Source organism: Rhizobium sp. Nf11,1, from assembly GCF_050587665.1.
GTDB lineage: Bacteria > Pseudomonadota > Alphaproteobacteria > Rhizobiales > Rhizobiaceae > Rhizobium.
In genome coordinates, this window is record NZ_JBOBHU010000017.1 from 55,784 (window position 1) to 112,120 (window position 56,337).

The 56,337-nt window shown below is 60.5% G+C and carries 56 protein-coding genes and 1 tRNA gene (2 of these 57 only partly in view); 31 read left to right on the forward strand and 26 right to left on the reverse strand.

The window, feature by feature from the left end; genetic code table 11:
- Both ACQ7C1_RS22820 and ACQ7C1_RS22825 read left to right on the forward strand, forming a co-directional pair.
- Window positions 1–137: the 3' end of an AAA family ATPase gene (locus ACQ7C1_RS22820; protein WP_430959929.1), read on the forward strand. It extends 460 nt beyond the left edge of the window; the window shows 137 of its 597 coding nt (coding positions 461–597); its start codon lies off the left edge, out of view; the stop codon is at window positions 135–137.
- A gap of 9 nt (window positions 138–146) precedes the next feature.
- Window positions 147–599: a type II toxin-antitoxin system RatA family toxin gene (locus ACQ7C1_RS22825; protein ID WP_430959874.1), complete on the forward strand. Its 453-nt coding sequence runs from the start codon at window positions 147–149 to the stop codon at window positions 597–599.
- Window positions 600–617: 18 nt separating this feature from the next.
- Here ACQ7C1_RS22825 and ACQ7C1_RS22830 read toward each other — a convergent pair whose 3' ends face one another.
- Both ACQ7C1_RS22830 and ACQ7C1_RS22835 read right to left on the reverse strand, forming a co-directional pair.
- The gene (locus ACQ7C1_RS22830) at window positions 618–1,118 is read right to left on the reverse strand and encodes a CinA family protein (protein WP_430959875.1); all 501 of its coding nucleotides are present in this window, start codon (window positions 1,116–1,118) and stop codon (window positions 618–620) included.
- Complete coding sequence (locus tag ACQ7C1_RS22835) at window positions 1,115–2,335, reverse strand: bifunctional 2-C-methyl-D-erythritol 4-phosphate cytidylyltransferase/2-C-methyl-D-erythritol 2,4-cyclodiphosphate synthase (protein ID WP_430959876.1); 1,221 nt, start codon at window positions 2,333–2,335, stop codon at window positions 1,115–1,117. The genes ACQ7C1_RS22830 and ACQ7C1_RS22835 overlap by 4 nt, the downstream gene beginning before the upstream one ends.
- Before the next feature lie 143 nt (window positions 2,336–2,478).
- On the opposite strand from ACQ7C1_RS22835, the gene dusB reads away from it, so the two are divergent.
- From dusB to ntrC, 3 genes are read left to right on the forward strand one after another with little or no spacing between them, the layout of a single operon-like run.
- The gene (dusB, locus tag ACQ7C1_RS22840) at window positions 2,479–3,498 is read left to right on the forward strand and encodes a tRNA dihydrouridine synthase DusB (protein ID WP_430959877.1); all 1,020 of its coding nucleotides are present in this window, start codon (window positions 2,479–2,481) and stop codon (window positions 3,496–3,498) included.
- A complete protein-coding gene (locus ACQ7C1_RS22845) occupies window positions 3,495–4,649 on the forward strand; it encodes a two-component system sensor histidine kinase NtrB (RefSeq protein ID WP_430959878.1) in 1,155 nt (384 codons plus the stop codon). Before dusB ends, ACQ7C1_RS22845 begins: the two co-directional genes overlap by 4 nt.
- Window positions 4,646–6,097 (forward strand): nitrogen regulation protein NR(I), encoded by a 1,452-nt coding sequence (ntrC, locus tag ACQ7C1_RS22850; protein WP_430959879.1) that lies wholly within the window; start codon window positions 4,646–4,648, stop codon window positions 6,095–6,097. The genes ACQ7C1_RS22845 and ntrC overlap by 4 nt, the downstream gene beginning before the upstream one ends.
- Before the next feature lie 336 nt (window positions 6,098–6,433).
- On the opposite strand, the gene ACQ7C1_RS22855 is transcribed toward ntrC, so the two are convergent.
- From ACQ7C1_RS22855 to gcvA, 5 genes are all read right to left on the reverse strand, one after another.
- Window positions 6,434–7,528, reverse strand: a complete 1,095-nt coding sequence (locus ACQ7C1_RS22855) for a flavin monoamine oxidase family protein (protein WP_430959880.1) — start codon at window positions 7,526–7,528, stop codon at window positions 6,434–6,436.
- Window positions 7,529–7,647: 119 nt separating this feature from the next.
- Window positions 7,648–8,325, reverse strand: a complete 678-nt coding sequence (locus tag ACQ7C1_RS22860) for a cupin domain-containing protein (RefSeq protein WP_430959881.1) — start codon at window positions 8,323–8,325, stop codon at window positions 7,648–7,650.
- The gene (locus ACQ7C1_RS22865) at window positions 8,312–9,349 is read right to left on the reverse strand and encodes an alcohol dehydrogenase (protein ID WP_430959882.1); all 1,038 of its coding nucleotides are present in this window, start codon (window positions 9,347–9,349) and stop codon (window positions 8,312–8,314) included. The genes ACQ7C1_RS22860 and ACQ7C1_RS22865 overlap by 14 nt, the downstream gene beginning before the upstream one ends.
- A 17-nt stretch (window positions 9,350–9,366) precedes the next feature.
- Window positions 9,367–10,497, reverse strand: a complete 1,131-nt coding sequence (locus ACQ7C1_RS22870; RefSeq protein WP_430959883.1) for a flavin monoamine oxidase family protein — start codon at window positions 10,495–10,497, stop codon at window positions 9,367–9,369.
- A gap of 222 nt (window positions 10,498–10,719) precedes the next feature.
- Window positions 10,720–11,742, reverse strand: a complete 1,023-nt coding sequence (gcvA, locus tag ACQ7C1_RS22875; protein ID WP_430959884.1) for a transcriptional regulator GcvA — start codon at window positions 11,740–11,742, stop codon at window positions 10,720–10,722.
- Window positions 11,743–11,857: 115 nt separating this feature from the next.
- Here gcvA and ACQ7C1_RS22880 point away from each other — a divergent pair, with 115 nt between their 5' ends.
- A complete protein-coding gene (locus tag ACQ7C1_RS22880) occupies window positions 11,858–13,045 on the forward strand; it encodes an MFS transporter (protein ID WP_430959885.1) in 1,188 nt (395 codons plus the stop codon).
- Between the two features lie 74 nt (window positions 13,046–13,119).
- Here the strand turns inward: ACQ7C1_RS22880 and ACQ7C1_RS22885 are convergent, their stop codons facing one another.
- Window positions 13,120–14,013, reverse strand: coding sequence for a LysR substrate-binding domain-containing protein (locus ACQ7C1_RS22885; protein ID WP_430959886.1), 894 nt, complete (start codon window positions 14,011–14,013; stop codon window positions 13,120–13,122).
- 118 nt (window positions 14,014–14,131) lie between these two features.
- Between ACQ7C1_RS22885 and ACQ7C1_RS22890 the strand changes: the two genes are divergently transcribed.
- The 12 genes from ACQ7C1_RS22890 (at window position 14,132) to hflX (ending at window position 28,405) form a co-directional block, all read left to right on the forward strand.
- Complete coding sequence (locus ACQ7C1_RS22890) at window positions 14,132–15,370, forward strand: MalY/PatB family protein (RefSeq protein ID WP_430959887.1); 1,239 nt, start codon at window positions 14,132–14,134, stop codon at window positions 15,368–15,370.
- 204 nt (window positions 15,371–15,574) lie between these two features.
- A complete protein-coding gene (locus tag ACQ7C1_RS22895) occupies window positions 15,575–16,591 on the forward strand; it encodes an amino acid ABC transporter substrate-binding protein (RefSeq protein ID WP_430959888.1) in 1,017 nt (338 codons plus the stop codon).
- 93 nt (window positions 16,592–16,684) lie between these two features.
- Window positions 16,685–17,938, forward strand: a complete 1,254-nt coding sequence (locus ACQ7C1_RS22900; RefSeq protein WP_430959889.1) for an amino acid ABC transporter permease — start codon at window positions 16,685–16,687, stop codon at window positions 17,936–17,938.
- 1 nt (window position 17,939) lies between these two features.
- Window positions 17,940–19,229, forward strand: coding sequence for an amino acid ABC transporter permease (locus ACQ7C1_RS22905; RefSeq protein ID WP_430959890.1), 1,290 nt, complete (start codon window positions 17,940–17,942; stop codon window positions 19,227–19,229).
- A 21-nt stretch (window positions 19,230–19,250) separates the two neighbouring features.
- Window positions 19,251–20,018 carry an amino acid ABC transporter ATP-binding protein gene (locus tag ACQ7C1_RS22910; protein ID WP_430959891.1) on the forward strand — a complete coding sequence of 256 codons (768 nt, stop codon included), beginning with the start codon at window positions 19,251–19,253 and terminating at the stop codon, window positions 20,016–20,018.
- Window positions 20,019–20,059: 41 nt separating this feature from the next.
- Window positions 20,060–20,689 (forward strand): DsbA family protein, encoded by a 630-nt coding sequence (locus ACQ7C1_RS22915; protein ID WP_430959892.1) that lies wholly within the window; start codon window positions 20,060–20,062, stop codon window positions 20,687–20,689.
- Between the two features lie 204 nt (window positions 20,690–20,893).
- On the forward strand, window positions 20,894–21,883 hold the full coding sequence (locus ACQ7C1_RS22920; RefSeq protein WP_430959893.1) for a potassium channel beta subunit family protein: 990 nt from the start codon (window positions 20,894–20,896) through the stop codon (window positions 21,881–21,883).
- Between the two features lie 214 nt (window positions 21,884–22,097).
- Window positions 22,098–24,368 carry an ATP-binding protein gene (locus ACQ7C1_RS22925; protein ID WP_430959894.1) on the forward strand — a complete coding sequence of 757 codons (2,271 nt, stop codon included), beginning with the start codon at window positions 22,098–22,100 and terminating at the stop codon, window positions 24,366–24,368.
- On the forward strand, window positions 24,358–25,722 hold the full coding sequence (locus ACQ7C1_RS22930) for a sigma-54-dependent transcriptional regulator (RefSeq protein WP_011425228.1): 1,365 nt from the start codon (window positions 24,358–24,360) through the stop codon (window positions 25,720–25,722). The genes ACQ7C1_RS22925 and ACQ7C1_RS22930 overlap by 11 nt, the downstream gene beginning before the upstream one ends.
- 62 nt (window positions 25,723–25,784) lie before the next feature.
- A complete protein-coding gene (locus tag ACQ7C1_RS22935) occupies window positions 25,785–26,648 on the forward strand; it encodes a D-amino-acid transaminase (protein ID WP_430959895.1) in 864 nt (287 codons plus the stop codon).
- Between the two features lie 111 nt (window positions 26,649–26,759).
- Window positions 26,760–27,002, forward strand: coding sequence for an RNA chaperone Hfq (gene hfq, locus ACQ7C1_RS22940; RefSeq protein ID WP_003539403.1), 243 nt, complete (start codon window positions 26,760–26,762; stop codon window positions 27,000–27,002).
- Between the two features lie 77 nt (window positions 27,003–27,079).
- On the forward strand, window positions 27,080–28,405 hold the full coding sequence (gene hflX, locus ACQ7C1_RS22945; RefSeq protein WP_430959896.1) for a GTPase HflX: 1,326 nt from the start codon (window positions 27,080–27,082) through the stop codon (window positions 28,403–28,405).
- 196 nt (window positions 28,406–28,601) lie between these two features.
- Here the strand turns inward: hflX and mazG are convergent, their stop codons facing one another.
- Window positions 28,602–29,468, reverse strand: coding sequence for a nucleoside triphosphate pyrophosphohydrolase (gene mazG, locus ACQ7C1_RS22950; RefSeq protein ID WP_430959897.1), 867 nt, complete (start codon window positions 29,466–29,468; stop codon window positions 28,602–28,604).
- Between the two features lie 19 nt (window positions 29,469–29,487).
- Window positions 29,488–30,075 (reverse strand): deaminase, encoded by a 588-nt coding sequence (locus tag ACQ7C1_RS22955; protein ID WP_430959898.1) that lies wholly within the window; start codon window positions 30,073–30,075, stop codon window positions 29,488–29,490.
- Window positions 30,076–30,343: 268 nt separating this feature from the next.
- Here ACQ7C1_RS22955 and cysG point away from each other — a divergent pair, with 268 nt between their 5' ends.
- From cysG to ACQ7C1_RS22980, 5 genes are read left to right on the forward strand one after another with little or no spacing between them, the layout of a single operon-like run.
- Window positions 30,344–31,780 carry a siroheme synthase CysG gene (gene cysG, locus ACQ7C1_RS22960; protein WP_430959899.1) on the forward strand — a complete coding sequence of 479 codons (1,437 nt, stop codon included), beginning with the start codon at window positions 30,344–30,346 and terminating at the stop codon, window positions 31,778–31,780.
- A gap of 2 nt (window positions 31,781–31,782) precedes the next feature.
- A complete protein-coding gene (locus ACQ7C1_RS22965; protein WP_010014500.1) occupies window positions 31,783–32,097 on the forward strand; it encodes a DUF2849 domain-containing protein in 315 nt (104 codons plus the stop codon).
- An 8-nt stretch (window positions 32,098–32,105) separates the two neighbouring features.
- Window positions 32,106–33,776 (forward strand): nitrite/sulfite reductase, encoded by a 1,671-nt coding sequence (locus tag ACQ7C1_RS22970; RefSeq protein WP_430959900.1) that lies wholly within the window; start codon window positions 32,106–32,108, stop codon window positions 33,774–33,776.
- 10 nt (window positions 33,777–33,786) lie between these two features.
- Window positions 33,787–34,299 (forward strand): DUF934 domain-containing protein, encoded by a 513-nt coding sequence (locus tag ACQ7C1_RS22975; RefSeq protein ID WP_430959901.1) that lies wholly within the window; start codon window positions 33,787–33,789, stop codon window positions 34,297–34,299.
- A 37-nt stretch (window positions 34,300–34,336) separates the two neighbouring features.
- On the forward strand, window positions 34,337–35,548 hold the full coding sequence (locus ACQ7C1_RS22980; protein WP_430959902.1) for a UbiH/UbiF family hydroxylase: 1,212 nt from the start codon (window positions 34,337–34,339) through the stop codon (window positions 35,546–35,548).
- Here ACQ7C1_RS22980 and ACQ7C1_RS22985 read toward each other — a convergent pair.
- Window positions 35,516–36,478: an AEC family transporter gene (locus tag ACQ7C1_RS22985; RefSeq protein WP_430959903.1), complete on the reverse strand. Its 963-nt coding sequence runs from the start codon at window positions 36,476–36,478 to the stop codon at window positions 35,516–35,518. The two genes, ACQ7C1_RS22980 and ACQ7C1_RS22985, sit on opposite strands and share 33 nt — an antisense overlap.
- A 45-nt stretch (window positions 36,479–36,523) precedes the next feature.
- Window positions 36,524–37,273, reverse strand: a complete 750-nt coding sequence (locus ACQ7C1_RS22990) for a cytochrome c biogenesis CcdA family protein (protein ID WP_430959904.1) — start codon at window positions 37,271–37,273, stop codon at window positions 36,524–36,526.
- A 212-nt stretch (window positions 37,274–37,485) separates the two neighbouring features.
- Between ACQ7C1_RS22990 and ACQ7C1_RS22995 the strand changes: the two genes are divergently transcribed.
- Window positions 37,486–37,561: transfer RNA gene (locus tag ACQ7C1_RS22995), tRNA-Lys, on the forward strand.
- Between the two features lie 132 nt (window positions 37,562–37,693).
- Window positions 37,694–38,221: a hypothetical protein gene (locus ACQ7C1_RS23000; protein WP_430959905.1), complete on the forward strand. Its 528-nt coding sequence runs from the start codon at window positions 37,694–37,696 to the stop codon at window positions 38,219–38,221.
- A gap of 621 nt (window positions 38,222–38,842) precedes the next feature.
- Here ACQ7C1_RS23000 and ACQ7C1_RS23005 read toward each other — a convergent pair.
- Entirely contained in the window at window positions 38,843–39,199 is a 357-nt protein-coding gene (locus ACQ7C1_RS23005; protein WP_430959906.1) for a hypothetical protein, read from the reverse strand.
- A gap of 673 nt (window positions 39,200–39,872) precedes the next feature.
- Here ACQ7C1_RS23005 and ACQ7C1_RS23010 point away from each other — a divergent pair.
- The gene (locus tag ACQ7C1_RS23010; protein WP_430959907.1) at window positions 39,873–40,880 is read left to right on the forward strand and encodes a DUF2971 domain-containing protein; all 1,008 of its coding nucleotides are present in this window, start codon (window positions 39,873–39,875) and stop codon (window positions 40,878–40,880) included.
- Window positions 40,881–41,393: 513 nt separating this feature from the next.
- Here ACQ7C1_RS23010 and ACQ7C1_RS23015 read toward each other — a convergent pair.
- The 9 genes from ACQ7C1_RS23015 to ACQ7C1_RS23055 form a co-directional block, all read right to left on the reverse strand.
- Window positions 41,394–41,627: a hypothetical protein gene (locus tag ACQ7C1_RS23015; RefSeq protein WP_430959908.1), complete on the reverse strand. Its 234-nt coding sequence runs from the start codon at window positions 41,625–41,627 to the stop codon at window positions 41,394–41,396.
- Entirely contained in the window at window positions 41,624–41,968 is a 345-nt protein-coding gene (locus ACQ7C1_RS23020) for a transposase (protein ID WP_430959909.1), read from the reverse strand. The genes ACQ7C1_RS23015 and ACQ7C1_RS23020 overlap by 4 nt, the downstream gene beginning before the upstream one ends.
- Window positions 41,969–41,983: 15 nt before the next feature.
- Window positions 41,984–42,997 carry a phage major capsid protein gene (locus ACQ7C1_RS23025; RefSeq protein ID WP_430959910.1) on the reverse strand — a complete coding sequence of 338 codons (1,014 nt, stop codon included), beginning with the start codon at window positions 42,995–42,997 and terminating at the stop codon, window positions 41,984–41,986.
- A gap of 81 nt (window positions 42,998–43,078) precedes the next feature.
- Window positions 43,079–43,396, reverse strand: coding sequence for a hypothetical protein (locus tag ACQ7C1_RS23030; RefSeq protein ID WP_430959911.1), 318 nt, complete (start codon window positions 43,394–43,396; stop codon window positions 43,079–43,081).
- On the reverse strand, window positions 43,344–44,291 hold the full coding sequence (locus ACQ7C1_RS23035; protein ID WP_430959912.1) for a hypothetical protein: 948 nt from the start codon (window positions 44,289–44,291) through the stop codon (window positions 43,344–43,346). The genes ACQ7C1_RS23030 and ACQ7C1_RS23035 overlap by 53 nt, the downstream gene beginning before the upstream one ends.
- On the reverse strand, window positions 44,275–45,504 hold the full coding sequence (locus ACQ7C1_RS23040) for an AAA family ATPase (RefSeq protein WP_430959913.1): 1,230 nt from the start codon (window positions 45,502–45,504) through the stop codon (window positions 44,275–44,277). The genes ACQ7C1_RS23035 and ACQ7C1_RS23040 overlap by 17 nt, the downstream gene beginning before the upstream one ends.
- A gap of 352 nt (window positions 45,505–45,856) precedes the next feature.
- Window positions 45,857–46,129, reverse strand: coding sequence for a hypothetical protein (locus ACQ7C1_RS23045; RefSeq protein ID WP_430959914.1), 273 nt, complete (start codon window positions 46,127–46,129; stop codon window positions 45,857–45,859).
- A 172-nt stretch (window positions 46,130–46,301) separates the two neighbouring features.
- Window positions 46,302–47,483, reverse strand: a complete 1,182-nt coding sequence (locus ACQ7C1_RS23050; protein ID WP_430959915.1) for a tyrosine-type recombinase/integrase — start codon at window positions 47,481–47,483, stop codon at window positions 46,302–46,304.
- Between the two features lie 857 nt (window positions 47,484–48,340).
- Entirely contained in the window at window positions 48,341–48,598 is a 258-nt protein-coding gene (locus tag ACQ7C1_RS23055) for a DUF6894 family protein (protein WP_221113329.1), read from the reverse strand.
- 272 nt (window positions 48,599–48,870) lie between these two features.
- Here ACQ7C1_RS23055 and ACQ7C1_RS23060 point away from each other — a divergent pair, with 272 nt between their 5' ends.
- On the forward strand, window positions 48,871–49,656 hold the full coding sequence (locus ACQ7C1_RS23060; RefSeq protein WP_430959916.1) for a Crp/Fnr family transcriptional regulator: 786 nt from the start codon (window positions 48,871–48,873) through the stop codon (window positions 49,654–49,656).
- Here ACQ7C1_RS23060 and ACQ7C1_RS23065 read toward each other — a convergent pair.
- Window positions 49,637–49,849: a hypothetical protein gene (locus ACQ7C1_RS23065; RefSeq protein WP_430959917.1), complete on the reverse strand. Its 213-nt coding sequence runs from the start codon at window positions 49,847–49,849 to the stop codon at window positions 49,637–49,639. The genes ACQ7C1_RS23060 and ACQ7C1_RS23065 overlap by 20 nt on opposite strands.
- A 716-nt stretch (window positions 49,850–50,565) precedes the next feature.
- On the opposite strand from ACQ7C1_RS23065, the gene ACQ7C1_RS23070 reads away from it, so the two are divergent.
- Entirely contained in the window at window positions 50,566–51,528 is a 963-nt protein-coding gene (locus ACQ7C1_RS23070; protein WP_430959918.1) for a sterol desaturase family protein, read from the forward strand.
- Between the two features lie 284 nt (window positions 51,529–51,812).
- Window positions 51,813–52,067 carry a hypothetical protein gene (locus tag ACQ7C1_RS23075; protein ID WP_430959919.1) on the forward strand — a complete coding sequence of 85 codons (255 nt, stop codon included), beginning with the start codon at window positions 51,813–51,815 and terminating at the stop codon, window positions 52,065–52,067.
- Between the two features lie 147 nt (window positions 52,068–52,214).
- Here the strand turns inward: ACQ7C1_RS23075 and ACQ7C1_RS23080 are convergent, their stop codons facing one another.
- From ACQ7C1_RS23080 to ACQ7C1_RS23090, 3 genes are all read right to left on the reverse strand, one after another.
- Window positions 52,215–52,838, reverse strand: a complete 624-nt coding sequence (locus tag ACQ7C1_RS23080) for an outer membrane protein (protein WP_430959920.1) — start codon at window positions 52,836–52,838, stop codon at window positions 52,215–52,217.
- 172 nt (window positions 52,839–53,010) lie between these two features.
- Entirely contained in the window at window positions 53,011–53,622 is a 612-nt protein-coding gene (locus tag ACQ7C1_RS23085; RefSeq protein ID WP_430959921.1) for a L,D-transpeptidase, read from the reverse strand.
- A 281-nt stretch (window positions 53,623–53,903) separates the two neighbouring features.
- Entirely contained in the window at window positions 53,904–54,377 is a 474-nt protein-coding gene (locus ACQ7C1_RS23090; protein ID WP_430959922.1) for a nucleoside deaminase, read from the reverse strand.
- Window positions 54,378–54,562: 185 nt separating this feature from the next.
- On the opposite strand from ACQ7C1_RS23090, the gene ACQ7C1_RS23095 reads away from it, so the two are divergent.
- Window positions 54,563–54,733, forward strand: a complete 171-nt coding sequence (locus ACQ7C1_RS23095) for a hypothetical protein (protein WP_183703149.1) — start codon at window positions 54,563–54,565, stop codon at window positions 54,731–54,733.
- 342 nt (window positions 54,734–55,075) lie between these two features.
- A protein-coding gene (locus tag ACQ7C1_RS23100) for an FAD-dependent monooxygenase (protein ID WP_430959923.1) crosses the window boundary here: on the forward strand, window positions 55,076–56,337 show its 5' portion. 232 nt of this gene lie beyond the right edge of the window; only the first 1,262 of its 1,494 coding nucleotides appear in the window; it begins with the start codon at window positions 55,076–55,078; the stop codon falls past the right edge of the window.

Genomic DNA, 56,337 nt, shown 5'->3' on the forward strand with positions numbered 1-56,337 from the left:
TCTGGACCTTCGAGGAGAAATTTGCGCCGCGCGTTGCCGCCGGCCTCGCCGAATATGGCCCCGATGTGCCGGTTCTTCAGCTAAAATCCCGCAGCCGGATGGGCGAACTCCTTGATCTTCTGGACGCGCCCGCTTAAGTGCCGCCTATGCCGCAATTCGAAACGCACCGTTCCGTCCAGCACACGCCCGACCAGATGTTCGATCTCGTTGCCGATGTCGAGCGTTATCCCGAATTCCTGCCGCTCTGCGAAGCGCTTTCCGTCAGGAGCCGCAAGGAGCGCGACGGCAAGATCCTGCTCGTGGCCGACATGACCGTCGGTTATAAGGCAATCCGCGAGACCTTCACGACCCAGGTACTGTTGAACCGGGCCGAGCGCGTCATCGAGGTCAAATATATCGACGGCCCATTCAAATATCTGGAAAACCGGTGGCATTTCGCCGAAACTCCCGCCGGTGGCTGCACGATCAATTTTTTCATCGACTACGAGTTCAAGAGCCGCATTCTGGGCGCGCTGATGGGTTCGATGTTCGATCGCGCGTTCCGCATGTTCACCGAAGCCTTCGAAACAAGGGCGAACAGAATCTACATCAAAGTGTGACGGCGATCGCAGCCGGCGTCAGTCGGGCAGCAGCGAATGCACCATCTCCAGCGCCGTCCGTACTGTTGCCAGCCGCACAGCGCTGCGGCCGATATCGCCGTACAGCATCTTTCGGTGGACGGATGCGCCGGTGCGCGACCTGGCGGCAAGATGCACGAGCCCAACCGGTTTTTCCGCCGACCCGCCACCGGGGCCCGCAATGCCGGTGACGGCGATGGCGATCGCGGCGCGCGAGCGGAACAGGGCACCATGCGCCATCTGCCGGGCGGTCTCTTCGGAAACCGCACCGAAGCCCAGCAGCGTTTGCTCCTGCACCCCAAGCAGTTCCATCTTCGCCGTGTTCGTATAGGTGACGAAGCCGCGGTCGACGACCGCAGACGAGCCCGATATTTCAGTCAGCGCCCCGGCGATCAGCCCGCCGGTGCAGGATTCGGCCGTCGAGATCATCAGCCCGGCAGCCGTGAAGTCGCGGATGATCGCCTCTGCCGCCGACTGGATATCCTCGGGAAAAAGGCTCATCGCTTCATTCCCCGATAGACGACGGTCGCCGTGGCGATCGCCGCAATACCTTCGCGCCGGCCGACGAAGCCGATCTTCTCATTGGTCGTCGCCTTGACCGAGCATCGTTCGAGATCGATGCCGAGATATTCGGACAGTCTTGCCCGCATGGCGTCGCGATGCGGCCCCACCTTCGGCGCCTCGGCGATCAGCGAGACGTCGGCATTCATGATCGTGCCGCCGCGTTCGCGTACGATCCGGGCGGCATGCTCGATGAAGATCTTCGAAGCCGCTCCCTTCCATTGCGGGTCGGATGGCGGGAAGTGATCGCCGATATCGCCGGCGCCGCAGGTGGCAAGCAGCGCGTCTGTCAGCGCATGCAGTGCGACGTCGGCATCGGAATGGCCCTTGAGCTTCTGATCATGCGGAATGAACACGCCGCAGAGGGTCACGCCGTCGCCCGCTTCGAGCTGGTGCACGTCATAGCCGTTGCCGGTGCGCACGTCGGGAAGCAGCGGGGCCGAGAGCTTGTCGTCAGCCTTGCTGATATCGCTCTTGACCGTCAGCTTGACGTTGTCGGCCGTGCCTTCGACGATCGTCACCGGAATGCCCGCCCATTCGGCGATCGAGGCATCGTCGGTGAAATCGCTTCGCCCGCTCGCCGCCGCCTTCTCATGCGCGTCGAGAATGGTTTCGAAGACGAAGGATTGCGGCGTCTGCGCCGCATAGAGGTGCTCGCGCGCAACCGTCGCCAATACGGTGCCGGCGCTGTCGGCGCGTTTCAGCGTATCGGTTACCGGCATTGCCGGCAGCACCGCCTGCGCGCCATTGGCGAGACGCTCGGCGGTGCGGTCGAGCAGCCCATGGTCGAAGAAGGGCCGCACCGCATCGTGGATCAGCACATGGCTGACATTCTTGTCCTTGAGGTATCGGAGACCGGCAAGCACGGACTGCTGTCGGGTCGGGCCGCCATGCACCGTTTCGATCGGCGCGGAAGGGCCCATATGGTGCAAGGCTCCCGCAAACAGCGCCTCGTCATCGGGATGGATGACGACGACGATCCGGGTTGCAGCTTCCCATGTCATGAAGTTTTCAAGCGTATGGACGATAACCGGCTTGCCGCCGATAATGCGATATTGCTTGGGGCCTTCCGTGGAGGATCCGGCGCGCTCGCCACGGCCGGCGGCAACGATGACAATTCCAGCCGATATCGGTTGCTTGGACGGCATTTGCAGCATAAACCCCTAAATTATGCGGAATTGACCGGAGTGCTCTAACCTCTTGCTGGAAGCTTTTCCAGCATCTGCCCTGAAAAATATCGATTTCGATCCGAGCCCCCTTGGCAAAGGCAGCGATCTGTGGCTAAAAATAATGCAGCTCCATGGTGTGCCTGAAAGATAATCATTTGATTTGCAAGGATCTCGCAGCGCCTTTCCGAATCGGACCCGTGTCCGTGCGGAACCGCGTTGTGCTGGCGCCGATGTCCGGCGTCACGGACATGCCCTTCCGTGAGCTTGCCTGGCGCTTCGGCGCCGGCCTCGTCGTTACCGAGATGGTGGCGAGCCGCGAGTTGGTCAATGACACCGCCGAATCCTGGTCGCGGCTGAAGGCTGCCGGCTTCCGGCCGCATATGGTGCAACTCGCCGGGCGCGAAGCGCACTGGATGGCGGAAGCGGCGAAGATCGCGGCCGATCATGGCGCCGACATCATCGACATCAACATGGGCTGTCCGGCAAAGAAGGTGATCGGCGGTTATTCCGGCTCGGCGCTGATGCGCGATCCCGATCACGCGCTCGGCCTGATAGAGGCGACGGTCCAGGCCGTGGACATTCCGGTGACGCTGAAGATGCGCCTCGGCTGGGACGAGAATTCCATCAATGCGCCCGAGATTGCCCGCCGCGCCGAGGCGGCCGGCATCCAGTTGGTGACCATCCACGGCCGCACCCGCATGCAATTTTACGAAGGTCGCGCCGATTGGGACGCGATCCGCGCTGTCCGCGAGGTGATATCCGTTCCGCTGATCGCCAATGGCGACGTCGAGACTGCTGACGACGCGCAGGATATCCTGCGCCGCTCCGGCGCCGATGCCGTCATGATCGGCCGGGGCTGCCAGGGCAGGCCGTGGCATGCCGGCGTGCTCGCCGGAGCGGCAGAACCGCGACGCGAAGAGATTGCCGATATCGCCGTCGAACATTACCGAATGATGCTCGATTTCTATGGTGAGGCGGTGGCGATCCGTCATGCCCGCAAGCATCTCGGCTGGTATCTTGAGCGGTTTGCTCCCGCGCTTGTCGGTGGCGAGAAGGCAGACATCATGACCTCGCGTGACCCGCGTGAGGTGGCCGCGCGCCTTTATGACGCATTGGCCGCAGGTGCGCTCGACAGCCGGGAGGCGGCATGACGAAGGATATGACATCTCCGCCTGACCACGCCGGCGGATCCGTTGCCATGGCCGTGCTGAACGCCATCCAGAACCCAGTGGTCATGGTCGATGAATCCGGTTTCGTCGCCTTCGCCAATTGGGAGGCGGAAGCATTCTTTGGCGCGAGCGCCTCGCATCTGGCGCGTTATCGGATTTCGACCTTCATTCCCTTCGGCAGTCCGCTGCTCGCCCTGATCGACCAGGTGCGTGAGCGCAAGGCGCCTGTCAACGAATACCGTGTCGACCTGAGTTCCCCGCGCCTCGGCCAGGACAAGCTCGTCGATCTCTATGTCGCTCCGGTGCTGAGCGAACCCGGCGCCGTTGTCATCGTCTTCCAGGAACGCTCGATGGCCGACAAGATCGATCGGCAGCTGACGCATCGCGCTGCCGCCCGTTCCGTGACCGGACTTGCCTCCATGCTGGCGCATGAGATCAAGAACCCGCTCTCCGGCATCCGCGGTGCTGCCCAGCTGCTTGAACAGTCCGTGATCGACGACGACCGGGCGCTGACCCGGCTGATCTGTGACGAGACCGACCGCATCGTCTCGCTAGTCGACCGCATGGAAGTCTTTTCCGACGAACGCCCGGTCGACCGCATGCCGGTCAACATCCACTCCGTGCTGGATCACGTGAAGGCCGTCGCCAAGGCGGGCTTTGCCCGCAACATCCGTATCACCGAGAGTTACGACCCGTCGCTGCCCGCGGTCTATGCCAATCGCGACCAGCTCGTCCAGGTCTTCCTCAATCTGGTGAAGAACGCCGCCGAAGCGGTCGGCGACCGGCCGGACGGCGAGATCATGCTGACGACCGCCTATCGTCCGGGCATCCGTCTTTCGGTTGCCGGCACGCGCGAAAAGATTTCGCTGCCGCTGGAGTTCTGCGTCCATGACAATGGTCCGGGCGTCCCGGCCGACCTGTTGCCGCATCTCTTCGATCCCTTCATCACCACCAAGACGAACGGCAGCGGCCTCGGCCTTGCGCTGGTCGCCAAGATCATCGGCGATCACGGCGGCATCATCGAATGCGACAGCCAGAACAGCCGCACGACTTTCCGCGTTCTCATGCCGGCGTCGAAGGACGCCTCGCTCGAGGATGCCTCTTCCGTAAGCTCGACAGGACCTTCTCGATGACAGCCACGATCCTCGTTGCAGATGATGATGCCGCCATACGCACCGTGCTCAACCAGGCTTTGAGCCGCGCCGGTTATGACGTTCGCATCACCTCCAACGCCGCAACGCTGTGGCGCTGGATTTCGGCGGGCGAGGGCGATCTTGTCGTCACCGACGTGGTGATGCCCGACGAGAACGCATTCGACCTATTGCCGCGTATCAAGAAGGCCCGTCCGGATCTGCCGGTCCTCGTCATGAGCGCCCAGAACACCTTCATGACCGCCATCAAGGCGTCCGAGAAGGGCGCCTATGATTATCTGCCGAAGCCTTTCGACCTGACAGAACTCATCGGCATTATCGGCCGGGCTCTGGCCGAGCCGAAGCGCAAGCCCGCCAAGCTCGAGGAGGACATGCAGGACGGCATGCCGCTGGTCGGCCGCTCGGCGGCGATGCAGGAAATCTATCGCGTGCTCGCTCGGCTGATGCAGACCGACCTGACGCTGATGATCACCGGCGAATCCGGCACCGGCAAGGAGCTTGTCGCCCGCGCCCTGCACGATTACGGCAAGCGCCGCAACGGCCCCTTCGTGGCGATCAACATGGCGGCGATCCCGCGCGACCTGATCGAATCGGAACTCTTCGGTCACGAGAAGGGCGCCTTCACCGGTGCCCAGACCCGCTCGACCGGCCGATTCGAGCAGGCCGAAGGCGGCACGCTCTTCCTCGATGAAATCGGCGACATGCCGATGGACGCCCAGACCCGGCTTCTACGCGTGCTGCAGCAGGGCGAATACACCACCGTCGGCGGCCGCACGCCGATCCGTACCGACGTGCGCATCGTTGCCGCCACCAACAAGGATCTGAAGCAGGCGATCAATCAGGGCCTGTTCCGTGAGGATCTCTACTACCGCCTCAACGTCGTGCCGCTGCGCCTGCCGCCGCTGCGCGACCGCGCCGAGGACATTCCCGATCTCGTGCGCCATTTCATTCAGCAGGCGGAAAAGGAGGGCCTCGGCTCCAAGCGCTTCGATCAGGAAGCGTTGGAGCTGATGAAGGCCTATGCCTGGCCGGGCAACGTCCGCGAGCTGGAAAATCTGATCCGCCGCCTGATGGCGCTCTATCCGCAGGATGTCATCACCCGCGAGATCATCGATGCCGAGCTGCGCTCCGACGTGCCCGACAGCCCGATCGACAAGGGGCCGATCCGCAATGGTTCGATGACGATCGCTCAGGCGGTCGAGGAGAACATGCGCACCTATTTCTCCAGTTTCGGCGACAACCTGCCGCCGCCCGGCCTCTATGACCGCGTGCTGACCGAAATGGAATATCCGCTGATTCTCGCCGCGCTCACGGCAACCCGCGGCAATCAGATCAAGGCGGCCGATCTTCTCGGGCTCAACCGCAACACCCTGCGCAAGAAAATCAGAGAACTCGGCGTCTCTGTCTACAGAAGCTCCCGCACCGCCTGAAGAAAAGGCGGTGGGCTCCTCGTCTGCCCACCGCCACTCCTCCCCAGTATCCGCCGCCACGGTCGGGAACAAAACTTAATCTATCCAAGCTCCGTCGCGATTTGTATCTGCGCCGGCAAACAAAAGCGCAGTGTCATCCGGCGGTCACATAGTATTTGTGAGCTATTGTTTGCCGTTCGCGAAATGTCATTGAAGTTGCTGCATTCGCCGCCGCCACGCCTGTGGATAAGCTGTGGATAACAGGCGGATGAGATAGGGAGGTCGCGGCCAATTACGTCCGCAATCCGCGTGCATGTTGCCAATTTGTTCCAATGTTATCGCCGACGTTCCTCGCGATCAGCCTGGCGAAACGACCGCCAACACGGCCCGCTTCGCAGCGGCAACGGCCCCAGCGAGGAAGCCGGCTTCAATCGCGCTCGTTTCGCTGCCGGCCATAAACAGTCGCTGGCCCCATAGTCCGGAGAGCGAGTTCGCGTCCTCAGCCGACAAATGTCCAGTTGCAAGGCGGTCACGGCTTGTCGCAGTCAATGGATCGGCCGCCCAGTCTTTCAAAAGCGTGCTGCGCGGTTCAGATGCGCCCGCACCGAAGATTCGAGCGAACTGAGCAAGGCAGGCCTTCTTCAACGCCTCGTCACCCAATGCCGCTCGCTGGTCAGCGCCAATACCGATGAAGCCAAAGAGCGCGGCCTTTCCGTTGGCGAGGGTAGCGTCATGCATTTCGACCATGGGCCCGACCATGCTCTGGGCCGTCCCCGACAATCCGTCGTCACGCCAGAAGGGCCGATTATATATCGCGAAGAACTTGGCGTGCGGCGCCATCCAAGTCGGAGTATCCCGCCAACGAGCCAAGGTGGATTGCTCTTGTGGCGGCGTGAAAGTCACATTTGCCTCGAGCAGTCGAGGCGGAAGGGCGCAAATTACCTTTGATGCGTGGACCACCGCAGCCATGCCGTCCGGAGTCTTCAAGGTGATCTCCACGCCTTCGCCGGTAAGCGCCATGGCCGACACATGGGTGTTGAGTCGAATTCTGTCGGCAGGAATGTCTCGTTCCAGAGCTCGCACCAGCGCCGCCGAACCGCCGGTCAGCCGGAGAGATTTTCCTTGCTGTTCGACAGGGCGATACCTTTGCGGTCCTTCGCGCGACATTCGCTCGAAGATCACATCGCCATTGTTATTTTGCGAGAACGACTGGAGCCCCAGTTCGGAGACGAGGTCCGCCATATCAGGTTGCATCATCGGCCAAAACCAGGAGGGGCCGAGATCGAACCCGTCGTCAGTAGGCATTCCATGTTCGTCTGATGTCAGGATGCGGCCGCCCAGCCGATCCCGTGCTTCAAGCAAGAGAAAATCGATACCCATCGACTTGAGGGCCCGTGCCGCGCAGAGCCCGGCGAGCCCCGCGCCGACGATAGCGACTTCGCATCTTTTCATCAAAGTACCTCTGGCCCGCCGGCAGAATGCGGAAGCGAGCGAATTCCAGCGCGGGCTCTATTTACAGGACCGCGCAGGCCGGCGTCCAGCACAAAGGTGCCGAGCACAGGGGTGATCTCCTAAGATGGGAGCTTCAGAACATCGGCGTGCTGCAATGGTGCGTTTTTAATCCATGCATATGCACCTTCTGGACCGGCGTTCGCCACCAGACCGTCACCTTGAGGCAGCCGCATCCAGCTCTGGGATCGAAGTCGCTCCGTCCCAACGGACAGTTCGCCTTCGAGAACCAGCAGTTCCAATCCACGAGGATTCGAAAGATTGATCGAGGCGTTGCTGCCCCACCTTTGAAGATAGACCCGCTCATGGCCGTCATCGAACAGGATCGTTGCGGAGCCCGTATCCTCGGAAACAAAAGGCTCTCCTTCGCCAGGTCTGCGAAGGATTTGCGCGTCGTCGCCCTCCCGAAACTGCCAGAGCTTCACGAAGATAATGCACCCGTCAACGGATGCCGGCGCATGAGATGTACCTGGGGGATTTCGAAAGTATGATCCGGCCGGGAAACGACCGTGTTCATCCTCGAATATCCCATCGAGTACCAATATTTCTTCGCCCCCCGTGTGCGTATGCGACGGAAATACGCTGCCTGCGGCGTAGCGGACAATCGATGTCGCCCGAGCCACTTCCTCGCCGACGCGGTAAAGCATCCGACGATCAACTCCGCGAGCGGGGCTCGCAACCCAATCCAGTTTCGCAGCATGGACAACGACCGGTTTGGTGAAATCATCATTGAGACGCATCGTTCTTCTCCATCGTCAGCACCACCCGAAACTTGACGTCACCGGACTTCATCTTTTCGAAGGCACGCGTAGCCTGTTCGAACGGCATCGTTTCGAACAGCGGACGCACGCCAACGAGGACCGAAAAATCCAACGTTTTTTCGTTCTCGAAAGGCGATCCCGTGATCGAGCCCAACACACTGCGCTCACCACCGACCAGAGATCCGGACGACACGGTCAAGGGGTCCTTTCCGATGCCAAGGGCGACAATTCGACCTTGAGCCGCGATTCCTGGCATTAATGCAGAAACCATCTGCAGGTCTCCAATGGTGGAAACGACGGCCTTCGCACCACCCAGGCTCTGCAAACGCTCGACTGCGTTTTCCTTGGCCGCATTGATATAGTCATAGGCTCCGAGCGACCTCGCATCGTCGGCAATGTCATCGCCGCGTCCGACGGCAATCACTTTGAAGCCCATCTTGCGGGCATATTGTAGAGCCATGTGGCCAAGACCGCCTATGCCGATAATGGCCACGACGTCACCCGCTTCCGCGCCGCATTTCTTCAGGGCGTTGAACGTCGCCAGACCCGCGCATAGGATCGGCGCAGCCTCCTCTGCAGTGAGCTCGTCGGGGATCGAGACCAGTCCGGTATTTCGAGCGATCATCATCTCTGCATAACCGCCGTCACAGGTCACGCCGACGACAGGCTGGTTCGTGCATAGCTGAAATTGGCCGCTTCGGCACGGATCGCATTCGTTGCAGTGACCGCCAAGGCGGCCGACGCCAACTCTTTGGCCGATCTTCCATCGGCCGGGCGTACCCCGTCCGATTGAAGCAATCCTGCCTACGACTTCGTGACCCGGCACGCGAGGCAAGCGGCCATTGGTGTCCGGCCCCTCAATGTCTTTGGCGTCCGCACCGCAGATTCCGCAGGCATCGACCTCGATCAGCACCTCGCCAGCGCCCGGCGTCGGAATAGCGCGTTCCACCAGCTCAAGCGTGCCCGGGCTCGTCACCTGCATCGCGCGATATGTTCGTTTCATTTGAACCTCCAGGGATTTCACAAGTGGGATGCCGATGCCGAGGGCTTGGAAAAGCGTTGCCACATGCGTTTGATGTCTGCCGCGACACGCAGAGCCGCTTCAGCCCCTCCTTCTAAGTAGCCCGGGTTCGTCATGCTGGTTTCGGAACCAGCCAGCATCAGCACTGGCGCCCAGTCTCCCGATACCCATGGCCGGGTATCGGGGAGGGGGTGGCCAGTGGCAATCAAGTCTTCCTCGGTCGCCGTCAGCGCGTCGGCGGCCCAGTCTTTGTATAAGGTCGCCACAGGTGTCCGAGCCTTGTCTCCGAACAGCCGGACGAACTGTTGAACAGCCGCTTGAATGATTGGTTCCGGCCCGATCCGCCGACGCTCTGTGGCATTTACGCCGATGAAGCCGAACAGAGCTGCCTTGCCGGACGATGTCGTCGCGTCATGTATTTCCCCGAGAGGGCCAATCATACTCTGCGCCGCACCGGAGAGCCCATCTCTTTGCCAAAATGCTTCGTCGTAGATTGCGAAAAACTTGGCATGCGGAGCCATCCAGGTCGGCGTTGAACGCCATCGCCGGGCCAGCGCAGGATCGACGGGCGGTTCGAACTTGATCGAACGATCGATAAGGCGGGGCGGCATTGCGAGCACCACGATCGCCGCCTCCATCGTCTCGGCCGTTCCATCCGGCCTCTCGAGCGTTGCCGAGACCAAGCCGCCGATACGGGCAAGCCCGGTGACTCCAGTGCCGAGCCGTATATGTTCAGGAGTAATTCGGCTTTTCAACGCCGCGATAATAGAGGCCGTGCCACCCATGATCCGCATGGATCGCGGTTCGCGTTGCAAAGCTGGAAAGCGTTGAGGCGCGACGCTTGCCGACCGTTCAAAGACGATGTCGCCATCGTCGTTCTGCGGAAAAAGCCGGATGCCAAAACTTTCCGCCAGAGAACAGAGGACTGGCTGTATCTCCGGCCACACCCAGGATGGGCCGAGATCGAATCCGTCTTCAGACGGCAATCCATCGATCCCCGCTGAAAGGATCCGGCCTCCCAGCCGGTCGCGTCCTTCGATGAGAACGAACTCGACGCCGGCCGACTGCATTGCATGAGCAAGCGTCAGCCCCGAAATGCCTCCGCCGACAATCACGACTGGCAGGCTCATCGACCGCCTCGAAGATAGGTCTCTTTGTTCAACATATCCGCTTCTCAAGACCTGGCCGCACAAGGACAGGTTTGATCGAAAGAAAAACTTTCGGTCTCCGCACAGCGCAATTGCCAGGCGACGCAACGCCTTATGCGCGTGGGAGACACGCCTTTGATGTCAGAATTGACCGAAGCTCATGAACTCGCAAACGCGAAGTTCTTCGTCTGTGGAAAAGAAAAACTATTCAGGTAAGGACCGCTCGGTGAGCGCTTCCTCGAAAAGCCAGTCCCGGAATGCGGCAAGACGTGGCAGTGCTGCAAAATCAGGCCGATAAGTGACGTAATAGGCCAGTGACGAAGCGGCGGATCGATCGGGAAACAACCTGACCAGCCGGCCGGCCGCCAAGTCATCATGAGCCAGGATGCTCCGGGCCAGAGCGACGCCGCGTCCATCGATGGCGGCTTGGAGCACGGCCGCCGAATTGTTGATCGTTAAACCCCTTGGCTGCGCCGTTTGAACGATGCCCATCGTCTTGAACCACAAATCCCACGTCATGAACCCGGAATTCGGATCGACCGAGACGTCGTGAATAAGCGTGCAGGCCGCAAGTTCGTCCGGCCGCCGCAATGTCAGGGAAGCCTTCAGCGCCGGAGAACATACCGGAAAAACCTCTTCCTCCATCAACTTCTCCGAAACCAGCCCAGGCCAGTCGCCGGCGCCGTACCGAACCCCGATATCGATGCCCTGCGCAGCATAGTCGGCGAGCTTCAGGCTGGTATCCAGGCGAATATCGACGTCCGGCACTCTCGCTTGAAACCGCTCGATTCTCGGAAGCAGCCACTTTGCCGCAAAGGCGGGACTGACTGTGACCGTGAGAACCCGACCAACCGCCCCTTCCTTCAGGCGCTCAAGCCCGAGGCTCAGTCGATCCAATCCTTGCCGGATGTCAGGCAAGGCTCGGTTTGCTGCTTCCGTCGGCATCAGCCGGGTCTTGCCGGCCGCCGTTCGATAAAAGAGGGGCGCGCCAATCCATTCTTCAAGGCCGCGCACGAGCTGCCCGACGGCAGGCGCCGTCACATGGAGCTCGGCGGCGGCTTCAACGAAGCTGCCATGCCTGGCGCTGGCCTCGAACGCGCGGAGAGCATTGAGATAAACGGGCGATTTCATGGAAACCTTATCTTTGCCGCGAGCGGAGTTTTTCGATGTTGTCAGCGTGGAGCGAAACTTTAAATTGCCTCGGCCTTCCCATGGCGGCGGCCGCAATGGCGGCTGAGGAGGTGTCGCCCCTCCTTGCATTATGGGTCAGTTTTTCTATTCCAGACAAGTCCGGCAAGCGCGTCGCAATAAGCTGCCTGGCCTAACGAATTGCAGGTGAACCATGATCGATGACCGCGCCAAGAACCGAAACACGTACGTCTTGGGGGCAAGCCAGGTCTTTGGTGGCGCCAATGGTCCGATTGTAATTTCCCTGGGTGGATTGGTCGGACAGCATCTGTCGTCCAACCCGGCGCTCGCGACGCTTCCCGTCAGTCTCTACAATGTCGGTCTGGCGCTCGGCACCCTTCCAGCCGCATACTTCATGCGCCGTCTTGGCCGACGCAATGCATATATACTTGGAGCTTTTCTGGGCATCGCCGGCGGTCTGATTGCCGCTGTGGGGATCGTCGCGAAGCTGTTCTTGGTCTTTTGCCTGGGAACAATGGCGGCCGGCTTCTACGGCTCTTATGTTCAAAGCTACAGGTTCGCAGCCGGCGATGAGATGTCGGGGGCGCAGCGGGACAAGGCCATTTCCCGGGTGATGGTGGGTGGCCTGCTTGCCGCTATCATTGGGCCTCAGCTCGTTATCTGGACGCGTGATTCATTGCCCGGCTTTACCTTTGCCGGCAGTTTTATCAGCCAGGCAGGTCTAGCGCTTCTCGCAATCCCACTGCTTCTGACCTACCGCAGCACGAGCCCTGCCGCGAAGGCCGGCCGAGGCGATGGCGGACGCAAACTATCCGAAATCCTCACCACGCCCCGCTATGTGCTGGCCGTGGCGGCGGGCGTGGTTTCCTACGGTCTCATGACCTTCGTCATGACGGCTGCACCAATCGCGATGGTCGGTCACGGCCATTCGATGGACAATGCCGCGCTCGGCATTCAATGGCACGTTCTTGCCATGTATGGCCCGAGCTTCCTGACGGGTCGTCTGATGGCGCGTTTCGGCAAAGAGAGGGTCACAGCCATCGGGCTGGTTCTCATCGGCGGTTCGGCGATGGTAGCGCTAGCCGGCCTCGATATCGGACATTTCTGGGGATCGCTTATCCTCCTGGGCATCGGCTGGAATTTTGGCTTCATCGGAGCAACGGCGATGGTTTCTGACTGCCACACCCCTGAGGAACGCGGCAAAGTTCAAGGGGCAAACGACTTCCTGGTGTTCGGCACCGTGGCGATGGCTTCGTTCTTTTCGGGCTCGCTGATGTTCAGCTCCGGCTGGGAGACAGTGAACTGGTTCGTGCTTCCAGCCGTCGCCTTGGTGCTCGTTCCGCTCGTATGGCAATCGGCGCGACTGCCAAGAACTGCATGATCCGAGATTACCGGCCGGTGCTCATCTTCGAAAGCCCAGAAGTGTCGCAACGGGCGCCGGCGCACCAAACTTTCTCAGACTGAGCTTTGCGGCCGCTGGGCGGCATCGATGAAGCCGCTGATATAGGAGACGGTCTGCTCTCCCCGACGAATTCCGAGGTTTATGCTTTTTCGGATTCCTGCCTCGCCAAGGCGGAGCGTTTTGATCGGCAGGTTGGCCGCCTCGTCTTGCAGCAGCCAATCGGGAAGCACCGTCACGCACCGCTTGGCGGCGACCAGCTGGAGCATGAGATCGACTGTTTCCGCCGTTCTGTGCCGACGGGGGCGGCAAAGCGCTGGAACCAGAAAGCGCGTATAAATATCCAGGCGCTCCAAACTCACCGGAACGGTAATAAGCTCCTCGTCGAGAAGGTCGTGGGGGTCGGCAATGCTCTTGGCGGCCAACGGATGGTCTTCATGAACCATGAGAACCAGTTCGTAGTCGAAAACCGGGGTGAACATAACATCCGGCAAATCGACCGGATCGGGCGTAATCAAAACGTCGATCTCATGCCCGATCAGCGCCGCGACGCCATCGAAGCGGAATGCCGTGCAGACCTCGAAATCAACCTCCGGCCATGCCGCAAGGAAGGGCGTTGAAATTTTCGTCAACCAGCGCTGACACGGGTGGCACTCCATGCCGACGCGGATCGCCCCACGCCGGCCGAGGGCGAAATCTCGAAGAACCCGTTCGGCGTGGTCAATTTGTGGAAGCAGTCGCTCCGCTACGCCAAGGAGATATTCGCCAGCCTGGGTCAGGCGCAGGCTGCGCCCCTTCTTCATCCAGACCTTGATGCCGTGGCGTTCTTCGAACTTCGCAATGGTGTGACTGAGCGCCGACTGGGTCACGTTGAGCTTGTCGGCGGCCGCCGTGACGCTACCACAACGGTCTACTTCCCGGAGGATGGAGAGGTGATGCCTGTCAATCATCTATGATCTCTGTTCATTGGTTGATGAATTTATACCATTTCCGCTCATAATGCGTTGCGGCTAACCTCTTCGTCAATCTCACCGCGGACCGCGTGAGCGAATGATTGAAGGGAAGCTCGTGAACCAGCAGGCTGTAGCAAAACACCTCGACCCGACTGAGGCGCTCGCGCCGTCGATCTTCGATGAGGTCGTTGATCGCAAGAACAGCAATTCCATGAAGTGGGCCTATGCCAGCAACATGCTCGCCGCCGATGAAGCGGCCGCCGATCCTCTGCCGATGTGGGTCGCCGACACCGATTTCAAGGCGCCGCAGGCGGTGATCGATGCCCTCCACGATGCTGTTTCGCACGGCGTCTTCGGATATCCGGGCGGAGCCACCGCTTCATACGTCGATGCCGTCGTTGGATGGCAGCAGAAGCGGTTCGGCTGGGACGTCGCCAGGGAATGGGTCCTTCAGACGTCGGGCATAATCACGACGCTCAAGACTGCCATACAGGCCTTCTCCGCTCCCGGCGATTCTATCTTGATCCAGCCGCCCGTTTACGCCCATTTCCACAATGACGTGCTTCTAAACGGGCGGCACCTTGCTTTCGCACCACTCGACTACGACGGCACGCACTACGCCTACAACGAAAAGACCTTTGAAGCCGCTATCCGGCCGGACACGAAAATCTTTATCCTGAGCCATCCGCACAATCCGACAGGCAATGTTTGGTCGGAGGCCGAGCTGCGGTCGATGGGCGAAATCTGCGCCCGCCACGACGTGCTGGTGATATCAGACGAGATTCACGAAGATCTCATTCTCAACAAGGCGAAGAAGCATATTCCCTTCGCCTCTCTATGTGAGGACTTTGCCCAGAACAGCATTACCTGCACGGCGCCGAGCAAGACCTTCAATCTGCCCGGCCTGCAGAGCGCTAATGTCTTCGTGCCCAACAAGAGACTCCGCGCCGAATTGCAGCGGCAATACGAGCGCAATGTTTTCCACCTGGTGAACGTGCTTGGAATGGTCGCTGCCGAAGCGGCCTATGCCCATGGCGAGCAGTGGGTCGAGGATATGCTCGAATATCTGCGCGGCAACCACAAGCATTTTGCCGATGCCATCAATGCCGCCGATCTTCGGTTGAAAGTCCTTCCGACGGACTCCCTCTATCTGGCCTGGATGGATTGCCGTGGTCTCGGCATGGACGCAGAGGCGTTGAACAAATTCATGCTGACCAGGGGACGAGTTTGGCTCGATAAGGGCCAGAAGTTCGGCATCGAAGGACACGGCTTCATGCGCATCAACCTGGGATGCCCTCGCTCCATCGTGGACGAAGCGATCCGCCGTATCACCTCTGCTGTCGCGGCAATCTAGGGGAGATTCGACCATGATCAACTCCGTCGAGAGCCGCCTGGAGAAGTTTGGCATAGAGCTTCCCGAACCGGCAAAGGCCGTCGCCTACTGAGCGCTGACCGCACGAACAAACCAGAAGAAGAAATCCGGGGAATGCGAGGCGCCCGCAATGGCTCCTCGGACAAAGAAACCGCCGTCGATGGACGGCTCAACTGGGAGAAGTCAATGAAATACAAGCTTATATTGGGAACGCTTTGCGCTGTTGTTGCCTCTTCGGCGGCGGCCAAGGCATCGACCCTCGAGGACGTCAAGGCGCGGGGGATATTGAACTGCGGCGTCAACACCGGTCTCGTCGGTTTTGCAGCCCCGGATGCCACCGGGAAATGGACAGGATTTGACGTTTCGATCTGCAAGGCGGTCGCCGCGGCGGTGCTCGGCGACGCGAGCAAGGTCAAGTATGTTCCCACGACCGGCCAGACCCGCCTGACGGCGCTGGCATCCGGCGAAATCGACCTTCTTTCTCGCAACACGACCTGGACCTTTTCGCGCGACGTCGATCTGAAGCTCACATTCGCCGGGACGAATTTTTACGATGGCCAGGCATTCATGGTCCCGAAGTCCGCCAGCATCAACTCGGCCAAAGACTTGAACGGGGCGACGATTTGCATCCAGACCGGCACGACGACGGAGTTGAATCTGGCGGAATACGCCAAGCTCAATGGGATCACCTACGATTCCGTTCCGGTGGAGTCGAGCGCTGAGGGACAACAGAAGTACATCGCCGGCGCGTGCGATGTTTACACAAGCGACGCATCCGACCTGGCCTCCGTACGCTCGAGCTTCAAGAACCCGGACGATCATGTCATCCTGCCGGAAATGATCTCCAAGGAGCCGCTCGGCCCCATCGTTCGCCAAGGTGACGAGCAATGGGCGGATATCGTCCATTGGACACTGAACGCCCTGATCGCGGCCGAAGAATTCGGCGTGACCAAGGCGAATGTCGATGAGATGGCGACGTCGTCCAACAACCCGGAAGTGAAACGGATATTGGGCGCCGAGGGCGATCTCGGCAAGCAGTTTGGCCTCGACAGTGCATGGGCCAAGCGAGCGATCGCTGTTGATGGCAATTACGGCGAGATCTTCGAGGCCAATCTTGGCGAGAAGACGCCTATCGCCATGCATCGCGGCCCGAACGCCCTGTGGAACAAGGGCGGCCTTCAGTACGCCCAGCCATTCCGTTGAGACGTCAAAGGCGCGGGCCAGGGCCCGCGCCTGTTCGGCGCGACAAAGCGTGTGCGCGATCACAGATCGCGGCGGTCATCCCCGGAGGAATGAATGGTGACTACCGATCTTGGTGCTCCGAGCGAGCCGTTTCGACTGCGAATGCTGCTCGATGATGGGCGATACCGGTCCTATACGATCCAGATTTTTGCGCTAATGTGCCTGATGCTGGGGGTGGCGTGGCTGGTTGATAATACCGCTCATAACCTTGCCGCCATGGGAAAGGACTACTCGTTTTCCTTCCTTTGGGCTCCTGCCGGTTACGACATCAATCAACGCCCGATCGAATATTCCAGCCAGATGAGCCATGCCCGGGCGGCTTTGGTCGGCTTTCTGAACACGGTCATTCTGGCGGCCATGTCATGCGTGACGGCCACGGTCATCGGCATTTTTGCCGGCGTCCTCAGGCTTTCCAACAATTGGATCGTTGCGCGGCTGATGACGATTTACGTCGAGCTGTTCCGAAACATCCCGGCACTCCTCTGGATTTTGGTCTTCGGTGCAATCATGACCGAGGCAGTGCCTGCGCCGAACGCGTTTCGGGGCGATCATCCCTCGGCAAACATGATTTTCGGTGCAATAGCCGTCACGAACCGCGGGGTCTACGCCCCGTCGCCGGCCTTGGCGGCTGATCTTGGCGTCGTCGATCTTGGGTTTGTTCAGCTCAGCGTCGGCTTGCTCGCCGTTATCGCGGTCGTCGTGCTCTGTCTTTTCCTCAACCGCGCGCTGGTGAACCGTGCGCAACGGGTTCAAAGCGAAACCGGAATGCGGCCGAAAACCTGGTGGAAAAGCATTGCCGTACTTCTCCTGCCGCCGCTCATTCTGCTTTGGACCCTTGGGTTCCACTGGGAATATCCGGCGCTGCGGGGACTGAATTTCCAAGGCGGCGTTCAGCTGCGGAATGCGCTGATCGCCATGTGGCTCGGGCTCAGCATCTATACCGGCGCTTTCATCGCCGAAATTGTCCGCGCCGGTATCCTTGCGATCTCCAAGGGCCAGTCCGAAGCAGCGCACGCTTTGGGGCTGAGACCTGGCCGGACAATGCGGCTGGTCATCCTGCCGCAGGCCCTGCGCGTGATCATGCCTCCGCTGATCTCCATGTATCTCGACATCACGAAGAATACGTCGCTCGGCTTGGCCGTGGGATATATGGACCTTCGCTCGACGCTCGGCGGCATCACGATCAATCAGACCGGAAGAGAGCTGGAGGGAATGACCCTCATGATGCTCGTCTACCTGCTAGCCAGCCTGTCCATCTCCGGTGTGATGAATGTCTTCAACAACAGCGTCAAACTGAAGGAGCGATGAGATGGCTCGGCAAGAGGTGGCGTTTGTTCGCCAAGAAATCCTTCCTGCCGTGGCGCCGCCGGCACGCCATGCGGGCGTGATCCGCTGGTCGCGAAAGAACCTGTTCAGCGGCTGGATCAACACAAGCCTGACCGTCCTCTCGGCATTCACCATCTTCTGGCTTGTCAGCGAGATCGGGCCCTGGCTCAGGAATTCGATCTGGTCGGCTACCTCTCTTACCGAATGCCGCCAGATCCTCGGTGACTCTGGCGGCGCCTGTTGGGGTGTTATCCGTGATCGCTGGCCTCAGCTCCTGTTCGGATTCTATCCCGCACAAATGTACTGGCGCCCGGTTCTCGCGTTCCTTCTCCTCTTCGTTGCCCTTCTGCCGATCCTATTTTCAGGTGCTCCCAGAAGGCTGGCTTGGTTCAGCATCGTTTTTCCTGGGCTGGCTTACTTCCTGATCTGGGGCGGCTCCGTCTGGTTCCCGGTCTCTGTCTACGCCGGTTTCCTTATCGCCCTGCTTATCGGCTACGCGACAAAAGGCTTGAACGCCGGCGTTCAGGCAGCCCTGGCCCTTCTGGGTTGCCTATTGTGGTGGCTTGTTGCGGCGACGTCTGTGGGAAGGCTGCTCGAAAATGCGATCCCGCTCTCGCTTTCCGCTGTGCCGTCACACGAATTGGGGGGCTTCCTGCTCTCCGTCGTGATCGGCGTCACCGGTATCGCCCTTTCGCTCCCGATGGGCATTCTGTTTGCGCTTGGCCGCCGCTCGCGCATGCCCTTCATCAGAGCAGTGAGCGTAATCTTCATCGAGTTCGTCCGCGGCGTGCCGCTCATCACGCTGCTCTTCACGGCCTCCCTGCTGTTGAACTACTTCCTGCCACCCGGAACCAATTTCGATCTGATCCTGCGCGTGATCATCATGGTGTCGCTGTTTGCAACGGCATACATGGCGGAAGTCATCAGAGGCGGATTGGCGGCGCTGCCGCGCGGCCAGTATGAGGCGGCCGAGTCGCTCGGCCTCGACTACTGGCAAGCGCAGCGGCTCGTCATCATGCCGCAGGCCCTCAAGATTTCAATCCCCAGCATCGTCAATACGTTCATCGGTCTGTTCAAGGACACCACGCTCGTCGTCTTCATCGGCCTTCTCGATCCGATTGCATTGACGAACTCCATCCGGGCAACGACAGACTGGCAGGGAATCTATTGGGAGCTGTTCATCTTTGTCGGTGCACTTTTCTTCGTGTGCTGCTTCGGGATGTCCCGCTACTCCGTCTACCTGGAACATCGGCTTAAGACCGATCATCGTTAACAAAGAGGGGAGCCGGCGAAGATGAACGCAGCTCGAAATAGTGTCGAACGCAATCCGGTCGCAATCGACATCAGCGGCCTCAACAAGTGGTACGGATCATTTCATGTTCTCCGAAACATCGATCTGACCGTACGGCGCAGCGAACGTATCGTCGTCTGCGGCCCGTCCGGCTCCGGCAAATCGACGATGATCCGGTGTATCAATCGCCTGGAAGAGCACCAGCAGGGGCGCATTGCCGTCGATGGTATCGAACTGACAAGCGATTTGAAAAATATCGACAATGTGCGTCGGGAGGTCGGGATGGTATTCCAGCACTTCAATCTCTTCCCGCACCTCACAATTCTTGAAAACTGCACACTCGCTCCGGTATGGGTTCGCAAGATGCCGAGGAAGCAGGCGGAGGAGGTTGCCATGCACTTTCTCACGCGGGTAAAAATTCCGGATCAGGCTCGCAAATATCCGGGTCAGCTGTCCGGCGGACAGCAGCAGCGCGTCGCGATTGCGCGTTCGCTGTGTATGAATCCCAAGATCATGCTTTTCGACGAACCCACCTCGGCGCTTGATCCGGAGATGATCAAGGAGGTTCTCGATACGATGATCCAGCTCGCGGAAGACGGTATGACCATGGTCTGTGTCACGCATGAAATGGGGTTTGCTCAGGCCGTGGCCAATCGCGTGATCTTCATGGACCAAGGCCAGATCGTCGAACAAAACGAGCCGGCGGCATTCTTCTCGGCCCCTCGATCCGAGCGGACGAAGCTGTTCCTTGGCCAGATTCTCAAACACTGAGAATCGTATCCGCTGCCGCGTTTATGATGAAAGGACATTCGGTGCTCTCCACGAAGATGGCGCGCAGAGGTCTCGGCGTCGCCGCGATTGCTGTTGCGATGGCGCTCTTCCCGATAAATTCGCAAGGGGCAGATCTTCTCGAACCGATCGGCCGTATTGATCGCCCGATCGGCTCGGCCTCAGCCCCGGTTACAATTGTCGAGTATTCGTCTCCGACCTGTCCCCATTGCGTCGACTACCGAACGCAGGTTGCGCCCGAGATCGAGAAAGAGTTTGTCGAGCGGGGAAAGGCCCGTTTGATCTTCAGGCCTTTCGTTCGCAACAATGTCGACATGGCGATATTCATGCTGTGCGAGTGGCAGCAAGGCTCGAAATATCAAGAGCTAACGAAGCTTTTCTATTCCAAATATGATGAGATTGCTCAGGCCGGCGATATTGAGAAGCAACTTCGCGATATCGCCGCATCAGCCGGTATCGATAAGCCGACATTCAACCGGCTGATTTCCGATCAACCGATCCTCGACGGATTGAGCAAGCTCACGTCTCAGGCGCGGGAAGACTTCAAAGTCGAGGGCACACCGACGTTCTTCGTCAACGGCAAGAAATTCACCGGCGCGCAATCGGCTGAGGAAATGAGAGCCAATATCGAGGAGGCATCAAAACCGCATTGAGCGCTTTTCGGGGCCGACCCACGCCCGACTGAGGCACTGGCCTTGATCAAGGCGACATTTCTCCGCCTGTGGTAGCGGAACTGTTGCACCAGGCTCGCATATCGGTGTTCATGCCATAGATTAGAGCGGTCGGTCGCCGATCGATCGTGTGATGCCGGCCTCGGTTAACGGTCGGCGCATGTTCTAACCCGCGGGAGCTGCGTGATGGAATATCGTCGTTTGGGAAAATCGGGCTTGAAGGTGAGCGAGTTCTCCTTCGGCTCATGGGTCACTTTCGGCAAGCAGGTGAATGGCGGCGACGCCGTCGACCTCATGCGGCTTGCCTATGATAACGGGGTGAACTTCTTCGACAATGCCGAAGGCTATGAAAGCGGCAAGTCGGAGATCGTCATGGGCGAGGCGCTTAAGTCGCTTGGCTGGAGCCGGGACAGCTTTATCGTCTCCAGTAAGGTCTTCTGGGGAGGCCAGAAGCCGACGCAGCGCGGCCTGTCGCGCAAGCATGTGACCGATGCCTGCCATGCTGCGCTGAAGCGGCTTCAGGTCGACTACCTCGACCTCTATTTCTGCCACCGCCCTGATGTCGACACGCCGATCGAGGAAACGGTCCGGGCCATGCACGATCTCGTCGCGCAGGGCAAGGTGCTCTATTGGGGAACGTCGGAATGGTCCGCCCAGCAGCTGACCGAAGCCTACGCCGTTGCCCGGAACCTGCACATCACGCCCCCCACCATGGAGCAACCGCAATACAACATCTTCGAACGCCAGAAGGTCGAGGCCGATTATCTCCCGCTCTACGACCTGATCGGCCTCGGCACCACGATCTGGTCGCCGCTCGCCTCCGGTGTCTTGACCGGCAAATACAATAACGGCGTGCCGGCAGACAGCCGCATGAACCTGCCCGGCTATGAATGGCTGAAGGAAAGATGGTCGAGCGATGCCGGCCGCGCTCAGCTCCGACAAGTCGGCGAACTCGCAAAACTCGCCGACGAGATCGGCTTGTCGATCACCCATCTCGCGCTTTTGTGGTGCCTCGCCAATCCCCACGTTTCGACCGTTATTCTCGGGGCCTCGCGCGCCAGCCAGCTGCAGGATAATCTCGCGGCGCTTTCGCACAGGCACAAGCTCACGGCCGATGTCTTGGAGCGCATCGATGCGATTGCCGGAAACAAACCTGAGGGGCCGCGTCGCTTCTAGGCGAGTCGCCAAAACTGTGACGCTGCGGGTGCCTTGCCTTGACAACGTGACAAGCCGCGTTGCATTTTCGCCACAATGCGTTGCTTAAAGGTCACGCAAGGGTTTTGGACATTTCGCTCCCGATCGAGTCGTTCCGACGCTGGCTCTGCTGAGCCGGCGTTCTTTGGTTTCGATCGGATGGCGGGACGGCGGGTGCCGTCTGAAGAGAGGCCGAATGACGCAGGATGGGGTAGCGCCGGCGGCGGCGGGCGAGGCGGTGACGACGGTGACCGATCGCCGCGCGCTTTTCGCCGTGCCCGGCCTCGTGCTCGCCGGCGGCGCGCTTCTCTGCGCCACGATCACACTCTTCATACTGCTCGGCCTGACGCCGATCGCGCCGACTTCGCATGTCGTCATCACCTCGGTGATCGTCAATTCCTTCTTCGTCCTGACGCTGCTGGCGCTGATCGCCCGCGAGGTCGCAAGGCTGCTCAAGGCGCGCACCCGGGGCAGGGCGGCCGCGCGCCTGCACATCCGGATCGTCGTGCTCTTCTCGATCGTCGCGATCACGCCGGCGATCCTCGTCGCCATCTTCGCCAGCATCACGCTCAATGCCGGCCTCGATCGCTGGTTTGCGCTGCGCACCCAGTCGATCGTCAGCTCGTCGCGCAATATTGGCCAGGCCTATATGATGGAGAACGCCAGCTACCTGCAGGGGCAGACGGTCTCCATGGCCAACGACCTGGAGCGCAACCGCGCTCTCTACAGTCTCGACAGGACGGGATTCGCCGAACTGATGACGCGCCAGGCAAGGGGCCGCGGCCTGCTCGGCGCCTTCCTCGTCGAAAGCGACGGTTCGGTGGTCGTCCAGGCTGATATCGCCACGGAAAAGCCTTTGCCGGCCATTCCGCAGGACGCGTTGCAAAAGGCGGCGGCCGGACAGCCGACGCTGATCCCGCCCGGCGTCACCAACCTCGTCGGCGCCATCATCAAGCTTGACGCCATCCAGGGCACGTTTCTCTATACGGTGCGCGCGGTCGATCCCAAGGTCATGGGCGCCATGCGCATGATGGAAGAGAACGCCACCGAATATCGCTCGATGGAAGCCAACCGCTTCTCGCTGCAGATCGCCTTCGCCGTGCTCTATATCGGCTTCGCGCTGATCGTGCTGCTTGCGGCGATCTGGACGGCAATTGCCGTCGCCGACCGCATCGTCCGGCCGATCCGCCTGCTGATCACCGCGGCCGACAGCGTTGCATCGGGCAATATGGATATCGTCGTGCCGGTGCATGCCGTCGATGGCGACGTCGCCAATCTGTCGCGCACCTTCAACAAGATGATCTCGGAAATCCGCACCCAGCGCGACGAGATCCTCGAGGCCAAGGACGAGGTCGACGACCGCCGGCGCTTCATCGAAGCGGTTTTGTCCGGCGTTACCGCCGCCGTTATCGGCGTCGAACAGGATCGCCGCATCGCCATCGTCAACAGTTCGGCCGAGACGCTGATGTCGCTGTCGGCCGACGAGATGCTCGGCAAGCAGCTGGCCGACATCGCGCCCGAGGTCGACCAGGTGCTGACCGAGGCGGCGGTGCGACATCGCGGCGATTTCCGCAAGCAGATCGCCCTGGTGCGCGGCGGCACGGTGAGAACGCTGAGCGTGCAGGTCACCCGCGAGGAAGTGCGCGATATGAGCGAATCCTACGTGATCACGCTCGACGATATCACCGATCTCGTCATCGCCCAGCGCTCGACGGCCTGGGGCGACGTGGCGAGGCGCATTGCCCATGAGATCAAGAATCCGCTGACGCCGATCCAGCTGTCCGCCGAGCGCATTCAGCGCCGCTACGGCAAGCAGATCAACCAGGACGACCGCACCGTCTTCGATCAGTGCACCGATACGATCATCCGCCAGGTCGGCGATATCGGCCGTATGGTCGACGAATTCTCCGCTTTCGCCCGCATGCCGAAGCCGACCAAGGAGCCGAGCGACCTGCGCGACATCCTGCGTGACGCGATCTTCCTGCGCGAGATGGGCAATCATCACGTCACCTTCCTCTCGGAGTTCGGCGATAAGCCGCTGGAGGGCCTGTTCGACAGTCGCATGCTCGGCCAGGCTTTCGGCAATCTGATTAAGAACGCCGTGGAATCGCTGGAAGCCGTTCCGAGCGACGAGCGCGACGAGCGCAAGGTCCTCGTGCGCGCCGCGCTCGATGCGGCCCGCGACCGTTTCACCGTCGACGTCATCGACAATGGTCGCGGCCTGCCGGTGGAAAACCGCCACAGCATTCTGGAACCTTATATGACGATGCGCGAGAAGGGCACCGGCCTCGGCCTCGCCATCGTCAAGAAGATCATCGAGGAACATGGCGGGCAGCTCGAGCTGCACGATGCGCCCGCCGATTTTGACCGGGGAAGAGGGGCCATGATCCGCGTGCATCTGCCACGCCTGGAGCCAGCGCCCGCCGCTCCCGCAGCCAATGACAAGGAAAGCGCTTATGGCCTCTGATATTCTCGTCGTCGATGACGAGCACGATATTCGCGAGATCGTTTCCGGCATTCTCTCCGACGAGGGCCATGAGACACGCACGGCCCATGACAGCGACAGCGCACTGGCGGCGATATCAGATCGCGTGCCGCGGCTGATCTTCCTCGATATCTGGATGCAGGGCAGCAAGCTCGACGGCCTGTCGCTGCTCGACGAGATCAAGACCCGTCATCCCGATCTGCCCGTCGTGATGATCTCAGGCCACGGCAACATCGAAACCGCGGTCTCGGCGATCAAGCGCGGCGCTTTCGATTTCATCGAAAAGCCCTTCAAGGCCGACCGGCTGATCCTGATCGCCGAACGCGCTCTGGAAAATTCAAAGCTCAAGCGCGAGGTTTCCGAGCTGAAGCGGCGCACTGGCGACGCCCTGGAGCTGATCGGCACCTCGGTCGCCGTCTCGCAGCTGCGCCAGACGATCGAGAAAGTGTCGCCGACCAACAGCCGCATCATGATCCTCGGCGCGTCCGGTTCCGGCAAGGAGCTGGTAGCGCGAATGATCCACAAGAAGTCGGCCCGCGCCAACGGCCCGTTTGTCGCGCTCAACGCCGCCAACATCACGCCCGATCGGATGGAGGTGGCGCTCTTCGGCACCGAGGGCACGCCCGGCCAGGCGCGCAAGATCGGCGCGCTCGAGGAGGCCCATCGCGGCATCCTCTATCTCGACGAGGTCGGCGAGATGCCGCGCGAGACCCAGAACAAGATCCTGCGTGTGCTCGTCGATCAGCAGTTCGAGAGGGTCGGCGGATCCAAGCGCGTCAAGGTCGACGTCCGCATCATTTCCTCGACCGCCTATAATCTCGAAAGCCGCATCGCCGAAGGCTGGTTCCGCGAGGATCTCTATCATCGCCTGGCCGTCGTGCCGGTGCGCGTGCCGCAACTTGCCGAGCGGCGCGAGGACATTCCCTTCCTCGTCGACCAGCTGATGCGCCAGATATCAGAACAGGCCGGCATTCGTCCGCGCCGCATCGGCGACGACGCCATGGCGGTGCTGCAGGCGCATGACTGGCCGGGTAATATCCGCCAGTTGCGCAACAATATCGAGCGGCTGATGATCCTTGCCCGCACCGACGGCCCAGATACGCCGATCACCGCCGACATGCTGCCGACCGACCTCGGCGACATGCTGCCCAAGGTTTCGGCCAAGAACGATTATCACATCATGACGCTGCCGCTGCGCGAAGCCCGCGAGATGTTCGAGAAGGATTATCTGATCGCCCAGATCAACCGCTTCGGCGGCAATATCTCGCGCACCGCCGAGTTCGTCGGCATGGAGCGCTCGGCGCTGCACCGCAAGCTGAAGTCGCTCGGCGTCTGATCCTGTCGGCGCGGCCCGCCGCCGCGCCGCGTCCTTCCCGCATCCCGAAGACCAGGTTTCCCATGCCGAGAATCGCCTATGTGAACGGCCGCTATGTCAAGCATTCCGATGCCAGCGTGCATATTGAGGATCGCGGCTACCAGTTCGCCGACGGCGTCTATGAGGTGTGCGAGATCCGCCACGGCTATATCGTCGACCTTACCCGCCATCTGAACCGTCTCGACCGTTCGCTTGGGGAACTCAGCATCGCCTGGCCGATGAGCCGGGCCGCACTGACGCAGGTTATTCGCGAGACGCTGCGCCGCAACCATGTCCGCAACGGGCTCTTCTACCTGCAGGTGACGCGCGGTGTCGCCCGCCGCGACCATGTCTTCCCGGCCGAGGGCACGCCGCCCTCGCTCGTCATCACCGCCAAGAGCACCGATCCGAAGATCGTCGCCGCCAAGAATGCCAACGGCATCAAGGCGATCACTGTCACCGACAACCGCTGGGACCGCGTTGACATCAAATCGGTCGGCCTGCTGCCGAATGCCATGGCCCGCCAGCAGGCCAAGGAAGCCGGCGCTCAGGAGGCGATCTATGTCGACGGCGACGGCATGGTAAAAGAAGGGGCGGCGACCAATGTCTGGATGGTCGATTCGGATGGAACGCTGATAACTCGGCCGGCCGAGCACGGCATCCTGCGGGGCATCACCCGCACCACTTTGATCGATGTCGCGGCCAAGCTCGGATTGCCGATCGCAGAGCGGAATTTCTCTGTTTCCGAAATGCTCGCGGCCCGCGAGGTCTTCCTCACTGCAGCCACAAGCATCTGTTTTCCGGTCGTTTCCGTCGATGGCCTGCCTATTGCCAACGGCCATCCGGGCAGCGTCTCGCAGAAAATCCGCGAAGCCTTTTTCGACGTTGCGGAAAAGATTGCGATTTGATACCAAGATTTGCTGGACTGGCGGAACGAGGGTGCTGCCGGTCTTGCATGGAGAGGTTGATTGATATTCTACCGGCCAACTCGGGTCGGCAATAAAGAAAGAAGCGGCGCGATGGCGGAACGTTCTCAGAATCTGCAGGACTTATTTCTCAATACTGTTCGCAAGCAAAAGATTTCCCTGACAATCTTTCTGATCAACGGCGTGAAACTCACCGGCGTTGTTACTTCCTTCGACAATTTCTGTGTTCTGCTTCGCCGTGACGGCCACTCGCAGCTCGTGTATAAACATGCGATCTCGACGATCATGCCCGGTCAGCCGATGCAGATGTTCGAGAGTGAAGAAGCCGCGTCCTAACAGGATCAGCCGTCATTTCGACACGCGATACCAAGAACGATTCGATCATCCCTGAGGCCGCCAAGCACAGGGACGATATGCGCGCGACAGTCGTCGTGCCGGTTCTGAAATCGCGCAGCCGCGGCGGCCAGACCGAATCGGCCTCGACCCGCACCCCGGAAAGCCGGCTCGAAGAGGCGACCGGCCTTGCCCAGGCGATCGACCTTGATGTCGTCAACGGATCGATCGTGCCGGTCAATGATCCCAGACCGGCGACGCTGCTGGGCACCGGCAAGATCGAGGAGATAAAGGCGCTGCTCGACGAGCGCGATTCCGGTCTCGTCATCGTCGATCATCCGCTGACGCCGGTGCAGCAGCGCAATCTCGAAAAGGAATGGAACGCCAAGGTTATCGACCGCACGGGCCTGATCCTCGAAATCTTCGGGCGCCGCGCCTCCACCAAGGAAGGCACGCTGCAGGTCGATCTGGCCCATCTGAATTATCAGAAGGGCCGGCTGGTCCGCAGCTGGACCCACCTCGAACGCCAGCGCGGCGGTGGCGGTTTCATGGGTGGCCCCGGCGAAACTCAGATCGAAGCCGACCGGCGGTTGCTGCAGGACCGCATCATCAAGCTCGAACGCGAGCTGGAGCAGGTCGTGCGCACCCGCCAGCTGCACAGGGCGAAGCGACGCAAGGTGCCGCATCCGATCGTGGCGCTCGTCGGTTACACCAATGCCGGCAAATCGACTCTCTTCAACCGCATTACCGGCGCCGGCGTGCTGGCCGAAGACATGCTCTTTGCCACGCTCGACCCGACGCTGCGCCGCATGAAGCTGCCGCATGGCCGCACCGTCATTCTGTCCGACACAGTCGGTTTCATCTCGGACCTGCCGACCCATCTCGTCGCCGCCTTCCGTGCCACCCTGGAAGAGGTGCTGGAAGCAGACCTCATCCTGCACGTCCGCGACATGTCCGATCCCGACAATCAGGCGCAGAGCTCCGATGTGATGCGCATTCTCGGCGACCTCGGCATTGACGAGGCCGAAGCGGAGAAGCGGCTGATCGAGGTGTGGAACAAGATCGACCGGCTGGAGCCTGAGGTTCACGACGCCATGGTGCAGAGGGCGACCGGCGCCAGTAACGTCATCGCAGTGTCGGCCGTCAGCGGCGAGGGCGTCGACACGCTGATGGAAGAGATCAGCCGTAGGCTCTCCGGCGTGATGACCGAAACGACGATCCGCCTTCCCGTCGACAAGCTGGCGCTGCTGCCCTGGCTTTACGACCACGCGATCGTCGACGGCCGCGAGGACAATGAGGACGGCTCCATCACGCTCGACCTGCGTCTGTCGGAAACCGAGGCCGCCGAACTCGAACGCCGCATCGGCAACGGCCCGAAGCCTGCGAAGGAAGATTGGGAGCGGTGAGGTTGGCGCCTGGCGCTATGCCACTGCTGTTGGTGTGCCGATTGGCTGCCCCTCACCCTAGCCCTCTCCCCGTAAACGGGGCGAGGGGACGTGCCCTGCGAGAGGTGGCGAGGAACCGAGAGGTTGCGGCTATCTCCCTTCGCCCCGCGAGCGGGGAGAAGGTGGCGGCAGCCGGATGAGGGGCAGATTTCGGCGATCAGCCGAAATCCCGCGAACCTTCACCCACCCCAGCCATAACAGCCCGTTCGATCGCCTTGGCCGCCTGCCAGATCTCCTCCATCCGCTCCAGCGTCGCATCTTCAAGCGTCTCGCCTTCCGCTTCAAGAACCTGTTCTATATGATTGAAGCGCCGGCGGAATTTCGTGTTGGTCCCCCGCAGCGCTTGTTCCGGATCGGCCTTCACATGCCGTCCTATGTTGACCACCGCGAAAATCAGGTCACCGAGTTCGTCGCTGACCTTTGCCCGGTCTCCCTCCCGAAGTGCAGCTCGTAATTCTCCGATCTCTTCCTCGATCTTGTCGAGGATCGGCTCGGGGGCCGACCAGTCGAAGCCGACTTTGGCGGCGCGTTCCTGCAGCTTCAGCGCCTCGGTCAGAGCCGGAAAACTGCGCTGCACCGAGCCAAGGAAGCCACCCTTGAAATCCTCGGTGATGCCGCGCCTGGCCCGGCGCTCGGCGCGCTCGCGTTTTTCGGCCTGCTTGATTTCGTCCCATTGGATCTTCACTGCATCAGGTGTATCGGCGGCCGAGCGGGCAAAGACGTGCGGGTGGCGGCGGATCATTTTGGTGGTGATGGCGTTGACCACGTCGCCGAAGGAAAATTCGCCGGCTTCCTCGGCCATGCGGGCGTGGAAGACCACCTGCAGCAGCAGGTCGCCGAGTTCGTCGCAAAGATCGTCCATATCGCCGCGCTCGATCGCGTCGGAGACCTCATAGGCTTCCTCGATCGTATAGGGCTTGATCGTTTCGAAGGTCTGCTCGATGTCCCAGGGGCAACCGGTCTCGGGATGGCGTAGCGCTGCCATGATATCGATCAGTCGCGAAATATCTTTCGAAGGTTCCATGTTGCCTCGGTTGGCCGCCTCAGTTCAGGGGAATGTCGTTGTCGCTCTTCGACGATTGATAGGTGGAAGACAGCGTGTCGTAGCGCGCCTTGATGCGGGCGGTCTGCGCCTTCAGCGCCATTTTCCGAGAAACCTCCTCGGTCTCGACCAGATCGGCGATGGCAAAACTGTTCCAGAAGGCGTTTTGCCTGCGATAGCCGCCGGGTTCAAGCCCGAAGACTTCCTTCAGGATCTTCAGGTCATGCGGAATGGCGAAGGCATCGCGGGAATCCTCGTGGCTGAAGAAGTAGTAGAAATTGTCGAAGCCCGCCCAGGTGATCGCCGACATGCACATGGTGCAGGGTTCGTGCGTCGACAGGAAGATCAGCTCCTTGGTCGCCGGCTTGTCGCCAAGCTCGTAGAAGCGCTTCAGCGTATGCACCTCGCCATGCCAGAGCGGATTGTCGAGCTCGTTATTGGTCTCGGCGACGACGAGCGACAGATCGGATTTGCGCAGGATCGCCGCGCCGAACACCTTGTTGCCCAAGGAGACGCCGCGTTCGGTCAGCGGCAGGATATCATTCTCGATAACCGAAAGCAGGCGGGCGGCAATGGTCTTGTCGGGCATTTATGGTCTCCGGTTTTGCCCCAGTCTATCGCCTTGGCGGCACGAGCGAAATGCGGCAAACGCCGGTGGACGTTGTTTGTCACAGGCTTTACACTGCACCGCAACAAAGAGAGTGGGAACAGGTGGTTGTCGTCAGCACGGTTGACTTTTCTCAAATCGCCGATGAGGCGAGCAAAAGAATACGCGCTTGCCCGGGCTTTCGGATTTCTGTTCCTTCAATCGCTTGTCGATCACGGGCATATTCTGGCAACTTCGAAGTGGATTGGTAATGTCTCCCAAGACTGAGCAGCTTTCGGTATTTCCAGCCTTCTTTCGCGTGGAAGGCCAGAAGACGGCTGTCTTCGGCAATGGCGACGAGGCTTTCGCCAAGGTGCGGCTGCTCTTGAACACAAGGGCAAGGATCGTCGCCTATACCGACCGGCCGCAAGCCGATTATCATGCTTTCCTGATCGCCAATCGCATCGAGACGGTGCGCGCCGGCTTTTCCGCCGGCCAGGTCGAGGGTGCGGCCCTGGTCTTTGCCGCCACCGGCGATGAGGCCGAAGATCGCCGCATCGTCGACGCCGCGCGTGCCGCGAAGATCCCGGCCAATGCCGTCGATCAGCCCGATTACTGCGATTTCTTCACGCCGGCGCTCGTCAATCGCGCTCCGGTCGCCGTTGCGATCGGCACTGAAGGGGCAGGGCCGGTGCTGGCGCAGATGATCCGCGCCCAGATCGATCAGCTGCTTTCACCCTCCCTCGGTCGACTTGCCGGTCTGGCGACAAGCTATCGCAGGGCGGTCGAACAATTGGTTCCCCGCGGTGTTTCTCGCCGCGTCTTCTGGCGCCGCTTCTTCTCCGGTCCCGTTGCCGATGCGGTCGCCAACGGCAACCTGCCGCAGGCGCAGAATGCCGCCGACCGGTTGCTGCGCTCGATGGACAAGGTCGCCGGCCATGTCTGGCTTGTCGGCGCCGGTCCGGGGGCTGAAGATCTGCTGACGCTGCGCGCCCAGCGCGTGATGATGGAAGCCGATGTCATCGTCTACGATGCGCTCGTGCCGCAGACAATCGTCGATATGGGCCGCCGCGATGCCGAGCGGCTTTCCGTCGGCAAACGCAAGGGCTGCCATTCGAAGTCCCAGGAAGAGATCAACGAGCTGCTCGTCGAACTCGGCCGTCAGGGCAAGCGCGTCGTCCGCTTGAAATCGGGCGATCCGCTGGTCTATGGCCGGGCAGGGGAAGAAATGGCGGCGTTGCGCGCCGCCGGCGTCACCTATGAGGTCGTGCCCGGCATCACCTCGGCCTTCGCTGCCGCTGCCGATTTCGAGCTGCCGCTGACGCTGCGCGGTGTCGCCTCCTCGCTCGTCTTCACGACAGGCCATGATCTCACCGGCGACGTGCTGCCCGATTGGGCAAGCCTTGCCGTCTCGGGCGCGACGATCGCCGTTTACATGGGCCGCACGGTTGCCGCCTCGGTCGCCGAGCGGCTGATGCAGGCCGGCATTTCCTCCGAGACAACCGTCGCCGTCATCGAGAATGCCAGCCGCACCGAGCGCCGGCTGCTGCATGGCACGCTCGCCGATCTGCCCGATCTGCAGCACCGCGACGAGCTGACTGGCCCTGTGATGGTCATTATCGGCGATGCGGTCGCCGGCGCCAATTTCGAACTGTCCGAGCCGCTGATGCGCGAGAACGCCCGGCTCGAGGAACTTGCAAGGAGCTGAATATGGGTGACAAGGTCCTGACCGCCAACCGGCTGACGGACGGCATTGCCGTCTGGCTGGATGCCAACGGCAAATGGTCGACCTCGCTGCAGGAGGCGCTTGTCGCCCGTCACAACGAAGCCGTCGAAGCACTGGAAGCCATTGGCAAAAAGTCCTATGCCGATAATGAGGTCGTTGACGTGGCCGTCGTCGACGTCCAGGAAACCAACGGCATTCTCTGGCCGCTTCGCCTTCGCGAGCGCATCCGCGCGCAAGGGCCGACCATGGAATACGCACCGGGCTACGCTCCTGCCGATCCCGAATTCATTGCAGTCTGAGGAAGACGATGTACCGTTACGACGAATTTGATCATGCCTTTGTCAGCGAGCGCGTCGAGCAGTTCCGCGACCAGGTTCAGCGCCGCCTTTCCGGCGAGCTGGCCGAGGATGCGTTCAAGCCGCTGCGCCTGATGAACGGCGTCTACCTGCAGCTTCATGCCTATATGCTGCGCATCGCCATTCCCTACGGCACGCTGAGCGCGCGCCAGCTGCGCATGCTCGCCCATATCGCCCGCACCTATGACCGTGGCTATGGCCACTTCACCACGCGCCAGAACCTGCAGTTCAACTGGCCGAAGCTGTCTGACATTCCCGATGCGCTGGCCGATCTGGCAAGCGTCGAGATGCATGCGCTGCAGACCTCGGGCAACTGCATCAGAAACGTTACCGCCGACCACTTCGCCGGGGCTGCCGCCGACGAGATCGCCGATCCCAGGCCCTATGCGGAAATCCTGCGCCAGTGGTCGTCCGTTCATCCGGAATTCTCCTTCCTGCCGCGCAAGTTCAAGATCGCCGTCACAGGCGCTGAGCGCGACCGCGCCGCAATTCAGGTCCATGATATCGGCCTGCATCTGAAGAAGAACGACAAGGGCGAGATCGGCTTTGCCGTCTATGTCGGCGGTGGCCAGGGCCGCACGCCGATGATCGCCAAGCTGATCCGCGACTTCCTGCCCGAGGAAGACCTGCTCTCCTACACCACCGCCATCGTGCGCGTGTACAATCTGCACGGAAGGCGCGACAACAAGTACAAGGCTCGCATCAAGATCCTCGTGCATGAGACCGGTGCGGAGGAACTAACGCGCCAGGTGGAGGCCGAATTCGCGGCCTTGAAGGATACGGAACTCAAGCTGCCGGAAAAGGACGTGCAGGCGATCGCCGCTTATTTCGCGCCGCCTGATCTGCCCGCCCGCGCCGAGGGCTGGGAAAACCTCGCCCGCTGGAAGAAGGCCGATCCGGCTTTCGCCCGCTGGGTCCAGCAGAATGTGCAGCCGCACAAGAACCCCGATTACGGCATGGTGACGATCTCGCTGAAGCCGATCGGCGGCATCCCGGGCGATGCCACCGACGCGCAGATGGATGCGGTCGCCGATCTTGCCGAGGAATATGCCTTCGACGAAATCCGCGTCAGCCATGAGCAGAACCTGATCCTGCCGCATGTGGCGTTGGCTGATCTCGAAGCGGTCTATCGCGGCCTCGTCGCCATCAATCTGGCCGAAGCCAATGCCGGCCTGATCACTGACATTATTGCCTGTCCAGGGCTGGACTATTGCGCGCTTGCCAATGCGCGCTCCATTCCGGTCGCGCAGGAAATCTCCCGCCGTTTCGGCAATCCCGAACGCCAGGCTGAGATCGGCGAACTGAAGATCAAGATCTCCGGCTGCATCAATGCCTGCGGCCATCACCATGTCGGCCATATCGGCCTGCTCGGTGTCGAGAAGAAGGGCGCCGAACTCTACCAGATCACGCTTGGCGGTTCGGGCGACGAACATACCTCGATCGGCGAAACCATCGGCCGCGGCTTCGAGCCGGACCGGGTGACGGATGCGATCGAGACGATCGTCGACACCTATCTCGGCCTGCGGCTTGATCCGTCCGAAACCTTCCTCGCCGCCTATCGCCGCGTCGGGCCGCAGCCTTTCAAGGATGCGCTCTACGGCTCGGCCGCCGAAGCGGCATAAGGAGGGGATGATGACGAAGATCTGGAGAGAAACCGGTTTTGTCGACAACGATCCCTGGGTGATCGAAACCGATGAGGTGAAGGCATCAGGCGAGCAGAAGCCGCTGCTCGGCCTCGACGAGCTGATCGCCAGGGCCGACGAGAGCAATGATGTCGGCCTCGGCGTGCTGATCAAGCCGGCAGACGACGTGCGCCGGCTCGAGCCCTACCTCGACCGCCTTGCAATCGTGGCGGTCGCCTTTCCCGCCTTCAACGACGGCCGCGCCTTCAGCCATGCCTCGCTGCTGCGCCAGCGTCTGGGTTACGGCAACGAGCTGCGCGCCGTCGGCGACGTGCTGATCGATCAGGTGCCGCTGATGCTGCGCGTCGGCATCGACAGCTTTGCCGTGACCAACGCCACGGCGCTGAAGCGGCTCGCCGAAAATCGTCTGCCCGCCATTCCCCATCATTATCAGCCGGCGGTGCGTGACGCCGAAGCCGGCAAGGGCTATAGTTGGCGCCGTCAGGCGAAGCCGGCCGCATAAGCGACGGGTCCGCCGTTTTACGATGGCGGAATATAGCATGAAGACATTCGAAATCGCGGTGATCGGTGGCGGGCTCGCCGGCATGATCGCCGCCATTGCGCTTGGCCGCGGCGGCCGCAGCGTGGCTCTGGTGGCTCCTGTTGCTGCAAAGGAGGACCAGCGCACCACGGCGTTGATGGATCAGTCGATCCGCTTCCTCGATCGCCTGACGCTCTGGGCAAAACTGAGGTCGGCGGCAGCCCCGCTGACCAGCATGCGAATCATCGACGGCACCGACCGGCTGCTGCGCGCGCCAACCACCACCTTCCGCGCCGCCGAGGTCGGTCTTGATGCCTTCGGCTATAATTTCCCCAACAAGGTGCTGACCGATATCCTCGAAGCGGCCACGGCCGGCGAGGGCAATATCACCCGCTTCACCGATATGGCCGAGTCGATCGACATCTCCGCCGAGCGAGTGTCGCTCACGCTTGCCGGCGGCGAGGTGCTGACGGCCGATTTTGCCGTTGGCGCCGACGGCCGCGGCTCGAAGCTGCGCGAGGCGGCAGGTATCGGCGTGCGCAACTGGTCCTACCCGCAATCGGCGATGGTGCTGAACTTCGCCCATTCGCTGCCGCACCAAAATATCTCCAGTGAATTCCACACCAAACACGGCCCTTTCACCCAGGTGCCGCTGCCGGGTAGCCGCTCCAGCCTTGTCTGGGTGCAGGATCCCGCCGACGCGGCCGCCCGCATGGAGTTGTCGCTGGCCGAACTGGGCTCTCTCGTTGAGACCCAGATGCAGTCCATGCTGGGCAAGGTGAGCGTTGAGGAAGGTGTGCAGGTCTGGCCGCTCTCTGGCATGATGGCTCATCGTTTCGGCAAAGGGCGCATCGCGCTGATCGGCGAGGCCGCCCATGTTTTCCCGCCGATCGGGGCGCAGGGGCTGAACCTCAGCCTGCGCGATATCATGGCGCTCACCGATATCCTCTGCGACCGGGCGGAATTGCCGCTGCCGGCCGATGCCGGCGAAAGCTTCGACCGCCGTCGCCGCGCCGATATCATGACGCGCACGGCGAGCGTCGATCTGCTCAACCGCTCGCTGCTCTCGGATTTCCTCCCCGTTCAGATGCTGCGCGCTGCCGGCCTTCATATTCTCTCGGCCATTCCGCCGCTGCGCAACCTGGTCATGCGCGAGGGCATCGAGCCCGGCCGGGGCTTTCGCGATATTCCGGATTCGTTAAAGCAAAAGCTGAAGCGGAAGAAGGCCTGAGCGGATCGCGATCAGCCAGAGCGAAACGCTGGCCACCGAAAGCACGGTAGTGATCAGGATCGTCGCCGAGGCACGCTCTTGCCAGACGCCATATTGCTGGCCGATGACGAAGACATTGGTGGCCGTCGGCAGGCAGGCGAGCAGCACGGCCGCCTGGATCCAGACCGGCTCGAAACCGCCGATAACAGTCAGCGCCACAAAAACCAAAATCGGGTGCAGGATCAGCTTCGCCGGCACAATATAGGAAATCTCCGCCGGAATCCGCTTCAGCGGCCTCAGAGCCAGCGTCACGCCCATGGCGAACAGCGCACAGGGCGCGGCCGCCTGGGCGAGGTAGTCGACGAGGCGCTGTAACGCCAGCGGCTGATCGATGTGGAAGGCGGCGACGGCAAAACCTGCCGCGGTCGACAGGATGAAGGGATGCAGCGCCACCTTGCGGGCAATGTCGGCGGCAAGCCGGCCAGCCGAACGCTTGTCGTCGCCGGCTGCCGCCATCAGTGCCGGCGCCACGATGAAGTGCAGCGCGTTCTCGAAGCAGATGATCAGCGCCACCGGCACTGCAGCGCCTTCGCCGAGCGCCAGCAGCGCCAGCCCCGGCCCCATATAACCGATATTGCCATAGGCGCCGGCAAAGGACTGGATGGTGCATTCATCAAGCGGATTGCCGCGCACGAAACGGCCGATAACAAAGAGCAGGATGAAGACCGCATAGGTCGCGGCGATATCGGTGACGATGAAATCGATCCGCGTCAGTTCTTCGATCGGCGTGCGCGAGACGAGCTTGAAGAACAAGGCGGGCAGGGCGGCATAAATGATGAAGGTGTTCAGCCACCCGAGCGCCTCGGCCGGCTGCTTCGTCGCCTTGGCGGCGGCATAACCGATCAGGATCAGGCCGAAGAATGGCAGCAGCAGGCTGATGATGTCGGCCAAGGAAAAGTCCGGTTGCGCGGGATGGTTGGCGGGGAAGAATCTCTTCTAGCCGATTTGCATCAGGATCGGAAAGGTCTGCTGGAACCAGATCGCCACATCGCTGACCCAGCCGAACAGGAACGCGAGGCCGGTGAGGATGAGGAAGACGCCCATCACCTTTTCCACCGTGCTGAGATGGCGGCGGAAGCGTGATAGGAAGCGCATGAAGGCGCCGGAAAAGCCGGCGGCGATCCAGAAGGGGATGGCAAGACCGAGCGAATAGATGGCAAGCAGCCCGGCGCCGGAGACGACCGTCTCGCGCGAGGCGGCGACGCCGAGGATGGCGCCGAGCACCGGACCGATGCAGGGCGTCCAGCCGAAGGCGAAGGCGAGGCCCATGACATAGGCGCCCGTCAGCGTCGCCGGCTTGCCGCCGCCCTGGAAGCGCGCCTCGCGGGCAAGCAGGCCGATTCGGAAGAGGCCGAGGAAATTCAGCCCCATGACGATGATAACAAGCCCGCCGATCTTGGAGAGCAGGTCGAGATGCTGGCGAAGCGCCATGCCGATGCTCGACGCACCGGCCCCGAGCGCCACGAAGACGGTGGCAAAGCCGAGCGTGAAGAGCAGCGCCGAAAACAGCACGCCGCGCCTGATATCAGGCGAGACCGCCACCGCGCCGCCGCCGCGGAACTGTTCTACCGATATGCCGGCCATATAGCACAGATAGGGAGGGACGAGGGGAAGCACGCAGGGCGAAAGAAAGGAAAGCGCCCCTGCCAACAACGCGCTCCACAGGGAAATATCGGCAATCGACACGCATTCTCTCCGGCTGCAATCTGCGTCCTGTTCCTAGCGTCGCAGGCCCGGGATTGCCAATCACCTTTTTGCGTGGGCGAGAAATCTGCCTTTGCGCGCCAGAGAAATGTGCCCTACCTTTGCAAAAAGCCGAATTTTTCGGTTGACCGCAATCGGTCACCTGCCTATGTTCCGCCCACTTCCAGCCGGGGTGCGTCACACCCGCGGAGAGGGAGAGCGTAGCTCAGCCGGTAGAGCAACTGACTTTTAATCAGTAGGTCTCGGGTTCGAACCCCGACGCTCTCACCAAAATATATCAAGAAAAGCAGAGCCTTAAGTCGTAACATAGAAGCGCCGGAAAAGGCGGCTTTCGAATTTGGGCGCACTTTTGGGCGCAAGCCTTGTTTCCGGCTGTGCCCAAATCGTGGCATTCTCTTCCGCATGCCCACGCCGTCGAAAAGAACGCCGTCCTCCGATCCGCATCGCTCCCTGCGGGCGGTGACCATCGCGAATCCCTATTACAGTTCTGCGCATGACGGTGAGGCGGGTAACCCCCGAACCATTCCGGCGATCGTCAACATCCGGGAAAGCGCCATCGCGATGTTAGCCTCGCGCGGCCGGATTGATGCCGCTCAGCTCGCCGCAGCGACGAGGTTCCGCGCCTTGTGGGAAGCGATGTGCCGGAGCACGCGGGCCATCGACTACGGCCGGGAGCCGGTAGATGGCGGCGGTCATGCGGACCCGATCGGTCACCGGCAGATGCAGGCGGCGGAGGAGCTTCGTCGCGTCCGACCTCTGCTCGGCGAGAAGGGCTACTGGCTGGTGTCCCGGATATGTGGGGAGGGCTGCTCCCTCGGTGAGATCGTCGGCCCAGGTGCCAGCAAGAGGGGCAAGCTCAAAGCCGCCCGTGATCTCCGTGAATACCTCGATCTGCTCTGCGAATTCTGGAACCTGTCCACGCGCCGTTGATGCCCCGCCTTGCCTCTCACGGGGCCGCCAGCGCGCTTCGTCGGCAAGTCCGGGGGAATATGCTCCGTGCCTAACATTGCGCGTCGGGACGTCTTGCTGGCGGCGCTGAGGAGGAGCGCGGCGTGAGGAGGAAATGTTTGCAAGCTCTGCAAACATTTCACTTGAAAACCCCAATTCAGTTGGGGATTTCTCGCCGGGCCTGAGAGAGGGAGTTTGTCTCATGGCGGCTTAACTTATCAGGATTCCCTGATAGGTCTGTCGCGCTTCCCCTCCGGCTCTTGAAAAGCCCGCCCGGTCCCGGGGTGGCTTTTTTCCACGCCCCCTTTGGCGCCATGTTAGCTTGGCGCCTCTGCCTCCGGTTTACTGGCAACGTTTCCAGTGACGGCCGGCGTTAATGCCAGCCGTGGCCATGATCGTCGGTTCGCCGGTCTTCGGGTGGATGAAGGTCCGGTTCATACTGTAATTTGTTACAGTATTCATGTCGGCGCGCAGCTTCCCGACGAGGGGGGCGCCAACCCGACATCGCCGGGCGATCTCGCGATCGGACCACTCTCGCCATTCTGGATCGATCAGTAGGCGCCGGACTGATCGGCGCCGACTTCGCTACTCTGTTGGGAAGTGTCACCGAGATCGATGCGGAAACATCATCAAGTTTCCCTGAGAAACTTGATCCTGCTCTCCACTTTTCCGGGTCGCTGCCGGCACGTCCGACTTTTTCAAATCTGAAGAAGTCCGCTCCGCCAATTGCGTAACTGTCGGCGGCTTCTCGCTTTCGACCTGTCGCTCAAAATCTTCGGTCGGAACGTTGGCGACGCGGATGGCGGTGACCTTCTGCCGTTCAGACATGCCGGCGGCTTGGGCGGCCTCGCGCTGCGAAATATTAGTGACGGCATCGACACTATTTTTGGCCGGTCGCCCTCTGTCATCGAACTCCTTCACCAGCTCACCCGCCCGTTTGATGGGGTTTCGAATACCCAACTGTTTCCACGCTTTGCCGCCCGTTTGTCGATGTCCGCTGCTGTACGTTCAGTTGAACGATCTTCAGTCGGCGAAGTTTATTTCGCATGACCAAAGAGGAATTCTGCGAACGGTTCTTTCAACGCGTAACGTTCCATTGCCGCACGGGCCGAAGACCCTTTGGGCTGGACCCCAGGACCTACTCCGACAAGATAGCTCCAATCTATTGGCATGAGATGGGGAATGAACTGAGCCCCGAAGAATGCGCCGATCAGGACGCTGCTTATTGGCCCTGACCGGCCGCTCATATGAGGAGCCGCAGACGGGAGGCCCGAAACCGTTCCAGATGGGAACGATATCCCTCTCGGTTCCCGATCGACTAGCAAAGCGAATGCTGGCCGACGAGTATGACGCGGCGCAAGAACGGGGCGAGATTGCAAAAAGACGGCCAGCGGCGAAAAGCCGTTCCCGATGAGAACAGCATTTTCACCACAACCGATATCCGTCTCTCCCGCAAGGACGTTCATGAAGTCCGGTTGATCTCCGCCGACCTGATTATTCTGTGTAGCACTGCGTCAACATGGAGACTTAGCCGACCCGTCCCCTTTGCGTGGGCATAGCCGAATGGCAGTTTTGGTTGATAGAGTCGACATTATGAGCGGGCTCACCACCGGCGCCGACGATGGACACTTGCGTGCCGATCTTTTTGAGGAAGAACATGGACCCCCTATCGCAACTCGATTTAATGTTCTTTGGCGACGAGACAGACGACCTTAGAAAGAAATTTTTCACCGACCGGACGTTGGTTCATTACACAACGGCCGAGAACGCTCTGAACATCCTCAAGGGCGAAGTCTGGCTTAGAAACACGCGCGTCATGAACGACGTGGCGGAGGTCCAGTATGGAGTCTCGCTGATTGAAAGGGCGATCGAGCCAGGATCATCTAACTCGGAAGTTGAACCGGCGCTTCGCCGCCTCGGGAATCTTCTTGACCGGGCCCATCCGGGGCTTTCCGATGAGGTCTATGGGATTTTCAGGAACAATTTGTGGAACCTGGTGCACCGAACTTACGTGACCTGCCTGTCAGTGCACTATCCTGAGAAGGAAGAGAACGGCCGTCTCTCGATGTGGAGAGCATATACCGGCAATTATGCAGGCGTCGCCTTGGTCCTTAACCCCGAACCATTCACGCAAATGGTCGAAGACCCCAGCTTTTTTAGTGTGCCCGTAAGCTATGCGACGGAACACGAACTCCAGCAGAAGCTATTCAAGGCATCAGTCGCCGTGGAACAATCTCTATCGCTTATTGCGGAGCAGCCACGGTACACAATCGGATGGTACTTCGGCACGCTCCTTCGAAAGATCGCGACAGCATCCAAGCATCATGGCTTCCGCGAGGAGGAGGAGTGGCGGGTGATGCATACCCGATATGTTGATCCGACAGATGGCCTTCGTTACGAGTTGGCAACGATTCGTGGTATCCCGCAGCTAGTTACGAAGCTAAGCCTTCAGGCAGATGGCCCCTTCGCAGATAAAGGCATCACGGTCCCAAATCTCGTGCGGCAGGTGATAATAGGCCCCACAAACTATCCGTACGTCGTCGCAGAAGCAGTTCAAGAGGCTATGGAGAAAGCCGGCATAGATGATGCTGGATCAAAAATTCACATTTCGCAAATCCCTCTCCGTATGGAGCCGTCCTAAATCCTGTCATCGAGGCGGCAGATATCGCGACCAACCGAAGCGGGATTGAAGCAAGAAGATGGCCGCCCGGAGAGCGATCGCGCCCTTGCCGTTTGCGAGCCGGTATAGGTGCAGAGCAAGCGCCGCTTCGAGTCGCGCCGCGCCGACATCCAGCTCCTGGCGATAGTGACGTCGAAGCGTCTTTAGACTGAGATCGACGATGCGACAGATATCGGCCTGCGAAACGCCCTCGCCAGCGAGAACAGCAACCAGCCGCCGGGTCATTGGGGTAGGGAGATGCGGCGGTCGGCCGCCTATGCGTTTGGGGTTTTCCGAGGTTTCCATGGCAGTAGGGAAAAACCTATGAGGCGATATTCTGCCGGCGAGAAAAAAATCTACGGATGAGATTGCACGCGGGTCTTCTGGCGCCGGCCGATTTGGCTTTGGCCACCCCCCGGCTAGGGTAGATTCGCCGACGACGATCGATTGAGGGACAGGGCGCATGCGCCCATTTTGCCCCGTGCCGCTGCGGCTTCATTGCAGCTTGCCAGTCGGCGCGTCCCAATCCCTCAGGCCACGGGCGATTTCAGCAAGGACTTCAGCCTTCCACGCAGTCGCTTCTTCCCGGCATATCGCAACGTGAGCGGCGATCTCGTCGCTGGTCGCCCCCTTGTCGGCCAGGAACAGTTCGTTATCCTCGATCGCCTTCTCGATCTGCCTGTCGAGCGATGCGGAGGTCCGCGCCATGGCTTCTTCGAAGGATATCACTGCTCTCTCTCCTTTGCCTTCACGCGCCTTGTCGGCCTGCCTTTTTCGGCAAGCTGCCAGAACGCTCCATTGCTTCCCGGTGCGACGCCCTCTGGCGTGTCCGCGAGCGCAATCCACATGCTGCCAGCGTGCGTGCAAACCGTGCCCCGACGATAACCGAGTGCCTTCTGATAGACGCCAGCATATTTTACGCCGTGGCTTTCCAGCGCCGTGAGGCGCGCCTGATGTTCAAGCAGAACGGACTTCAGCGCATCCAGCAAAGCATAGACTTCGGCTTTCGACATCGGCTTAGCAAGCGCGGCTGCGCCGAATTGCTCCATCATCGCGTCTGTCAAAGACATCTTCCTGTCCTCCCATCAGCCCGACACTACCGGCGGCCATGAAACATCCGTCATCACGGCGATCGCGTCGGCGGTCCCGGCGGAGGCGCCGAAGAGGGCGGAGATTTTCACGGCTACCGAGTTTGTTTGCCACAAGCTGACAACAGGCGTTGCCGTCGGCGTGATGGCGTCCATGGTGGGCGCATCATTCATCTGCAACGAGGCGAAGCGTGAAGTGTCGATCCCGAGGCTCTCGATGTCAGCGAGGATGCGGTCGCCGTCCAGGAGGATGAGGGTCCCGGCGTCCAGGCCGGGCGAGACGGCAAAGGGGAGGTTCAAGAACTCCGAAAGCCCTTCCGGCGAGGCAGTTCCTCGGCCGTCATTCAACAGGCAAATGCCGTTCGCAACGTCGGGCGCTGCGACCCAGCAGAGCCTGCCTTCGCCCGTGTTCACCGCGTCCAGCATGTTCTTGAGGTCTGTGACGTGATCCCCAGTGGAGGTGAAGGTCGGTGTGCTGCTGGTGACCAGCCGGTCGAAGAAGCCGACATCAAGCGCCCGAGCGACTCCACGGCGGAGCTGGCGGGAGGTGAACGCCTGAGACGCAGCGCTAGAATTTTCGAGGATTTCGCGGCTCAGAACGATCACCGCATCGGCCTGTTCGGCCGTCAGCGTATCGCCGTTCAAACTCATCTTGCCCACAGACCTTGCTTTGCCTTCCGCGTTCACGGCGCCGATGGCGGCCTCGGCGTAGCTGCCGACACGCGAATGCAGCGGCGCGCGGGTTAAAATTCCCTGATCCAACAAAGCCGCGAAGGCTGACCGGCCGCCCAAGGCTTGCAGGAAGGCGGACGAAGCTGCTTGCATGTCGGCCAGTTGCCCGGCCCACTGCGGATCGCCAAGAACTCCGGCGCCGACCGCCGCCTTAAGGATTCGAGCGGCTGGTGCCGGCATGCGCAATCGGTCAGCGACGTCGGAGGGCGACTCGCCCGTCCGCTCGCAGACGGCGAGGGCTTTGACGAGGGATATGATTGTTGCCGCGTGTTCGCTCATTTCGAAACTCCTGCTTTGACCACAAGGGTGCAGGCCGAAACGCGATGGGAAAACCCCTTCAAACGCGACAAACGCGACGGCTCACTTTCGGCCGAGACGAGCCCGGACACGTGGGACTGATACCAACCACCGGGAGCCGCGCTTCACCCCGCAGCCCTCTTCGCGACACCATTTTCGCAACGTGTCCTTTGCGGTCTCGAAGCGCCGCGCTGCGACCGGCAGTTCGATCAGATTGCCGAGCGCGAAGTCGTCGTCGGCTTCCGGGGACGGCTGGATCACATCCTCTAAGCGCCGGCCCTGAGCGAGCACCCGGTCGAGCTTCGCCTCGATGCGGTCAACGGCACGCTCAATCCTGGCGATCTGTCGAGCGATGATCGCTTCCCACTGCTCCGGTGGCATGGTCGTGCTCTCGTGATTGATCAATGAAGGATTGAAGCCACTGGCTTACGGTCGCGGCATTCGCGCGGGCGTCTGTGATCTCAAAAGGCCGCATCGCGCCGATGATGAATCCGGGCGCCTTGCCCTCCAGGAAGGCGGCGAGCCTTTCGAGTTCGCCGATCAGTTTGGTGGCGTCGGCGAAGCCGGCCGGCTTGGGCGGTTGCGGTGGCGCGGCCTTCTTTCCTTGTTCCGCCAGTTGGGTGATCGTCGGCGGGGCATCACTTTCAACTTGGCGCTCAAATTCTTCGGTCGGCACGTTGGCAACGCGGACGGCTGTAACCTGCTGGCGCTCGGACATTCCCGCTTGCCGGGCCGCGTCAGTTCTCGTGGGAACTTTAGTGCCGGCGCCGTCAGTAATGTTTTGATTTGCACCGTGAGCAGGCTGGAACTCCTTCAGCAGCTCGCCCGCCCGCTTGATTGCCCGCGACCGAATCCGCATCGCATAATTTTCGAGCGTCTTGTCATCGGCTTGCCGGGCGTAGGATGCGAGCGCGGCGGCCTTGTCGGACCAGGACTTGCACTCATCGATGCGATCGCATTCCGCAATAGCCTGCGTAGCGCGCTCATAGGCGACCGGAAGTCGGGCGTTCGACATTTCCATGGCTCGGTCGATCATGCGGTCAGAATTCATCGCCGTTCTCCTCTCCTCTTTCGCCAGATCATCGGCAGCTCCGCTTTGTCGTCTGTTACGTAACTGAACCCCGCCCGCGAGGCGGGGGTTTATTACGTAGTAATAAGGGTGTGTGCAGCACACGGCGTTTCCATAATAAAAACAGCGACTTAAGGGGTAGTGCCGCACAAGCAATTTTGTGTGTGGCAGCACCAACAAAATCAATGACTTAACTTTTTGACGCATCGGCTTTTCCTGTCAGTTTCAGCACCTTTTTTGCGCGGCTCGGCGGGCCAATTTCGACAATCGAAATGGCGCGTTTGTCGATCAGTCCATGCATCGCCTTGACCAGTTGCGGCTTGGTCAGCCCCTCGCGGGCGTCAGTGAAAAAGAGGGTCGGCGCGTAGCTGCCGCCGCTTTTCGGGTTGGCAGACACATCAATTCCGCGCTCCTGGAAAATCACCATGAGCTTCATAAACACGCGCTCGGCGCGATCCGCCTTGCCGATGTCCGATCCCGCCCGTTGCGGCTTGTCGGTGCAGATGAAGCGGCCCATGTCCCACTTCAGGTTAATCGGATTGCCGCGCGGACCGTAGTTCGCCTTCATGATTTCAAGCACACGCGCTTTCTCATCCGCGCCCTCGTCGTCCGGTCTGTACAAATAGAGCCGCGACCGAACGGAATTCGACCATGCGGTCGAGCCAGATGTGCCCGAACCGCTATTCAGCCCGGAAATCGAGGGGTGGCCAAGAACTAGGATGTAGCAATCAAAGCGGATCGCGAGACCGCGCAACATGCCGATGAACTGTTTTGCCTGCGACCGTGAAATCTCGTTGCCGCCGAAAACGTCGGCGAGGTTGTCAAGCACGCTCACCTGCGGCTGGAAGCTGGCGAGCGTCAGTTCGAGGCGTTTGAAGAGCGAGGTAACGGAGAGCCGGCCCTTGCGGTCCTCGGTCGCCAGCGTCGCGTCCTTGCCCGCGAGGCATGCGATCCGGAAGCTGGACATGCCGGCTAGATCGAGCCCCTCGGCCTGGGCAATCTCGGCAGCGCGGATATGGTTTTGTGTCTTGTCGTCCTCGGCGCTCAGGTAGAGCGCCCCGCCGTGGCGGACGCTGATTCCGAGCCAAGAGCTGCCGCTCACGACCGCCATGCAAAGCTGCATGGCGACCAGCGACTTGCCGGTGCCGCCATCGCCCTGTAGCAGCGTGACGTTGCGGGCCGGAAACATATGTCGTGCGTCGAGGAATTCCTGTTCGGGGACAGGCTTTCCGGCGAAGTCAGCGATCGAGAAGGTTTCGAGCGGTTCGAGCGGCTGGTCTTCCTCTCGCGGCGGCGGGTGGACTCCGCGTTGGTCATCGGGCTTTAACATGAAGCCGGCTTTGCTGTCGGCGCCGCTGTCTCGCGACCGGGCCTCGGGAAGATCGTCCGGCGGGAACTGCGGCCATTCATCTGCCGTCATAGCGCCAGCCCCTTCCGCCGCGAAGAGGGGTCACCCTCCGGTATTGGTGGTAATCGGCTGAAAGCTTCTGCCACGCCGCTTCGATCTCAGCGATGAGCGGATCGGCGACGGGCGGCGGTTCTAGCGCGGCCAGTAGCCGGCGTCGGGACAGCATTTCCCGCTGAAAAGCGGCACGCGAGGTGCGGATGTGTTCAAGCAGCCGTTCCCGGCGAGCGCGAGCGAGCCGTTGAACTTCAAGGTCCGGGAGAGTAGTGTTCTCGCCGTCCAACCGCTGCCGTGGTGAGACTGTCGAGTAAGGGCCGCACGCGCTGCTGCAACGTGCGGCCTTCGCCGCTTTTGATGTGACCATGACTCACGCGACGCCTCCGCATTTTGCTGCACGGCGATCAACGTAGGCGTGGACCTTGATTTTCCGATAGGGCGCACGCGCCTGCATGGCGTCGCTAGATTTCTCCGGGCGCGGAAAGTCCTCATATTTGATTTTCCGGTGCAGATCGGTGCGGTTCCGAATGATCCCCATGCGGACCAAATCGTCGTAGTAATAAAATTCGTATTCGAGGTCGGTATCGGGATGTTTGTTCACGGGTACGCTTGAATCGCCCGTATGCGCGCGCGTCTTCGGCATGGCAGCTCCTAGCTCCATTAGCGGAAGATACGGACAAAGCGCGTAATTCTAACCAGACCAGGTTCCGCCTAACGAAAGGCATTTGGCTGCGGTACGCACGCTGGACTTCAAAGAGCCCTTGTTGTTATGAGCGCTGTGGCGCTCGCTTGCCGGATCAAGATATATAAACATATCACACCACGTTCCTTGTTTGTCCACCCAGAATTTTCGCAAGGTCGACCGCCCATTTTTCCAGCGCCTCGCCTTTGGCCTCGGTCAGCTTGGCATGCATGTAGTGCCCGCCGACGCCCTTGATGGCGTGATTGAGCACCATGTCGATAATGTGCGGCTCGATGCTGAGTTCCTGCATGTTCGTGCTCGCGGTCCGCCTGAGATCGTGATGACGCCATCCCTGGACGCCGGACAGTTCGTCCAATTCCTCCTTGAACTTCGAAAATCCGCCGAGCTTGCCGTTTTTGCCGGGGAAGCAGAACTGGTCCGCTTTGCCGGTGCCCAGCTGGTCGAGAGCAAGTTGTGGCAATCTCAGCAGGTGTTCACGACCGGACTTGTTGTCTTCCTCGCCCTGTTTCCACCTACCGCCAATAATGTCACCGTGCTTGAGCGCAGCTGCTTCGGAGATGCGTTGCGCTATTACAAGCAGGAAACGGACGAGGCGGCCGTACGCCTTGCCCTCATCGCTTTTCATGAGCGGACAAGCGGCCCAGATGGCGCGCATTTCGTCCGGCGTCAAAACCCGTTTGCGCTTGACGAGGCCGGGTCCGACCCTGAGCGTATCCGGGACGAAGTTCATCGGGATGTGATCTTCCTGCGCTGCCCATTTCATGATCGTCCCGAGGTAGCTCATGAAGCGGTCGCTCATTTGCGGGGCCGTCTTCGCCACCTCATCACGCACCTTCCTGAGATCGCCTTTCGAGAAATCCTTAGCGGGTAATTTGAGATAATCGGCCAGAATGCGCCGAACGGCGCGCATCGCTTCTGGCAGTGTCTTCATGCCCTTCCCGGCCTTCTTCATGCGGGCCTTCTCGTATTTGTCGAAAAGCTGTTCGAGCGTCATGCCGGCCTGTTTCGGATGCGCCGCCTTCTCCTCGGCCGGCACCCCAGCCTCGACGCGATCAAGGCGGTTGCGGGCGGCTTCGCGGGCGTCGGCTAGGCCCATGTGATCGCTGCCCTCGGGCGGATTAAGCCCGAGGTAATACCCGAGGGTGTCGCGCCGCCATTTCTCGCCGACGCGATAGCGCAGGGTCCATGTCTTGCGCTTCTTCCCGACGCGAAGCGAAAGGCCGGGCAGCCTGGGATCGGGATAATCACCTTCGGGCAAAGTGGGGACGGAGATCGCGGTGAGTTGCTTTTTCATCAATGACTCCAAGGAAATTTGGGCAATTTGGGCGCAAACCCTATGTTATACGGTGGAACATGTTGCGCAATGTTGAAATATTTATTTGAATTAAAACAAAGCGTTGTCGTATGTAAGACTTTGAAATATAGGAGCGCGCCATTTACTTTTAATCAGTAGGTCTCGGGTTCGAACCCCGACGCTCTCACCAAAAAACTCCAAGAAACATAAGCGGATAGCTCCGGCGGCCGGGAAAAACTGTCGGTCCAAAGGCCAGGCACCGTTACAAATTGGAATGCTGCGAACGCCCCGACATCGGTTTCAATGACGCCCGCATACTCCGCCTTGCCGCCCACGGGGCCGTCAGCGCGTCTCATCGGCAAGGCCGGGAATATGCTCCGTGCCGAACATCGCGCGTGTGGGGCCGCCCGGTAGGTTCCGCGCTGCTGCACCTTCAGTTGAAACGATCTTTGGCCCTGCGAAGTTTATTTGCATGACCAAAGAGGAATTCTGCGAACGGTTCTTTCAACGCGTAAGGTTCCACTGCCGCTCGGGCCCCAGGCCGTTCGGGCTGGACCCGAAGACCTACTGCGACAAGATCGCTCCAATCTACTGGCGCGAGTTGGGGAATGAATTGAGCCCGGAGGAATGCGCCGATCAGGACGTTGCCTATTGGCCCTGACCAGCCGCTCAAATATGAAACGGGAGCTTCCTCGGCCGCCGATCGACTTAGATCGAGGCCGCCGCCAAGCGCCGCCTCGCGGATGAATCTGACGCGGCTGAGGCGCGGGCGAGATAGCAACGGACGGACGGCGCAAAACCGTTCCAGACGCAATCGGTATTCCCTTGAAGATCAACTAATAATTGGGATAGCGGCGCTATCGATCTCTGTTTCGATGCGCGATCTGGGGTATCGCCACATCGATATGAACTTCGGCAGCCAGTTGACCATGGGCGTCCCGAATCTCGATCGCCTGCGGGAGTTCTTTCTGATTGGATAAGATGGCCCTGCCAACGAGCTCTCTGAGAGCTTCACCGGCCTCTTCTCTTGCTGCTTCCAAGTCCAGGAATGTCTCACCGTCTGGATCAGTCACGACGTGATCAGCGTGTTTGATATGAAAATAGTAGGTCGACAACGGCCTGCACTCCCCATCTCCAGCCGCTCCCGCGTCTGGCAATCACCTGCAGGTTGGCGACTGAGAACGAGGCATTTTCCAGGCCTGGCTACACAGCTGGCATCCCCCGCAGTTGTCGCCAAACCAAGTTTTCACATGCAGGTTCCGCTGGGTGGAGCATATTAGCAATTTGGATTACAACCGTATCGATTTCCTCGCTCGTGCGTTTAGGAGGGCGAATGGCCTGAATCGGCAAAGGACGTATGCCAACGCAGTCACACGGAGGCGACGCTGTGACAAAAATTGTGCAGAAAGATACCGGGAACAAGTTGCTGCGAAGGCTTCCAGAGGAGGCTTTTGATCTTATCGCATCAGACCTGAAGCGTGTTGATCTTCCAGCCCGCCGGTCGTTAGTTGAACCTAATCAACCCATTGAGCACGTTTGTTTTATCGAGAGCGGCCTGGCTTCAATGGTGGCCGCGGCTTCGAACGGGATAGGCATCGAGGTAGGTCAGATTGGATACGAGGGGATGAGCGGATATCCGGTGGTGCTCGGCGTCGATCGGATGCCAAACCGCGCTTTCATGCAGATTTCAGGGGTCGGGCTAGAACTGCCCGCCAGCCGCTTCCTGAGGCTTTTGCGCGACGAAGCAACTCGTCTAATGTTTCTCCGCTATGTCCACACGCGGGAGCTGCAACTGGCTTACTCGGCATTGGCGGCGGGCCGATACAACATGCACCAGCGTCTCGCGAGATGGCTGCTTATGTGCCATGACCGTCTTCTCGTGGACGATATGCCTGTTACTCACGAGTTTTTGGCGTTGATGCTTGGCGTGAGGCGATCCGGGGTCACCGACCATCTGCATATCCTGGAGGGCATGCGCGCCATCAAGTCGACGCGAGGGAACGTCAAGATTATGGACCGCCAGATTCTGCTCGATGTTGCCGATGGTTGTTACGGCGCTCCGGAAGCCGAGTACGAACGGCTTCTGGGATTCCCGTCGCCAGACGATCAAAGACCGGCAAGATTGATGGGTGCGTGGGGTCGGTGGTCCGGTTCTACGATCGAACATCGATAAGCAGGCTCAACAAACTGTCCTCATCCTTCACGCCGTGCTGATAGGACTGAATGATCCGAGAGGCTAGGTCCTGGCGCTGAGTGTCCGAGGTGATCTTCTTCACCGATACGACGTGATCGAAGACCCGCTGGCAAAGGGCCACTTCGGCTTCATTCAGCACGTTCTGCGCCTGTGCTATTGGCGATGGGATCATGACAGCCTCATTTCCCTGGCAAGCGAAGGGTAGGGCTGAAGCGCGCCTGATCAAGCAGGATCGCAAACACGAAGTATTTCGTGGATTAATCACACCAATCGTTTCGTTGAGCGGGGCTCCATGTCCGGGCGAATGCCTCCCGGAGCATCTTGGCTCCGATCTCTTTCCATTCGGTCGATAGATGCTGACGAGCGGTCGGTGCGATGGCGTCCGGTCCACCGCGCCGGTGAATTAGCCAAAAGTTCTTTCAGCCTTCCCCTTGGCAATCAACGCCAGCTTCCGTTCCTTGAGACACTTTGCGTGGCTCCCGATCTCCGGCGTGTCGATGCCGCTGACGAATGGAACGCCTTCCCCCCCAGCAATCGCATGTTTTGCCCATCGCGCTTGGCGTGTCGCCGTCGATGGCCGTCAGCGTGGCGCAGGCGATGAGTTCAGCGAGGTGCCAGCGTGACCCACACAGCATCATTACCCTCCATCCCTATGCTAACGCGCATCGAGCCGTACATAGCCTTTTGTTCCCGTCGTGATAGTTCTTTATTATGAGCCTTTCGGCCAGTTGAAATTTTTCCGCAGTGCTCCTCTACCCTCCTGCATGCCCGGGACTGCACTTCGACCACTGGTATACATAAAAAGGACGCCCCGATTGTCCTTTGAGCAATCTGCCAAAAGCGTATCGTCAGGACTAAGCTATACGGGTTCGTGTTTGGAGCAGTGCCATGGTGCTGGTCGAATACTGCCTGCACAAGCTTGGAAGCTTTCTTTACAATACTTATTATCTGAATGGTAAGGCAATGGCGCTCAGTTTCGCCATTTCCATTGGCCTAGTTCTGACGGTTTTCGCGGTGGAACTCACTTATGTGGGGTTTGGCAATTCCGGGTTCCGTCGGGTTTTCTTCGAACGCAGCAAATCCACAATCACCGACATCGTCTATTTCGTCCTTCAGGCGACGGGAATGATTACGCTATTTGCAGCGCTCGCATCTTTTGGTCTGTCCTATGCCATCACCCGCGCGGCTCAGGATGCCCCCCACCTGGACCTTGGCCGGAGGTTGCCAGGCTGGGCACATGTCCTCTTGTTCCTAGTGCTGACAGACTTCTTGAGCTATTGGCAGCATAGGTTGATGCACCGGCTGCCCGTGCTATGGCGGCTGCACGAATTTCACCACGCAGCCGAAGAGTTCAACGGGCTGACTTCGTCGCGGGAGCATCCGCTGGAGAAGGCCATAAACATGGCCATTATGGTCGTTCCGGCGCTGCTTATTGGCCTGCCAACGGCCGAGTTCGCCGTCGTGACCATCACCTTTAACGCCATTGGTCTGGTCAAGCACAGTGCCATTCCCTGGCATGGCTGGTTTGGCAAATACGTGATCCAGTCACCACGCGACCACTTCGTCCATCACTCCCGAGTGCGGGAACATCACGACAAGAATTTCGCCAATTATTTCCCGATCTGGGATCATTTGTTCGGCACCTATTACAAGGGCGATGCAGACGGTGCAAAGCTCGGTCTGGACCGCGACTACTTCAACCAAACCGATCCGTTCCGCGAAACCATCGCCACAGAAATCCGTTTCGTCCAACGCGCGTGGCAAGCTGCCAAGGCCAGGTGCGGCATAAGCCCCGTAAGCGGAAAACCTGCCTCGCCTCAGGGGCTGTCCGGCTCGGAACAGCGCCGGTAGCGAAGCTGGCATCGCTCTGTTGTGCTAAGCGGCAGCTTTCTGGAATCCACGAACTAGCTCATCGACAGAAATGGGTCGATTCAAGCCGCCGCTTCCGCTCCAACAAAACCCGGTTTAATGCGTTGAGGAGCCGATCGCAAAGGGGAACTCCGACCGCTGCGCGATCCATCAATCCCCGATGGGCATGGCGCGTGAATGCTTATTTAGGTTACCGGAAGTGACGGTTGCGCCCCGAGGTTGAAATCATGCAGGGGCGATTATCGCTCTGTAGCCCGGAGACTGCGATGGATATGACCACCCTCAGCGAACGGCTTTTTGGCCTGTCCTTCCTGATGCTCTGGGTGTTGCTGGTAATCCTGCTCTTTAGCGCTGTGCGTCATGCGTTGAATGCAGAACCGAAGGACGATGATCGGTTCCGCGCGCAGGATCGGTCACATGGACGCATAGTCCGGCATCTCCTCGAAGGCGCCATTTACGGCGCCGACGACTCCCTCGGAGAAGGCGCCGACACGGAAGCGAAGCGGCGCCAGTGCGACTGAGGGTAATGAGTTTTCCGACCGCCGCGGCTCACTGCTACACAGTCTAGCCCCATATGGCGCGCGTGAACCGTGACCTGGTTCGGAGTCACTGAAAAGCCCCGCCGAAACACGGCGAGGCTCTGATGCTAACGATCTGAGGGACTGTTTTTAGAACTTCACACCGATGCCGAATTTCAGTTCGTGCTGGTCGAGGTCGACATCAACACCCAGGACATCTTTTTCGCCGAAGTCGTTGAAGCGATATTCGCCGCGAACGAAGATGTTGTTGGTAAAGGCAAAGTCAACGCCGGCGCCGACGGTGTAGCCGTTGAAGGTTTCCTTTTCCTTGTCGAAACCCGGGACGTCGACGTAACCGCGTGTGGCAGTCCAACCAGCTGCGCCGTAGATGAGTGCCTTGTCAAAGGCATAACCGACACGACCGCGAACAGCGCCCGCCCAATCGGTTCCAACGTCTGCCCCCAGCGCCTCCTCTTCATTCCAGTTGTATTCCAGGTTGCCCTCGATGCCGACGACGATGCTGTCGAACTGGAAGTTGTAACCGGCAAATGCGCCGAAGACACCACCGTTAAAATCCTCAGAAGCGCTGAGGCCGCCGGCGCTGAAATCACCGTCGAGCCATCCCGCGCCGCCATCGATACCGAAATACGGACCCGACCAGGTGAAGACGGGTGCCGCCGCAACAGGCGCGGTCGGAACGTCCTGAACGACATCGGCCGCGAACGCGGTCGTGGCGACAAGTGCGAGTAAGGTGGTGGCGATAGTAAACTTCATTTGTGTACCCCATGGCATTGATTGCAACCAGAGGGTATAGCGATATCGCAACAAAAGGCTGTAGCAACAAGGACACACTCGCGAGATTGTACGCTATAGTACAGGTTGTGTTGTCGCCGGGAGTGAGACGAGCCTAAGCGCACGTCAGATGAGATAATTCGGGAAGGCTCCGTCACCGCTGGACGATCACGCGGGTTCCCGGCTGCACCATATCGTAAAGCTCCTCGACATCCTCGCGGTACATCCGAAAGCACCCGCTTGATGCATTGGTGCCGATGGAGGAGGGATCGTTGGTGCCGTGGATGCGGAGAAGTCCGTCGGCAAGGTAGATCGCGCGGGTTCCAAGCGGATTTGCGGGCCCGGGTTGCACTACCGCCGGTAGCCTTGGGTTCTTCTGGCGCATGCTGGCTGTCGGCCGCCATTCGGGATGCAGGCGTTTCGACACAACGCGGGTTGTCCCGTACCATTGTTTGCCTTCGCGGCCGACGGCGATGGGGTAGGCAAACTGCTCACCCTCTGACGTCGTGTAGATAAGGGTGTGCTCACGCGTGGCGATGACGATGGTTCCCCTTCCAACGCGCGTCGATGGCTCCCGACGTTCTTGAAAGGGTTCCCGAAAGCCAGGTTCTGGCTCGTAGTCGGGAGGAGGGGGATAGGGGCTGTAAGGGTCGTCATAGCCATAGCCGCCGTATTCATCGTATCCGTCATACGGCGCGTAAACTTGGGCTTGCGCCTGCACCGCTATCAGAAACAGGGCCGCAGCAAGGAGAACCAGCAATCTCATTCTTCGCATCCGCTTGTTCTACAATCATGATTGGGCCGAATTCTATGGCGGCACTATGGCGGCGCGGGTCTCACTCGTTCTCCGCTGAGTTCGCGCATCGAGCCCACGAACGCCATCAAAAGGAGGCTGTGACGGGTGATTTGTTTTGCTGAGAGAATTCGTGAAGCTCAAGGACTGGCTGCGCATCGCTAACCGCTGCGATAGATGCGCCCACACCTTCTCCTCGGCCACCTGCATCGCAGCCGCCGTCATCTTCCAGCGCAAATCAATGAACCCCGGGCCTAAACCTTGCCCAGATGCTTCGGCCAGAATTCCTGGTGGACTTCGGCGGCTTCCTCTTCGAGGTTCGTCGGGCCAACCACCGTGACGGCACGCGCGCCGGTCTGCAGCACCGCCCGGCTGGGTACGTTCAACCCGATCCCGGCAATCTCGCCGAGCCGCGTTTCGGAGCACGCAAACACCATACGTCCGATCCCCGACCAGTAGATCGCCCCGGAGCACATCGCACAGGGCTCAGTGCTGGTGTAGAGCGTGCAGTTGGCGAGAAAAGCAGGGTCGTAGTGTTGCGCCGCCAGTTTGACCAGATTCATCTCGGCGTGGTTTGTCATATCGTGGCCGGTGAAGACGCTGTTTTCGGCGCGCAGGATGACTTCGCCGTCCTTGACCAGGACCGAGCCAAACGGTTCGTCACCGTTTGCCACCGCAGATTTCGAGAGCGCAATCGCCTCGCGCAGAAACGGCTCGTGATTTTCCATGAGAACCCCCAGAGGTAGTGCGGGATGATCTTCCCCTGAATTCGAGGGATTTCCAAGTGCTGCAACTTAGATTCGAGATCGGCAATCTCAATCGCCCGCCGCGCAGGCGCAGACGGGTGGTCCGAAACTCTGGAACCAAAAGCGCCCGCATCGACTTTGACCCCTGTGTTATCTTGGAGGTCCTGATGGACAGAACACCGAAAACGGCGATCCGGGGAATGATGTCCTACGTGCTCGCTCTTCTTGTCCTCGGCATCCTGGCGGGCGCCGTTTACACGCTCTACGGCCATCCCGCCGATCCGTCCGAGCGACCAGCGACTGAGACCATCCCGCAGAAGGCGACAGCGCCGCAGTGAGAGGCGTCACAACAGCTTTTTGATCGGTCGTCCTGCGGAACGAATGGTGAAAGATGGGCGCTCTGTCGGATCCGGCGCCTACCCGGTCCGGTCGTGTTTCAACGCCCGCGCTCCACCGCGAAACAGCGCGCAAGCGGCAACCAACAGGGCTTTGGAAGCAAGGCAGAAATTCTGTCGCAAGTCCTTCCCACCATTAGAGAGCTTATATTTATAGGGGGAACAACCTGCGACAGGGGAAATCGGCACCCGAACCGGGATCACGAAATCGGGGAAGGTCAACGCGCCGGATCGGCCCGCTATGGCGGATTTTGCGCTCGGAAGTGTGAACAGAGGAGTTCACGGATGAAAGAACATGCGGTCGTGATATCGGGAGGAGGGCCGACGGGGCTGATGCTGGCGGGTGAACTGGCCCTGGCGGGTGTCGATGTCGCCGTCGTCGAGCGGCGCGAGAACCAGGAGATCGTCGGTTCGCGTGCCGGCGGTCTGAGTTCGCGCACGCTCGAGGTTCTCGACCAGCGCGGCATCGTCGATCGGTTCCTGGCGGAAGGCCAGATCGCCCAGGTCACTGGCTTTGCGGTCACGCGGCTCGATATCAGCGATTTCCCGACGCGGCACAATTATGGGCTGGCCCTGCGGCAGAAGCATATCGAGCGCATCCTCGCCGGCTGGGTCGGCGAGTTGCCGGTGACGATCTATCGCGGCCGCGAACTGACCGATTTCGAGCAGGACGAGGCCGGCGTCACCCTCGAACTCTCCGATGGTACGTCGCTGCACGCAGGCTATCTCGTCGGCTGCGATGGCGGCCGCAGCCGGGTTCGCAAGCTGGCGGGCATTGCCTTTCCGGGATGGGACGCGACGACCAGCAATATTCTCGCCGAGGCCGAGATGAAGGAGGAGCCGCCGCTCGGCGTCCATCGCACGGCGCTCGGCATGCATGCCTTCGGCCGCGAGGAATATGAAATCCGCGACGGCAAGGTGGTCTTCGCCAGCGAAGGTCCGATCAATGTCATGGTCACGGAAAAGACTGCCGGGGGCACAGGCGAGCCGACGCTTGACGATCTCAAACAAGCGCTGATCGCCGCCTGCGGAACCGATTATGGGATCCACGGCCTGAAGTGGATATCAAGGTTCACCGATATGTCGCGCCAGGCGGAGGTCTACCGCAAAGGCAGGGCGCTGCTGGCGGGTGATGCCGCGCATGTGCATTCGCCGGTCGGCGGGCAGGGCCTCAATACCGGTGTGCAGGATGCCGTCAATCTCGGCTGGAAGCTTACCCAGGTGGTGAAGGGCATATCGCCCGAAGCCCTGCTCGACACCTATCACGCGGAGCGCCATCCGGTCGCCGCCCGCGTGCTGCGCACGACGATGGCCCAGGTCGCGCTGCAACGGACCGATGATCGCACCGAGGCTCTCAGAGAGGTCGTGCTGGAACTGCTTGGGCTGGAGGAGGCGCGCAAGAAGATCGCTGTCGAAATGTCCGGACTTGGCATCCGATACGACTTCGGCGAGGGGCATCCGCTGCTCGGCCGCCGCATGCCTGATCTCGATCTGGCCGCGCCGGACGGCCCCTTGCGTGTCTTTGACCTTCTCCAAAAGGCGAGACC

Bases quoted from the DNA above. Each gene is read 5' to 3' on its own strand.
- ACQ7C1_RS22825 (WP_430959874.1), top strand. From the start codon at position 147: ATGCCGCAATTCGAAACGCACCGTTCCGTCCAGCACACGCCCGACCAG.
- ACQ7C1_RS22830 (WP_430959875.1), bottom strand. From the start codon at position 1,118: ATGAGCCTTTTTCCCGAGGATATCCAGTCGGCGGCAGAGGCGATCATC.
- ACQ7C1_RS22835 (WP_430959876.1), bottom strand. From the start codon at position 2,335: ATGCTGCAAATGCCGTCCAAGCAACCGATATCGGCTGGAATTGTCATC.
- dusB (WP_430959877.1), top strand. From the start codon at position 2,479: ATGGTGTGCCTGAAAGATAATCATTTGATTTGCAAGGATCTCGCAGCG.
- ACQ7C1_RS22845 (WP_430959878.1), top strand. From the start codon at position 3,495: ATGACGAAGGATATGACATCTCCGCCTGACCACGCCGGCGGATCCGTT.
- ntrC (WP_430959879.1), top strand. From the start codon at position 4,646: ATGACAGCCACGATCCTCGTTGCAGATGATGATGCCGCCATACGCACC.
- ACQ7C1_RS22855 (WP_430959880.1), bottom strand. From the start codon at position 7,528: ATGAAAAGATGCGAAGTCGCTATCGTCGGCGCGGGGCTCGCCGGGCTC.
- ACQ7C1_RS22860 (WP_430959881.1), bottom strand. From the start codon at position 8,325: ATGCGTCTCAATGATGATTTCACCAAACCGGTCGTTGTCCATGCTGCG.
- ACQ7C1_RS22865 (WP_430959882.1), bottom strand. From the start codon at position 9,349: ATGAAACGAACATATCGCGCGATGCAGGTGACGAGCCCGGGCACGCTT.
- ACQ7C1_RS22870 (WP_430959883.1), bottom strand. From the start codon at position 10,497: ATGAGCCTGCCAGTCGTGATTGTCGGCGGAGGCATTTCGGGGCTGACG.
- ACQ7C1_RS22880 (WP_430959885.1), top strand. From the start codon at position 11,858: ATGATCGATGACCGCGCCAAGAACCGAAACACGTACGTCTTGGGGGCA.
- ACQ7C1_RS22885 (WP_430959886.1), bottom strand. From the start codon at position 14,013: ATGATTGACAGGCATCACCTCTCCATCCTCCGGGAAGTAGACCGTTGT.
- ACQ7C1_RS22895 (WP_430959888.1), top strand. From the start codon at position 15,575: ATGAAATACAAGCTTATATTGGGAACGCTTTGCGCTGTTGTTGCCTCT.
- ACQ7C1_RS22900 (WP_430959889.1), top strand. From the start codon at position 16,685: ATGGTGACTACCGATCTTGGTGCTCCGAGCGAGCCGTTTCGACTGCGA.
- ACQ7C1_RS22905 (WP_430959890.1), top strand. From the start codon at position 17,940: ATGGCTCGGCAAGAGGTGGCGTTTGTTCGCCAAGAAATCCTTCCTGCC.
- ACQ7C1_RS22910 (WP_430959891.1), top strand. From the start codon at position 19,251: ATGAACGCAGCTCGAAATAGTGTCGAACGCAATCCGGTCGCAATCGAC.
- ACQ7C1_RS22920 (WP_430959893.1), top strand. From the start codon at position 20,894: ATGGAATATCGTCGTTTGGGAAAATCGGGCTTGAAGGTGAGCGAGTTC.
- ACQ7C1_RS22925 (WP_430959894.1), top strand. From the start codon at position 22,098: ATGACGCAGGATGGGGTAGCGCCGGCGGCGGCGGGCGAGGCGGTGACG.
- ACQ7C1_RS22930 (WP_011425228.1), top strand. From the start codon at position 24,358: ATGGCCTCTGATATTCTCGTCGTCGATGACGAGCACGATATTCGCGAG.
- ACQ7C1_RS22935 (WP_430959895.1), top strand. From the start codon at position 25,785: ATGCCGAGAATCGCCTATGTGAACGGCCGCTATGTCAAGCATTCCGAT.
- hfq (WP_003539403.1), top strand. From the start codon at position 26,760: ATGGCGGAACGTTCTCAGAATCTGCAGGACTTATTTCTCAATACTGTT.
- hflX (WP_430959896.1), top strand. From the start codon at position 27,080: ATGCGCGCGACAGTCGTCGTGCCGGTTCTGAAATCGCGCAGCCGCGGC.
- mazG (WP_430959897.1), bottom strand. From the start codon at position 29,468: ATGGAACCTTCGAAAGATATTTCGCGACTGATCGATATCATGGCAGCG.
- ACQ7C1_RS22955 (WP_430959898.1), bottom strand. From the start codon at position 30,075: ATGCCCGACAAGACCATTGCCGCCCGCCTGCTTTCGGTTATCGAGAAT.
- cysG (WP_430959899.1), top strand. From the start codon at position 30,344: ATGTCTCCCAAGACTGAGCAGCTTTCGGTATTTCCAGCCTTCTTTCGC.
- ACQ7C1_RS22965 (WP_010014500.1), top strand. From the start codon at position 31,783: ATGGGTGACAAGGTCCTGACCGCCAACCGGCTGACGGACGGCATTGCC.
- ACQ7C1_RS22970 (WP_430959900.1), top strand. From the start codon at position 32,106: ATGTACCGTTACGACGAATTTGATCATGCCTTTGTCAGCGAGCGCGTC.
- ACQ7C1_RS22975 (WP_430959901.1), top strand. From the start codon at position 33,787: ATGACGAAGATCTGGAGAGAAACCGGTTTTGTCGACAACGATCCCTGG.
- ACQ7C1_RS22980 (WP_430959902.1), top strand. From the start codon at position 34,337: ATGAAGACATTCGAAATCGCGGTGATCGGTGGCGGGCTCGCCGGCATG.
- ACQ7C1_RS23000 (WP_430959905.1), top strand. From the start codon at position 37,694: ATGCCCACGCCGTCGAAAAGAACGCCGTCCTCCGATCCGCATCGCTCC.
- ACQ7C1_RS23020 (WP_430959909.1), bottom strand. From the start codon at position 41,968: ATGTCTTTGACAGACGCGATGATGGAGCAATTCGGCGCAGCCGCGCTT.
- ACQ7C1_RS23025 (WP_430959910.1), bottom strand. From the start codon at position 42,997: ATGAGCGAACACGCGGCAACAATCATATCCCTCGTCAAAGCCCTCGCC.
- ACQ7C1_RS23030 (WP_430959911.1), bottom strand. From the start codon at position 43,396: ATGCCACCGGAGCAGTGGGAAGCGATCATCGCTCGACAGATCGCCAGG.
- ACQ7C1_RS23035 (WP_430959912.1), bottom strand. From the start codon at position 44,291: ATGCGTCAAAAAGTTAAGTCATTGATTTTGTTGGTGCTGCCACACACA.
- ACQ7C1_RS23040 (WP_430959913.1), bottom strand. From the start codon at position 45,504: ATGACGGCAGATGAATGGCCGCAGTTCCCGCCGGACGATCTTCCCGAG.
- ACQ7C1_RS23045 (WP_430959914.1), bottom strand. From the start codon at position 46,129: ATGCCGAAGACGCGCGCGCATACGGGCGATTCAAGCGTACCCGTGAAC.
- ACQ7C1_RS23050 (WP_430959915.1), bottom strand. From the start codon at position 47,483: ATGAAAAAGCAACTCACCGCGATCTCCGTCCCCACTTTGCCCGAAGGT.
- ACQ7C1_RS23065 (WP_430959917.1), bottom strand. From the start codon at position 49,849: ATGATCCCATCGCCAATAGCACAGGCGCAGAACGTGCTGAATGAAGCC.
- ACQ7C1_RS23070 (WP_430959918.1), top strand. From the start codon at position 50,566: ATGGTGCTGGTCGAATACTGCCTGCACAAGCTTGGAAGCTTTCTTTAC.
- ACQ7C1_RS23075 (WP_430959919.1), top strand. From the start codon at position 51,813: ATGGATATGACCACCCTCAGCGAACGGCTTTTTGGCCTGTCCTTCCTG.
- ACQ7C1_RS23080 (WP_430959920.1), bottom strand. From the start codon at position 52,838: ATGAAGTTTACTATCGCCACCACCTTACTCGCACTTGTCGCCACGACC.
- ACQ7C1_RS23085 (WP_430959921.1), bottom strand. From the start codon at position 53,622: ATGAGATTGCTGGTTCTCCTTGCTGCGGCCCTGTTTCTGATAGCGGTG.
- ACQ7C1_RS23090 (WP_430959922.1), bottom strand. From the start codon at position 54,377: ATGGAAAATCACGAGCCGTTTCTGCGCGAGGCGATTGCGCTCTCGAAA.
- ACQ7C1_RS23095 (WP_183703149.1), top strand. From the start codon at position 54,563: ATGGACAGAACACCGAAAACGGCGATCCGGGGAATGATGTCCTACGTG.